Annotated in this window: 61 protein-coding genes and 1 pseudogene (1 of these 62 running past the window's edge); 35 read left to right on the top strand and 27 right to left on the bottom strand. The window is 49.0% G+C overall.

The features are described 5' to 3' along the window. Positions 1-66, bottom strand: partial view of a KH domain-containing protein gene (locus IPL17_RS23080; RefSeq protein ID WP_345309445.1) — the start only. The gene continues 168 nt to the left of window position 1, outside the view; 66 of the gene's 234 nt are visible here — the first part of the coding sequence; its start codon is at positions 64-66; its stop codon lies beyond the left edge, outside the window. 111 nt (positions 67-177) lie between these two features. Continuing rightward, positions 178-519 carry a 30S ribosomal protein S16 gene (gene rpsP, locus IPL17_RS23075; protein ID WP_345309444.1) on the bottom strand — a complete coding sequence of 114 codons (342 nt, stop codon included), beginning with the start codon at positions 517-519 and terminating at the stop codon, positions 178-180. A gap of 248 nt (positions 520-767) precedes the next feature. Here rpsP and IPL17_RS23070 point away from each other — a divergent pair, with 248 nt between their 5' ends. Both IPL17_RS23070 and IPL17_RS23065 read left to right on the top strand, forming a co-directional pair. Beyond that, positions 768-1,136 carry a hypothetical protein gene (locus IPL17_RS23070; RefSeq protein ID WP_345309443.1) on the top strand — a complete coding sequence of 123 codons (369 nt, stop codon included), beginning with the start codon at positions 768-770 and terminating at the stop codon, positions 1,134-1,136. 173 nt (positions 1,137-1,309) lie between these two features. Then, entirely contained in the window at positions 1,310-2,269 is a 960-nt protein-coding gene (locus IPL17_RS23065; protein ID WP_345309442.1) for a hypothetical protein, read from the top strand. A 9-nt stretch (positions 2,270-2,278) separates the two neighbouring features. On the opposite strand, the gene IPL17_RS23060 is transcribed toward IPL17_RS23065, so the two are convergent. Together IPL17_RS23060 and ffh are read right to left on the bottom strand one after the other, a co-directional pair. Further along, on the bottom strand, positions 2,279-3,334 hold the full coding sequence (locus IPL17_RS23060) for an LLM class flavin-dependent oxidoreductase (protein WP_345309441.1): 1,056 nt from the start codon (positions 3,332-3,334) through the stop codon (positions 2,279-2,281). 213 nt (positions 3,335-3,547) lie between these two features. After that, on the bottom strand, positions 3,548-4,879 hold the full coding sequence (ffh, locus tag IPL17_RS23055) for a signal recognition particle protein (RefSeq protein ID WP_345309440.1): 1,332 nt from the start codon (positions 4,877-4,879) through the stop codon (positions 3,548-3,550). Positions 4,880-5,149: 270 nt separating this feature from the next. On the opposite strand from ffh, the gene IPL17_RS23050 reads away from it, so the two are divergent. Next, positions 5,150-6,520, top strand: coding sequence for an MFS transporter (locus IPL17_RS23050; protein WP_345309439.1), 1,371 nt, complete (start codon positions 5,150-5,152; stop codon positions 6,518-6,520). A gap of 118 nt (positions 6,521-6,638) precedes the next feature. Further along, positions 6,639-8,276 carry a PAS domain S-box protein gene (locus IPL17_RS23045; RefSeq protein ID WP_345309438.1) on the top strand — a complete coding sequence of 546 codons (1,638 nt, stop codon included), beginning with the start codon at positions 6,639-6,641 and terminating at the stop codon, positions 8,274-8,276. Between the two features lie 110 nt (positions 8,277-8,386). On the opposite strand, the gene IPL17_RS23040 is transcribed toward IPL17_RS23045, so the two are convergent. The 3 genes and pseudogenes from IPL17_RS23040 to IPL17_RS23030 all read right to left on the bottom strand — a co-directional run bounded on the left by IPL17_RS23040 (position 8,387) and on the right by IPL17_RS23030 (position 10,073). Further along, the gene (locus IPL17_RS23040; RefSeq protein WP_345309437.1) at positions 8,387-9,484 is read right to left on the bottom strand and encodes a hypothetical protein; all 1,098 of its coding nucleotides are present in this window, start codon (positions 9,482-9,484) and stop codon (positions 8,387-8,389) included. 61 nt (positions 9,485-9,545) lie between these two features. Then, positions 9,546-9,773, bottom strand: a pseudogene (locus IPL17_RS23035) (thioredoxin family protein); the annotation flags it as partial. Between the two features lie 12 nt (positions 9,774-9,785). Beyond that, on the bottom strand, positions 9,786-10,073 hold the full coding sequence (locus IPL17_RS23030; RefSeq protein ID WP_345309436.1) for a hypothetical protein: 288 nt from the start codon (positions 10,071-10,073) through the stop codon (positions 9,786-9,788). Between the two features lie 154 nt (positions 10,074-10,227). Between IPL17_RS23030 and IPL17_RS23025 the strand changes: the two genes are divergently transcribed. From IPL17_RS23025 to IPL17_RS22905, 25 genes are all read left to right on the top strand, one after another. Continuing rightward, positions 10,228-11,802, top strand: coding sequence for an aldehyde dehydrogenase family protein (locus IPL17_RS23025; protein ID WP_345309435.1), 1,575 nt, complete (start codon positions 10,228-10,230; stop codon positions 11,800-11,802). A 73-nt stretch (positions 11,803-11,875) separates the two neighbouring features. Next, on the top strand, positions 11,876-12,310 hold the full coding sequence (locus IPL17_RS23020) for a methyltransferase domain-containing protein (RefSeq protein ID WP_345309434.1): 435 nt from the start codon (positions 11,876-11,878) through the stop codon (positions 12,308-12,310). 136 nt (positions 12,311-12,446) lie between these two features. After that, positions 12,447-12,632 carry a hypothetical protein gene (locus IPL17_RS23015; RefSeq protein ID WP_345309433.1) on the top strand — a complete coding sequence of 62 codons (186 nt, stop codon included), beginning with the start codon at positions 12,447-12,449 and terminating at the stop codon, positions 12,630-12,632. An 81-nt stretch (positions 12,633-12,713) separates the two neighbouring features. Then, positions 12,714-12,998, top strand: coding sequence for a hypothetical protein (locus IPL17_RS23010; protein WP_345309432.1), 285 nt, complete (start codon positions 12,714-12,716; stop codon positions 12,996-12,998). A 1-nt stretch (position 12,999) separates the two neighbouring features. Continuing rightward, the gene (locus IPL17_RS23005) at positions 13,000-13,902 is read left to right on the top strand and encodes a CoA-transferase (protein WP_345309431.1); all 903 of its coding nucleotides are present in this window, start codon (positions 13,000-13,002) and stop codon (positions 13,900-13,902) included. 25 nt (positions 13,903-13,927) lie between these two features. Beyond that, on the top strand, positions 13,928-14,767 hold the full coding sequence (locus IPL17_RS23000) for an alpha/beta hydrolase (RefSeq protein ID WP_345309430.1): 840 nt from the start codon (positions 13,928-13,930) through the stop codon (positions 14,765-14,767). After that, positions 14,764-15,540, top strand: a complete 777-nt coding sequence (locus IPL17_RS22995; protein ID WP_345309429.1) for a CoA-transferase — start codon at positions 14,764-14,766, stop codon at positions 15,538-15,540. The genes IPL17_RS23000 and IPL17_RS22995 overlap by 4 nt, the downstream gene beginning before the upstream one ends. 55 nt (positions 15,541-15,595) lie before the next feature. Next, positions 15,596-16,231, top strand: a complete 636-nt coding sequence (locus IPL17_RS22990; RefSeq protein WP_345309428.1) for a hypothetical protein — start codon at positions 15,596-15,598, stop codon at positions 16,229-16,231. Next, complete coding sequence (locus IPL17_RS22985; protein WP_345309427.1) at positions 16,228-17,922, top strand: tetratricopeptide repeat protein; 1,695 nt, start codon at positions 16,228-16,230, stop codon at positions 17,920-17,922. Before IPL17_RS22990 ends, IPL17_RS22985 begins: the two co-directional genes overlap by 4 nt. A gap of 59 nt (positions 17,923-17,981) precedes the next feature. Then, on the top strand, positions 17,982-18,725 hold the full coding sequence (locus tag IPL17_RS22980; protein ID WP_345309426.1) for an HAD family hydrolase: 744 nt from the start codon (positions 17,982-17,984) through the stop codon (positions 18,723-18,725). A gap of 44 nt (positions 18,726-18,769) precedes the next feature. Further along, positions 18,770-19,660 carry a DMT family transporter gene (locus IPL17_RS22975; protein WP_345309425.1) on the top strand — a complete coding sequence of 297 codons (891 nt, stop codon included), beginning with the start codon at positions 18,770-18,772 and terminating at the stop codon, positions 19,658-19,660. Between the two features lie 66 nt (positions 19,661-19,726). Next, entirely contained in the window at positions 19,727-20,629 is a 903-nt protein-coding gene (locus tag IPL17_RS22970) for a hypothetical protein (protein ID WP_345309424.1), read from the top strand. A gap of 57 nt (positions 20,630-20,686) precedes the next feature. Further along, positions 20,687-22,096 carry an AAA family ATPase gene (locus IPL17_RS22965; RefSeq protein ID WP_345309423.1) on the top strand — a complete coding sequence of 470 codons (1,410 nt, stop codon included), beginning with the start codon at positions 20,687-20,689 and terminating at the stop codon, positions 22,094-22,096. A 362-nt stretch (positions 22,097-22,458) separates the two neighbouring features. After that, the gene (locus IPL17_RS22960) at positions 22,459-23,091 is read left to right on the top strand and encodes a histidine phosphatase family protein (RefSeq protein WP_345309422.1); all 633 of its coding nucleotides are present in this window, start codon (positions 22,459-22,461) and stop codon (positions 23,089-23,091) included. Between the two features lie 124 nt (positions 23,092-23,215). Next, complete coding sequence (locus tag IPL17_RS22955; RefSeq protein ID WP_345309421.1) at positions 23,216-23,776, top strand: adenylate/guanylate cyclase domain-containing protein; 561 nt, start codon at positions 23,216-23,218, stop codon at positions 23,774-23,776. Beyond that, complete coding sequence (locus IPL17_RS22950) at positions 23,752-25,854, top strand: AAA family ATPase (protein WP_345309420.1); 2,103 nt, start codon at positions 23,752-23,754, stop codon at positions 25,852-25,854. The genes IPL17_RS22955 and IPL17_RS22950 overlap by 25 nt, the downstream gene beginning before the upstream one ends. Before the next feature lie 36 nt (positions 25,855-25,890). After that, positions 25,891-26,949 (top strand): GNAT family N-acetyltransferase, encoded by a 1,059-nt coding sequence (locus tag IPL17_RS22945; protein WP_345309419.1) that lies wholly within the window; start codon positions 25,891-25,893, stop codon positions 26,947-26,949. 32 nt (positions 26,950-26,981) lie between these two features. Then, positions 26,982-27,437, top strand: a complete 456-nt coding sequence (locus tag IPL17_RS22940) for a GNAT family N-acetyltransferase (protein ID WP_345309418.1) — start codon at positions 26,982-26,984, stop codon at positions 27,435-27,437. 120 nt (positions 27,438-27,557) lie between these two features. Further along, positions 27,558-28,682 (top strand): sulfotransferase, encoded by a 1,125-nt coding sequence (locus IPL17_RS22935; RefSeq protein WP_345309417.1) that lies wholly within the window; start codon positions 27,558-27,560, stop codon positions 28,680-28,682. A 125-nt stretch (positions 28,683-28,807) separates the two neighbouring features. Beyond that, positions 28,808-29,518 (top strand): IS1634 family transposase, encoded by a 711-nt coding sequence (locus tag IPL17_RS22930; RefSeq protein ID WP_345309416.1) that lies wholly within the window; start codon positions 28,808-28,810, stop codon positions 29,516-29,518. A gap of 218 nt (positions 29,519-29,736) precedes the next feature. Next, entirely contained in the window at positions 29,737-30,750 is a 1,014-nt protein-coding gene (locus IPL17_RS22925) for a hypothetical protein (protein WP_345309415.1), read from the top strand. 39 nt (positions 30,751-30,789) lie between these two features. After that, the gene (locus IPL17_RS22920; protein ID WP_345309414.1) at positions 30,790-31,128 is read left to right on the top strand and encodes a hypothetical protein; all 339 of its coding nucleotides are present in this window, start codon (positions 30,790-30,792) and stop codon (positions 31,126-31,128) included. A gap of 470 nt (positions 31,129-31,598) precedes the next feature. After that, positions 31,599-31,868 (top strand): hypothetical protein, encoded by a 270-nt coding sequence (locus tag IPL17_RS22915; RefSeq protein WP_345309413.1) that lies wholly within the window; start codon positions 31,599-31,601, stop codon positions 31,866-31,868. Beyond that, complete coding sequence (locus IPL17_RS22910; RefSeq protein ID WP_345309412.1) at positions 31,837-32,115, top strand: GNAT family N-acetyltransferase; 279 nt, start codon at positions 31,837-31,839, stop codon at positions 32,113-32,115. Before IPL17_RS22915 ends, IPL17_RS22910 begins: the two co-directional genes overlap by 32 nt. Continuing rightward, positions 32,105-32,938 (top strand): DUF2652 domain-containing protein, encoded by an 834-nt coding sequence (locus tag IPL17_RS22905; RefSeq protein WP_345309411.1) that lies wholly within the window; start codon positions 32,105-32,107, stop codon positions 32,936-32,938. Before IPL17_RS22910 ends, IPL17_RS22905 begins: the two co-directional genes overlap by 11 nt. A 79-nt stretch (positions 32,939-33,017) precedes the next feature. Here IPL17_RS22905 and IPL17_RS22900 read toward each other — a convergent pair whose 3' ends face one another. The 13 genes from IPL17_RS22900 to IPL17_RS22840 all read right to left on the bottom strand — a co-directional run bounded on the left by IPL17_RS22900 (position 33,018) and on the right by IPL17_RS22840 (position 46,130). Continuing rightward, a complete protein-coding gene (locus IPL17_RS22900) occupies positions 33,018-35,813 on the bottom strand; it encodes a M20/M25/M40 family metallo-hydrolase (RefSeq protein ID WP_345309410.1) in 2,796 nt (931 codons plus the stop codon). 68 nt (positions 35,814-35,881) lie between these two features. After that, positions 35,882-36,484 carry a DUF1629 domain-containing protein gene (locus tag IPL17_RS22895; RefSeq protein ID WP_345309409.1) on the bottom strand — a complete coding sequence of 201 codons (603 nt, stop codon included), beginning with the start codon at positions 36,482-36,484 and terminating at the stop codon, positions 35,882-35,884. Positions 36,485-36,573: 89 nt separating this feature from the next. Then, a complete protein-coding gene (locus IPL17_RS22890) occupies positions 36,574-37,878 on the bottom strand; it encodes a pyridoxal phosphate-dependent aminotransferase (protein ID WP_345309408.1) in 1,305 nt (434 codons plus the stop codon). A gap of 232 nt (positions 37,879-38,110) precedes the next feature. Continuing rightward, positions 38,111-38,407, bottom strand: coding sequence for a MoaD/ThiS family protein (locus IPL17_RS22885; protein ID WP_345309407.1), 297 nt, complete (start codon positions 38,405-38,407; stop codon positions 38,111-38,113). Continuing rightward, the gene (locus IPL17_RS22880) at positions 38,404-39,516 is read right to left on the bottom strand and encodes an exo-alpha-sialidase (protein WP_345309406.1); all 1,113 of its coding nucleotides are present in this window, start codon (positions 39,514-39,516) and stop codon (positions 38,404-38,406) included. The genes IPL17_RS22885 and IPL17_RS22880 overlap by 4 nt, the downstream gene beginning before the upstream one ends. A 90-nt stretch (positions 39,517-39,606) precedes the next feature. After that, on the bottom strand, positions 39,607-39,972 hold the full coding sequence (locus IPL17_RS22875; RefSeq protein ID WP_345309405.1) for a VOC family protein: 366 nt from the start codon (positions 39,970-39,972) through the stop codon (positions 39,607-39,609). A 166-nt stretch (positions 39,973-40,138) separates the two neighbouring features. After that, a complete protein-coding gene (locus IPL17_RS22870; protein WP_345309404.1) occupies positions 40,139-40,480 on the bottom strand; it encodes a PilZ domain-containing protein in 342 nt (113 codons plus the stop codon). A gap of 60 nt (positions 40,481-40,540) precedes the next feature. Beyond that, a complete protein-coding gene (locus tag IPL17_RS22865) occupies positions 40,541-41,881 on the bottom strand; it encodes an ABC transporter permease (RefSeq protein WP_345309403.1) in 1,341 nt (446 codons plus the stop codon). Positions 41,882-41,894: 13 nt separating this feature from the next. Next, on the bottom strand, positions 41,895-43,640 hold the full coding sequence (locus IPL17_RS22860) for a hypothetical protein (RefSeq protein WP_345309402.1): 1,746 nt from the start codon (positions 43,638-43,640) through the stop codon (positions 41,895-41,897). 15 nt (positions 43,641-43,655) lie between these two features. Then, positions 43,656-44,351, bottom strand: a complete 696-nt coding sequence (locus IPL17_RS22855) for an ABC transporter ATP-binding protein (RefSeq protein ID WP_345309401.1) — start codon at positions 44,349-44,351, stop codon at positions 43,656-43,658. A 35-nt stretch (positions 44,352-44,386) separates the two neighbouring features. After that, on the bottom strand, positions 44,387-45,145 hold the full coding sequence (locus IPL17_RS22850; protein WP_345309400.1) for a Yip1 family protein: 759 nt from the start codon (positions 45,143-45,145) through the stop codon (positions 44,387-44,389). 143 nt (positions 45,146-45,288) lie between these two features. Further along, complete coding sequence (locus tag IPL17_RS22845; RefSeq protein WP_345309399.1) at positions 45,289-45,576, bottom strand: hypothetical protein; 288 nt, start codon at positions 45,574-45,576, stop codon at positions 45,289-45,291. A gap of 17 nt (positions 45,577-45,593) precedes the next feature. Beyond that, positions 45,594-46,130 carry a PIG-L family deacetylase gene (locus IPL17_RS22840; RefSeq protein WP_345309398.1) on the bottom strand — a complete coding sequence of 179 codons (537 nt, stop codon included), beginning with the start codon at positions 46,128-46,130 and terminating at the stop codon, positions 45,594-45,596. Between the two features lie 209 nt (positions 46,131-46,339). On the opposite strand from IPL17_RS22840, the gene abc-f reads away from it, so the two are divergent. Further along, the gene (gene abc-f / locus IPL17_RS22835; protein ID WP_345309397.1) at positions 46,340-47,968 is read left to right on the top strand and encodes a ribosomal protection-like ABC-F family protein; all 1,629 of its coding nucleotides are present in this window, start codon (positions 46,340-46,342) and stop codon (positions 47,966-47,968) included. Positions 47,969-48,016: 48 nt separating this feature from the next. After that, positions 48,017-49,153 (top strand): cystathionine gamma-synthase, encoded by a 1,137-nt coding sequence (locus IPL17_RS22830; protein ID WP_345309396.1) that lies wholly within the window; start codon positions 48,017-48,019, stop codon positions 49,151-49,153. 147 nt (positions 49,154-49,300) lie between these two features. Here the strand turns inward: IPL17_RS22830 and IPL17_RS22825 are convergent, their stop codons facing one another. Together IPL17_RS22825 and IPL17_RS22820 are read right to left on the bottom strand one after the other, a co-directional pair. Then, entirely contained in the window at positions 49,301-50,434 is a 1,134-nt protein-coding gene (locus tag IPL17_RS22825; protein ID WP_345309395.1) for a SpoIIE family protein phosphatase, read from the bottom strand. Positions 50,435-50,441: 7 nt separating this feature from the next. Continuing rightward, complete coding sequence (locus IPL17_RS22820) at positions 50,442-51,086, bottom strand: deoxynucleoside kinase (RefSeq protein ID WP_345309394.1); 645 nt, start codon at positions 51,084-51,086, stop codon at positions 50,442-50,444. A gap of 96 nt (positions 51,087-51,182) precedes the next feature. Here IPL17_RS22820 and IPL17_RS22815 point away from each other — a divergent pair, with 96 nt between their 5' ends. Further along, positions 51,183-51,809, top strand: coding sequence for an NBR1-Ig-like domain-containing protein (locus tag IPL17_RS22815; RefSeq protein WP_345309393.1), 627 nt, complete (start codon positions 51,183-51,185; stop codon positions 51,807-51,809). A 46-nt stretch (positions 51,810-51,855) separates the two neighbouring features. Further along, positions 51,856-52,017 (top strand): hypothetical protein, encoded by a 162-nt coding sequence (locus tag IPL17_RS22810; RefSeq protein ID WP_345309392.1) that lies wholly within the window; start codon positions 51,856-51,858, stop codon positions 52,015-52,017. 133 nt (positions 52,018-52,150) lie between these two features. On the opposite strand, the gene IPL17_RS22805 is transcribed toward IPL17_RS22810, so the two are convergent. The 3 genes from IPL17_RS22805 to IPL17_RS22795 all read right to left on the bottom strand — a co-directional run bounded on the left by IPL17_RS22805 (position 52,151) and on the right by IPL17_RS22795 (position 54,233). Further along, the gene (locus IPL17_RS22805) at positions 52,151-53,482 is read right to left on the bottom strand and encodes an AarF/UbiB family protein (protein WP_345309391.1); all 1,332 of its coding nucleotides are present in this window, start codon (positions 53,480-53,482) and stop codon (positions 52,151-52,153) included. Beyond that, a complete protein-coding gene (locus IPL17_RS22800) occupies positions 53,455-53,817 on the bottom strand; it encodes a hypothetical protein (RefSeq protein WP_345309390.1) in 363 nt (120 codons plus the stop codon). The genes IPL17_RS22805 and IPL17_RS22800 overlap by 28 nt, the downstream gene beginning before the upstream one ends. Before the next feature lie 254 nt (positions 53,818-54,071). After that, the gene (locus tag IPL17_RS22795) at positions 54,072-54,233 is read right to left on the bottom strand and encodes a hypothetical protein (RefSeq protein WP_345309389.1); all 162 of its coding nucleotides are present in this window, start codon (positions 54,231-54,233) and stop codon (positions 54,072-54,074) included. Positions 54,234-55,249: 1,016 nt separating this feature from the next. On the opposite strand from IPL17_RS22795, the gene IPL17_RS22790 reads away from it, so the two are divergent. Together IPL17_RS22790 and IPL17_RS22785 are read left to right on the top strand one after the other, a co-directional pair. Continuing rightward, complete coding sequence (locus IPL17_RS22790) at positions 55,250-55,657, top strand: NBR1-Ig-like domain-containing protein (RefSeq protein WP_345309388.1); 408 nt, start codon at positions 55,250-55,252, stop codon at positions 55,655-55,657. 525 nt (positions 55,658-56,182) lie between these two features. Beyond that, positions 56,183-56,353, top strand: a complete 171-nt coding sequence (locus IPL17_RS22785) for a hypothetical protein (protein ID WP_345309387.1) — start codon at positions 56,183-56,185, stop codon at positions 56,351-56,353. A 513-nt stretch (positions 56,354-56,866) separates the two neighbouring features. On the opposite strand, the gene IPL17_RS22780 is transcribed toward IPL17_RS22785, so the two are convergent. Together IPL17_RS22780 and IPL17_RS22775 are read right to left on the bottom strand one after the other, a co-directional pair. Continuing rightward, the gene (locus tag IPL17_RS22780) at positions 56,867-57,046 is read right to left on the bottom strand and encodes a hypothetical protein (RefSeq protein ID WP_345309467.1); all 180 of its coding nucleotides are present in this window, start codon (positions 57,044-57,046) and stop codon (positions 56,867-56,869) included. Between the two features lie 195 nt (positions 57,047-57,241). Continuing rightward, positions 57,242-57,580, bottom strand: a complete 339-nt coding sequence (locus tag IPL17_RS22775) for a hypothetical protein (RefSeq protein WP_345309386.1) — start codon at positions 57,578-57,580, stop codon at positions 57,242-57,244. Positions 57,581-57,671: the final 91 nt, after the last annotated feature.

Raw genomic sequence — 57,671 nt, 5'->3', positions numbered from 1 at the left:
ACGTACCTGGACATCTTCAGGGTGCTCTACGAGAGATTTGGCGATGTATTCAATGAGGTCTTTCATAAATAATGCCTACTCATGTCATTGCGAGGGCGGTTATTTCGCCCGAAGCAATCCCCAACTAATTGGGAGGTTGCTTCGTTGCGAAGTGCGCTCCTCGCAACGACATATATGTTACTTGGAAGTGCGTACGGGAGCGGCGCGTTTGACTTCGGCTTCAGCGGCTTCAGCGACGAGGGATTCAAGCGCTTCGCCTTTCTTGAAGCGGTCAAAACGAGCCTGCGTGCCAGATGCTTTGAACACCTGAGCCACAGACTCGGTCGGCAGAGCGCCGTTCTTCATCCAATGGAAAACGCGGTCTTCCTTGATGTGAATGGTGGCGGGATTGGTGCGGGGATTGTACACACCCAAAATTTCCAAAAAGCGGCCATCGCGGGGGGCTTCCTTATCCGCAGCGATGATGCGGTACGTGGGTTGGCCTTTGAGACCAATACGACGTAAACGAATTCTTACCATTTTATACTTACTCCTTAAGATTAGTTTATGTCTCAGACAGGCGAGAGAGAGTTGTGTGCAAGGTACACACGGGTTCGCGGGCTGAAATCACAGGAAGGTATTTTACCAGAGAAAAAGAAAATTGCAATTTCAAGGTTAGAGAGCTTATAATCTGTATATAGTCAGTTATGCAACACGTAGCAGTATAACAACATCCAATATAGGAATGTTATACTGCACACTGTTGTATAACACATTCAGGAGTGAAGATGGAATGGGAAATTAGAATACACAATGAGGAAAATTACATAGAAGTAATCACTAAAGGAGTTGCTGATAAAGATAGCTCATTAAATATGGCGAAAACAATAAAAGAGACAATGCAACAGCATAGAATTACCAAGGCATTAATTGATCATCGCAATATTGAAGGTGTCTCTGGAGAAATAATAGAAATCTATGATCGCCCAAAGCTACTCAGAATAATAGGGCTTATTTTGGGTGTAAAAATAGCAGAAATCATTAAACCAGTCCATATGAAGCATTTTAGTTTTTTTGAGACTGTATGTATTAATCAAGGATTTAGAATATCAATTTTTCAAGAAAATTTACCAGCATTGGAATGGCTTCTAAAATAAGAAACCAAGAATTCATTCAATGCAATATCTGCCAGACAAAGCATGGGCTAGGCAGACGAAATTCGTCGCAATTTTTGAGCATTTTTCTGACTTCGAGCCGCTTCGCGTCCTACCACAAGCAGAGTCCACGCCAATAGTAGTATGTCAACCAATTAGATTAATCAAGGCAACTCATGAGCATCATTATTGGTAACAGAGAAATCCTTCTTGGTGAAATCCTCGATCTTGTCGCGGAAAAATTCAATGGTCACGAAAAATTACCGTCTTATGGCGGGTGGCCGAATTATCGTTTTGTGGATACTTCGATCTTTGACATTCCAGCTTTGGTTACAGAAATAAGAGCCCCGTTCCACGACAGGCAGATCACACAGCAGACATTTGAATTATCCTTAACTTCCGATTCTGCGAAGAATCTACAGAAAGACTATCTCGGAAAGATCGGCAGTTTTATCGGAGATCCCATCGAGGTAAAAGAATTTGATGTTTCAACGGCGTTCCAAGTCAGCTTGACTGCAAGATGGCTTGTGGAGGATATATCCATCACTTTATCCATTTATGGGGGAAGCCGAATCATCCATCATGGAATCTCGACGGCGGGTCTTTTCTTCCATATCACAAATGAAATAGAGATCGCCAAACCCTACGTAAAAACTCTGGAAGCCATGGAAAGATCATTTTGGGCAGAGGTTAATCATTTCAGCATAATTCAAAGCGTACAAATCAATCATAGAATACGACCCTATTGTTTACCCAATTACGCTTCGAAAAATCCTGAGTCCATCTATGACGATCCACTTCTAAGAAGGGCGCAAAAGGCTTTATATAAAAAGTCCCTGCTGGATACGCCATATTTTATTTTGGAAGGCATGACCGAAAACACAATACGAGTGTGGACAAACAATGGAAGATTTTTTGTTTCAACCCTGTTTGACACGGCGGAATTTGGGGGGAAAGATGATCAAATTGAAATTCACGACTTATTGCCAGCCAAGGGAAGCGGACAACTCTCGATCAACATAAATGACCTGTCTCTAAGCGATTCGCATGGTTCGAAGGGATTGAATGCTCTAATCAGCACTATCGAGACGATCACAAAGAAGAAATATCCTATTTATCAGGATTATGACAGCTAAATAAAGTGGTTACTCCGAAATCTCTTTCCTCACCACAGGCGCGACCTTCGTGCCAAGCAACTCAACCGCGCGCATCATCTTGGCGTGCGGAATTGTCCCAATGCCCAATTGAATTAAGAATCTTTGATGATTAAATATCTTATGTTGAAATAGGATCTTCTCTATAACTTCATCGGGGGTGCCTACAAAGTCCGAACCGCGCAGAGAGCGTGAACCTTCAAATTGCTGGCGTGTGATCCCAGTCCAGCCGCGTTCCTTTCCAATTTTGTTCATCATCATTTGAAACGAGGGGAAATAATCGTCAGCGGCTTGTTTTGAGTCATCGCCGATGAATCCGTGTGAGTTGATGCTGAGCTGAATATCTGTCGGGTTGTGTCCTGCCTCTTCAGCGGAAGCCCGATACAGGTCCGTGAGAGGCGCGAAACGTTCAGGCATGCCGCCGATAATTGCGAGCGCCATCGGCAGTCCCAACTTCCCAGCACGGACAACAGATTCAGGCGTGCCGCCCACCGCGATCCAAACTGGCATTTTCTCCTGATGCGGGCGGGGATAGACTCCCTGCTCAAACAAGGCGGGACGATGTTTGCCAGCCCATGTCACGATCTCGGATTCGCGCAGTTTCAGAAGCAAGTCCAATTTTTCGGTAAATAATTCGTTGTAGTCGTTCAGGTCATAGCCAAATAAAGGAAATGACTCAATGAATGAACCACGTCCCGCCATGATCTCGGCGCGGCCTTTGGAAAGCAAATCCAGCGTGGCGAAATCCTGAAAGACGCGTACGGGGTCATCGGAACTTAGCACAGTTACGGCTGTGCTTAAACGAATGCTCTTTGTCTTTGCGGCGGCAGCAGCCAAAATGGTGACTGGCGATGAGGAAATAAAATCGGGGCGGTGATGTTCGCCGAGGCCAAAGACATCGAGGCCAACCTGGTCAGCGAGTTCGATGGTCTCCATCAGGTTGCTCATCCGTTCGGTGGGACTGAGCATCTGTCCCGTAGCTGGATCGGGAGTCAATTCCACAAAAGAGTAAATTCCAATTTCAAAAGGGCGTTTGATTTCTGTCATTAAGGATTCCTGTTTTCATTCAGTAAGTTTATAGAGATTGCGTAAAAAGTATTAATTCACCACAGACAAAATGGATAAACACTGATTGGTAGATAAATTCCTAAAAATGCTTTTTCAACATTTTATCTGTGGTTGAGAAAAAGACTTCAGACACACACCCAAGACAACTCAACCCCCATAAAAATTACAGGGACACTTGCGTGTCCCTGCTGCTTATCCGAACATCCTACCCAAACCCTTGCCGCCAGTCTTTTGGATCATCTTCATCATCTTCTGTGCCTCGCGGAATTGCTTGATCAGGCGGTTGACATCCTGCACTTCCATTCCGCAGCCAGCGGCGATGCGCCTTCTGCGGGAGGCGTTCAGCAGGTCGGGGTCACGCCGCTCTTTGACTGTCATGGAATTGATAATGGCTTCCGATTGTTTAAATGAACTTTCCATCACTGCCGGGTCAATGCCGCGCGCGGCCTGTCCCATTTGACCGGGCAGCATTTCCATGAGCTGTGCGAGCGGTCCCATCTTTTTCATTTGTTTCATTTGGTCGAGCCAATCCTCCAGCGAGAACTGCCCCTTCATCATTTTCTGCGCCTGCCGCGCCTGCGCGTCCATATCCTGGCCTTCATAGGCGGCTTCGGCTTTCTCGATCAGACCGATCATATCGCCCATGCCCAAAATGCGGGAGGACAGACGCGATGGATCATAGGTTTCAAGCGCGTCGAGTTTTTCACCTGTACCGATAAACTTGATCGGGATACCCGTCACCGAGCGGATGGAGATGGCAGCGCCGCCGCGCGAGTCGCCGTCCATTTTGGTGAGGATCAGACCCGTCAGGTTGATTGCGTCTTTGAATCCCTGCGCGATATTCAACGCCTCCTGACCGATCATGGAATCGACCACCAGCAGGATGTCGATCGGATTGACATTCGCGGCGATGGCCTTTAACTCATCCATCAGACCCGCGTCCAACTGCGACCGACCGGCTGTATCAATGATCACCAGACCGAATCCACCCTTTTCAGCCTTATCCACGGCGCGCTTTGCGAGCTGCGGCGGAGTGAGCGACAAGTCGGTTTCGACTTCAACATCCAGCCGTTCGCCAAGTTGCTGCAACTGCTTAATGGCGGCGGGACGATACGGGTCACCCGCCACCAACAGAACGCGCTCGCCTTTTGCCTTCATCAAACGCGCAAGTTTTCCAGAGGCGGTTGTTTTACCAGCGCCCTGCAAACCAACCATCATGATGACGCGCGGTTTCGGGCCTGTGAGATTTAATCCAACGGGCTCGCCAAGCGACGCGATCAATTCATCGTTGACGATCTTGATGACCTGTTGACCGGGGTTCAGCGCCTTCGAGACTTCTGCGCCAACGGCACGTTCACGCACGCGCGCGATGAAAGTTTTAACCACGCTAAAATGCACATCCGCCTCAAGCAAGGCGAGACGCACTTCGCGCATGGCGGCATCCACGTCCGCTTCGGAGAGTTTTCCGCGGCGGCGAAGGTTATCGAAGATCTGATTTAATCGTCCAGTGAGAGTTTCAAACATAGGTTATGTTATGTCGTTGCGAGGAGGGCGCCCTTCCCGACGAAGCAATCTCCAATTTAATAAGGAGGTTGCTTCGGGCGAAGAACAACCCCGCCCTCGCAACGACATGGTAGCCGATTCCTTTTTAGTGTAGGACAAGCATTTTAGCTTGTAGCAGGTTGAGGGTCAAGTAAGAAGCGCGGTCTGTTAAGAATTTCTTTACACGCAAGGCGAAACTACTTATACTGGCACGTGTTGTGTATCTAATAACAATCCCAGTTTGGAGGAAGTATGTCAACAGAAAAACCAATGGTGAACGACAGGAAAGAGATCTTCGGCTGGGCCATGTACGACTGGGCCAATTCAGCCTTTAGCACAACGATCGGGACAGTTTTTCTTGGACCTTATGTGGCATCCCTGGCACGCACCGCAGCCGAAGCAGCAGGCACAGCCACTGTTTCGTTTTTCGGGATTCCCGTTGCGCCTGATTCATTCCTGCCTTACTGTATTTCATTCTCAGTGGGCATGCAGGTTCTGTTCCTGCCCATTTTAGGGGCGATCGCAGATTACTCGCACATGCGAAAACGCATGATGCAGATCTTCGCAACCATCGGGGCCCTCGCAACCATTTTGATGTTCATGATCACGGGCGGATTGTGGTGGCTGGGCGGCGTGCTTTTCATTGTCGCCAACCTCGCCTTTGGCGCGGCAATGGTCTTCTACAACGCCTATCTGCCCGACATTGCCAGTGAGGATGAACGGGATCGAGTCTCATCGTACGGCTGGGCAATGGGATATTTGGGCGGCGGCGTCCTGCTCGCGCTCAACCTGGCATTCTTCACGTTCAGCGAAGACCTTGGCGTGCCCGGTGATCTGGCGGTCCGCATCAACCTTGCTTCGGCGGGTATCTGGTGGCTGGGATTTTCATTCATCACATGGGGCAGGTTACGCTCTCGCCGTGCCGCGCGCCAACTCCCCACTGGCGAAACTTACGTCAGCATTGGCTTCAAGCAACTACGCAAGACCGTTGGTGAAGTAAAGCATTTCCCCGAAACATTGAAATTCCTGATCGCCTACTTTTTATACAACGACGGCATCCAGACGGTGATCGCTGTCGCCTCGACATTTGCCGCCGCGCCTCTGATTCAGGGCGGGCTGGAACTTGAACAATCAACATTGATCGCCGTTATTTTGATGATCCAATTCGTGGCGTTCTTCGGAGCATTATTTTGGGGCAAACTTGCCGGCTGGATCGGCGCGAAGCAATCTGTGGTCGTCAGTTTGGTGATCTGGTCAGGCGTGGTCATTTATGCCTACGGCGGATTGAAAGGTCCGACCGCAACCGCGCAGTTCTTCGTTCTCGGCATTTTCATTGCCCTAGTCATGGGCGGATCGCAAGCCATCAGCCGCAGTCTGTTCGCGCAGATGATCCCAAACGGCAAGGAAGCGGAATTCTTCTCATTCTATGAGATCAGTGAACGCGGCACATCCTGGATCGGACCATTGGTGTTCGGTCTCGCCAACCAGATGTTCGGGAATTTGCGCTACGCCATTCTCTCCCTGATCTTCTTCTTCATCGCAGGTCTGATCTTGCTGCCATTCGTGAACGTCACCAAAGCCATCACTGACGCTAAAAAATATGATGGGAGTCAAACAGGATAATTACAAACGCTTTACATTTTTCCACAAGTGTATGGGCATGTCATATAATGCCCATACACTTGTTTTTTTAATTGGACCACTTCGCATACAAACCAAAGCATGGGTCAAGAGAGATGATATGAGCGAGAATCAAACAGGCCGATCGACCGAGTTGTTGATTGAAAAACTAGACAAGGATTTCTCAGATCATTTTATCGAAGCCGTAATTGAAAATAACCCGGATGTCATCCTAATCATGGATGAAGCGGGCCTGATCCTTTATTCAAACAAACGCTGCGCGGATCTGCTTGGGTATACAAAACTAGAATTAACCGGGAAGAGCGTTGAGACGCTCCTGCCCGCAGAATACGTCCATGCTCATGTCTCCAAGCGACGAGATTATCATAAATCGCCATCGGTCAGGGCGATGGGGCACGGAGCGATATTCAACGCCCTCCATAAATCTGGAGCAAAAATTCCGGTTCACATTGCGCTAAGTCCATTACCTGGCCAGGGAAGACTGGTACAGGCTGTCATGCGTGACGCCATGCCGATCTTTACAACCCAACAAAACATGCGTTTACAGAGTATCGCGATGCAGGCTGCCGTCAATGGAATCGTCATTACAGACACAAAAGGGATCATTCAATGGGTCAATCCAGCAGTCACAGTTATGACAGGATACTCCAGCGAAGAATTGACAGGTAGAGACCCCAGCATTTTGAAGTCCGGCCACCACGACCCGGTTTTTTATAGAAATTTATGGGAAACCGTATTGAGCGGTAAGCACTGGTCTGGCGAGATCATCAATCGCCGTAAAAACGGCTCGATCTATTATGAGGAGCAACGCATTGCACCTGTGCGAAATGATGACGGTCAAATCACGCATTTGATCGCCATCAAGCAGGATATAACCACCCGCAGGGAGGCAGAGATCCAATTACACCAAACCAACCTGCTCCTGCAAAGCCAACTTTCTGAATCTGAACGCCTTGCTGACCTATTGAATCAAGCAAATCATCAACTTGAAATTAAGATACAGGAACGATCTGCTGAACTTGCCAAAGCGAACGAACAATTAAAAGAAGTTGATAATTTGAAATCAGCGTTTATAGGCGTCATCTCCCACGAGCTGCGGACTCCGTTTACAAGCATCCTGGCATCCATCAACCTTCTCGAAGCCGAAGGATTTGAAAATCTGCGGCCAGATCAAAAGGAGCTATTGGGCATACTAGGTGAAAGCATACGGTCATCCTATTCAATGATCGAAAATCTGGTAAATTACGCCTCCTTTGTGCGCAAACAGGGTGTGCTAAACCGGAATCATGCCGATATTTCCAGTGTTGCAAATAGAATACTCTTTACGTTCAAAGGCAAGGCGGAACGTAAAAATATCGTGTTTGAAATTAAGTCTCCAAAAAATACTCAGACGGTTCTTTGTGATGAAGAGCGCGTGTATGAAGCCCTTCGTGAACTGGTGGATAATGCCATTAAGTTCACGGTGGACGGAGGCAAAGTTACGCTGAATTACTGGATCGCCGAAAACTTTCTGCATTTCTCTGTCGAGGATACAGGGCGGGGCATCCCGTCTGATAAATTGAACATGCTTTGGGAAAGTTTCACTCAAATGGCAGATCCCCTGCGGCGAGGCAATGAAGGCCTTGGATTGGGACTGGCGCTTGTGGAGCACATTGTCCGCGCTCACCGTGGAGAAGTATTTGCCACCAGCCAGGTGGGCATGGGAAGCAATTTTGGATTTCGTATTCCCCTGGAATAACGGATCTCTTGCAAAAGTCCACGGGCAATCAGCACAGGGGCAGCGAGTTTTGCGAACTTCGCACCGTTCGTGGTGAATTTAGCTCTTTTGCCATTGTGACTGTGGAGCTGTCAGATAAATTTTTTCTTTTTTAAAATGAACATCGGGGGTAATTTAAACTTCGGCGCACGGTCACTGGACCAGGGCGCTTGCGGAGCCATCACCAAAGTACATAACACAAGCAGGACCCTATCATAATTAACGCGCCAGCCCGCAAAATCTTTCCAGGCTTGATCACGGTCAAGTTTGAGCGGCACGCCAGCTTTATCCAATCTGTCTAATAGTTCATCAAACTCTTCACGGCGAATGCTGATCGGATCTGTAGGATACTGCGGGTTTTTGGGATTAGGCAAATCAAAATAATCTGCAATACGCCGCAATGCAAGATATCCCGCGCGGATGCTCAGTGAAGCAGAAGCGTCCGCGGGAATATCCACAGCGGACTGCGTGATCGAAGCGGCGTCCAATACCGCGCCGGCAGCGGTGACCCACGAGTTATCAGAACGCGGGGAACGAAAGAAGACGAGAGCGGGCAGCGTGGTGTGACTTTCCTCTATATCCGCGAACCAGGTCTCCCAAGTCTTCCAGTAATCACTGAGTTTATCCAACCCATGAATACGGTTAAACCGCAAAAGCATTTCAAGCGCCGAGGGCGGATTCCCAGCGCGCACCTCCAGCATGCTGACGGCCTGTTCGCGCCGTGAAAACGCGGCGTACATAGTCGGCAAATAGGCCATTAACAACGCCACCATGATCAGCCCAATTAGCGCTTCTGAGAAAGACAAAATGGTCACGATCGGAACATCCGATGTCGCAAAGCCAAGGGTTAACAACGATGAACCGCTATATCGAATATCCGCAAACCAATCCCCGACCCCAAGCGACCAATACATGGCCGCATACCCAAGCATGATCAATGCGTACCAGGCAGGCACCAGCATGATCAAACTTATCGGGGAATAATATGCCATGATCCGGTCACGCTGCTCATATGAGCCGGTAAATTTGAGAATGAACTCAAAAATATGGCGCATCATGCCAAAGACGATTCGATTTAATTGACTACGCGCTGCACGGGTTAATACAAACGTGGATAGTGCCGAAAAGATCGTCATCGCCACCGCACTAAACCCAACAAGAAAAACCAAAACCTTGATCAGAAAGTCCATAGACAGCGATTATAAAGGAAGGAACAAAAAAACTGTCCATCATTCCGATGGACAGTTTTGGTTATTGCAAATATTCATTAAGCGTGCTTCTAAACTCATCTTCCGAAATGAAGCCAATCAGTTTTTTCAAAACCTTGCCGTCAGCGTCCACAATATAAAATTCCGGCTGATAGGCAAAACCAAGCTCGCGTTGAAATGTATCCGTGTTGGGGTCGTCGGCATCAAGATAAGAGAACTTAACTCTGCCAGAGTATTCCGCTTCAAGCCCATGAACCATGGGCGCCATTGATCGGCAGGTACCTCAGGTGAAGCGGAAGAATTCGACCAGTTGCAATTGACCGGATGCCAGGCTCACTGTAGCGGGATCGGTGGCTTCGAGATTCGGTCCACGTGACGTGGGAACAGCGGCTGCCACGGGCGCCTCATTCGTGGCTAGCGGCTGTATGATACTTTCAGGGGTTTGGGTGGCAGCAGCCGCTTGAGGCGGATCTATCTGAGGCTGTGCGGTTGGCGGAAGCGCTTTCGGGGCGCAAGATGCCAGTAAAACAGCGACCATGCCAAGGATTGGGATGTAGATGCGGGGCTTCATTTTTTCTCCTTATTTTTATGCAAGACAAGTTCAGTTGAACAATTCTTACCAGCACTGTCCTAATTGCATTTCTTTGACTGTTATAAAATCCTACGCTATACTAAGTATTAAGATTGATACTATTTATATCATCACAGATTGTTGGAGGATCCAAATGGCAGATTTTAAGCTCACATATGCAACCATGTTCAACCCACCAGAAGAACTTCATAGCGGCTTCGACAAAGCTGTTGAAAAAATCAAGAATAATATGGGGCAGGAATATGGCATGTTTATCGACGGCAAAGAAGTTTTTGCTGATGATAAATTTGACGACCGCTCTCCCGTCAACACCGACTGGGTGCTGGCGAAAATGCAGAAGGGCAATGCCAAGCATGCCCAACTGGCATTGGCAGCCGCTCGCAAGGCATTCCCCATGTGGAGCCACACCCCCTGGCAGAAACGCGTGGAATATCTTCGCAAGGCGGCTTCTCTGATCGAAGAGCGCATTTTCGATCTTGGGGCTGCAATGGCGCTGGAAGTCGGCAAGAATCGCATGGAGTCTTTGGGCGACGTTCAGGAGACTGCCGACCTTATTTATTATTCCTGCTATCAAATGGAAAAGAACGAAGGCTATATTGTGGAGATGGGCAAAGACCCGCTCGTTGGGTATGAAGCCCGTAACGTGTCGGTGCTTCGCCCGTACGGCGTATGGCTTGTGGTGTCACCATTCAACTTCCCGCATGCATTGACAGGCGGCCCTTCCGGCGCGGCACTCGCGGCTGGCAACACGCTTGTGATCAAACCCGCCACCGACACAGCCTGGATCGTGCGCCTGCTGGTGGATTGTTTCCGCGACGCCGGTATCCCTGATGGAGTGGTGAATTTTGTAACCGGCCCCGGCTCCACGCTGGGGCAAGCGCTGGTTGACAGCCCCGAAGTGGACGGCGTGACATTCACGGGTTCCTTCGATGTGGGTATGAAGATGTTCCAGGATTTCGGAAAACGCAACTATGTCCGCCCGATCATTTTAGAACTCGGCGGCAAGAACCCTGTTATTGTTTCGAAGGATGCGGACCTTGAACGCGCCACAATCGGAATCCTGCGCTCGGCATTTGGTCTGCAGGGACAGAAATGCTCAGCCGCTTCACGCGTGATCGTGCATGAAGCTGTTTACGATGACCTGGTCGGCCGTTTGAAAGACGCCACCTCCAAATTGGTCATTGGTGATCCGACTGAGCGGGGCACATACACCGGGCCGGTGATCAACGCTTCATCTTATAAAGAATTCAAGGATTTCTGTGAAGAGATCAATCAGGGTGGCGGCACATTCCTGACCGGCGGCAATGTCAAATCCGGCGGCATGTATGATAAGGGATACTTCTGCGAACCGACCTTTGTCACAGACCTGCCCTTCACACACCGTTTATGGAAACATGAAATGTTCCTGCCGATCACAACCATTGGCAAAGTCAAAGACCTGGACGAGGCTATGAGAATCGCCAATGACGTAAATTATGGTCTCACCGCTGGCTTCTACGGCTCTCCCGAAGAAACTGACTGGTTCTTCGATCATATCGAAGCAGGCGTGACCTATGCGAATCGTCCGCAAGGCGCAACCACCGGCGCGTGGCCTGGTTTCCAACCCTTCGGCGGCTGGAAAGGCTCTGGCTCCAGCGGCAAGAACGCGGGCGGACATTACTATCTTCCGCTGTACATGCACGAACAGATCCGCACACTTGTAAAGTAAGATCACAATTCTTGTAGTTATGTTGTCCCTTTTTCTAAAAAGAAAAAGGGACAATGTTTTTAGGAATATGGTTATGCCGTGGAATCCAGCCCAATATCATAAATTCCAATCAGAACGCTCTGCTCCATTTTTTGACCTCTTAAACCTTGTGGAGATTCGTCCACAGCTCAAAGTAATTGACCTGGGATGCGGCACAGGGGAACTAACCCGCATTCTGGCAGACGCGTTACCTGAAAGCACTGTGACCGGGTTGGATTCCTCCCTCCAAATGCTGGATAAAGCCGCATCCCACGCCAGTGAGAACCTGCGATTTGAACAAGGAAACTTATCCGAACTGACCGGGAATTGGGACCTTATCTTCAGCAATGCCGCGATTCAATGGTGTGAAGATCATGAAAAGTTGATCCCCAGATATTTTTTCAAAATTAGATCATGGCGGGCAATTATGCATCCAGATCCCATCAAACCACAATCATATTTCACACATGCTTATCCGCGAGACTGTTAGAGAATCTCCATTTAACAGGATATTAAACGGCTTTGAAAGAATTTCGCCCGTTCTGTCCATCGACGAATATACAAGAATACTATTTGCACTTGGAGCAAAAAATATTCTTGTCTTTGAAAAAATATATCCGCATGTTTTGGAAAATTCAGACGCAGTGATCGAGTGGATATCCGGCACAGCGCTTGTCCCCTATTTTGAAAGACTTGGAAAACATAAACCTGAATTCCTTGATGTGCTGCGCAGGAAAATGAACAATGCCCTGCCTGAAAGTCCGTTGCTGTACCCTTTCCGCAGGATTTTATTTTCAGGCCTGAAGCCATAGGTAGTGTAACGAAATACTCTCTTCTTGATTCGTAAAAAGGCTCACTTGTCTACCTTTCCGTTCCAAAGGTAAAATAAGCCCATGGAAAATGATGGAGATCCTATTATCGTGCGGGTGGGAACTTTCTTCCTGGTGATGGGAGCGGGCGTTTTTCTGCTCTTCGTCACATCTGACCTGGCAGACAATGTAGACTTTGATTATCTTTTCATATCCATGCTGCTCTTTTTTATCGGCTGGTATTTTCGGCGCGGCAAAGCCCCGCCGCCCTCGGCTGGACGATTTTCTTTAGTCCATAAAACCCGCGAAGATGCCAGAAAAAGAAAAGAAGAAAAACTGAAAGCCAAACAGGATGCAAAGAAAAAATAATATGTCAAAACTCATCTCACTCAAGAAAGCAATCGCAGAATTCGTGAACGATGGCGATATTGTCTACGCCGCGGGGTTCACACATCTCATCCCGTTCGCAGCGGGACACGAGATCATTCGTCAGGGCAGAAAAAACCTCACCCTCGCCCGCGCCACCCCAGACCTGATCTATGATCAAATGGTCGCGGCGGGATGTGCAAAAAAAGTCATCTTCTCGTATATGGGGAATCCCGGTGTCGGATCATTACGGATTGTCCGCTCTGCGATAGAAAAAGGCGAACTGGAATGGGAAGAGTATTCACATTTCGGAATGATCACTCGTTTGCAAGCCGGCGCATCGGGGCTGCCATTTTTACCGATGAATCAAACTGGCGCAACCAGCCTTGAGCAATCCAACCCGCTCATCAAACGCATCCCCGACCCTTATGGCGGCAAGGATGTGATCGTTGTGCCGGCCTTGAATCCAGATGTAGCGATCGTTCATGTTCAGCGCGCAGACAAGAACGGGAACGCGCATTTGTGGGGCATCATCGGTGAACAAAAAGAAGCCGCCTTCGCCGCGAAGAAAGTCATCCTCACCACCGAAGAGATCGTGGACGAATCAGTTATCAGGTCCGACCCGAACCGCACCATGATCCCCGCGAATATTGTGGACGCGGTATGTCACGTCCCATACGCCAGCCACCCATCTTATTCTCAAGGCTATTATGACCGCGACAATGAGTTCTATCTCGCGTGGGATAAGATCAGCGAATCACCCGAGTCTGTCAAAGCCTATCTTGACGAATGGGTCTATGGGGTCAAAGATAGAAACCAGTATTGGGAAAAGCTTGGAGCAAAGACTCACAAACGCCTGAAAGTAAAAGCAAAGTACAGCGAAAAAATTAATTACGGGAAGTATTAAACAAGTAGACAGGTAAACACGTTTGATGAATATTCCACAATTTGATTATGGCGGCAATGGCGTACCGCTGCATTTTCTACACGCCAATGGTTACCCGCCCGAATGCTACCAGCCGCTGCTTGAACTTTTACAAACTCAATATCACATATTTGGAATGAAACTCCGTCCGCTTTGGGATGATGCGAGAATCGAAGAAATTAATGACTGGCATCCATTCTCCGACGACCTGCAACGCTTCCTAACTACGGGCGGGCTTGCTCCAGCCATTGGAGTGGGCCATTCCATCGGAGGCATTGTCACCCTGCGCACAGCCCTGCGGGACCCAGGCAGGTTTCGCGCATTGGTTTTACTTGACCCCGTGCTGTTCATGCCTGCATTTTTAGTGGGATGGAACCTTGTCCGCGCGATCGGGCTTGGAGAAAAGATCCACCCATTAATTGCAGGCGCAAAAAGGCGACGAAGAACATTTGACGATCTTGAAAGTGTTTTTCGCAGTTATCGTTCACGCAATGTTTTCAAGTATATGAGTGATGAAAATTTACGCATATATATTGAAGGTATCACCGTTCAAAGGCCGGATGGCGGCTACGAATTGGTGTATTCACCGGAATGGGAAGCCCATATCTATCTGACAGGTCTGCGCGATTTTGATCTGTGGCGTGACCTGCCCAATCTTAAAATACCCACGCTTATCATCCGCGGCGCCGAGACAGATACTTTTTTGGAAAGAAATGCAAACCTGGTAAAGAAGAAAAATCAAAAAATAAAGATCGTAACTTTGGAAAGATCCACACACCTCCTGCCGCTCGAACATCCGCGGGAAGTTTTTGAAATCATGCAATCGTTCTTGAAGGAGAATCTATGACCGAAATTAAATATTCAGCCGCAGAGTTGATGATCGTCAATGCCGCGCGCCTATTGAAAGATGGCGATGTTGTCTTTGTGGGCGTAGGCCAACCCAACCTGGCCTGCAACCTCGCCAAACGGACTCATGCGCCAAACCTGGTGATGATCTACGAAGCCGGCGTGATTGGCGCGGAACCTGAACGCCTGCCCTTGTCCATTGGTGATCCAACCCTCGTCAGCGGATCATTATCCGTTGTGAGCATGTACGATATTTTCGCCAACTACCTGCAACGCGGCAACGTGGATGTGGGTTTCATGGGCGGCGCGCAGATTGACAAGCACGGCAACATCAACGCCACTGTGATTGGTCCTTATGAACATCCAAAGGTGCGCCTGCCCGGCTCAGGCGGTTCGCAGGAGATCGCCGCGTGGGCAAACCGCTGTTACATCATGACGCCGCACCAGAAGCGCCGCTTCCCCGAAAAAGTGGAATTCATGACCTCGGCCGGCTTCATTGGCGGGAAAGGCGATCGTGAAAACGCAGGCTTGCGCGGCGGCGGCATGGTCGGTGTGGTAACCGATATCGGCATGCTCGAACCCGATGAGAACGGCGAAATGATCCTCACTGCGCTGCATCCCGGTAAAACGGTCGAGGAAGCCAAAGCCAATACCGGTTGGGATCTGAAGGTCGCGGAACAAGTTAGAGTGACCGCACCAATTACAAAAAAAGAATTGAAAATTTTACGCGAAGAGTTGGATCCGACTGGAATCTACCTAAAAAGCGCAGCTTAATCTGAAACGACCCATGTCAATTTAATAACAATTTATCGGTTCACAGGAGAGTCAAATGGAGAACGAACGCTTCAAATCCAATACAGCTGTCTTGGTAGCATTTGTAACGGTCTTGGGAGCCATCGCCGCATGTCTGGCAACAAGCGCGGCCTCCAGTGCGGCAAATGCAGATTTCAACGGCTTGAATGCCGCCATCAGCGCTCAAAAAGCGGAGATCATTAATGAGATCTACGCATACGAGCATTTTCGCGCCTTTACCGATTACTCCCGTTATCTTGAACTTGGGAATTTGCTTTACGATCCAAATGCAAGCGAAGAAATAGATGCTGAAAATGGAGTCATGCAAAGGGAAGTTTGGGGCGTGGCAAGCGGAATCAGGTCAACGTTCTTCCAGTCCCGCTATGTTACGGTGGACGGAATCTACGATCTGCAGCGTGAATTGGATGAAGCTCTGGCAGAGGATTCTCAAAAAGAAGATCTAAATCCCAACCCTCATTTCAGCGAATCAGACCGAATGCACAGGCGCTCTTCCTTCCTGACAGCGGACATGATCGTGCTGGCAATTTCCTTTTGGTTCCTGCAGCTCGCACAAGTCACAGAGAAGCGCATTAAATACTTTTGGGTGGTCATCGGAATCCTGCTCGGGCTCGCTGGTATTCTAGGTATGCTGATCGGGAGATTTTTAATATGAGCACCGAACAGCAACAAAAAAGCAATGAGCGCTTCGAGAAAATGATCACCATGATGATCGCCACTGTGGCGATCTGGGTCGCGATCACCGTATACTTTCAAAACTACGCCTCTAATATTTCTGAGCAAGCCCGCCGCCGCGCGCAGGAAAATGCCATCGCTGCAACAAAAAAGGAATTGAACGGCACGATCCAATACAGTTATGAGTGGCAGGGAGCGTTCCAAACATGGCGCGAGATCGGCTGGCAGATCACAGCCGCCGAACAGGAGGGCGATACGGCCTCTGTGGAGCGGTATGCAAAATTACAGGAACGGATGACCGCCCTGAGCGAAATGCTCGGTCCCAATTATTTCGATCCAACCATCGGGTGGCCTGACACGAACAAATTTGAAGCAGATACTTATCTTGTAGAGTCGACCCGCCTTAATGAGATCTATTTTGCCGAATCAGAACTTGGTCAAGCCACCGATCAGACCGCGGACAATCTTGTCGTTCAGATCACCCTGCTCACGGTCACACTATCGCTTTACGGTTTGTCCATCACATTAAAAGGCGGGGTGCGCTGGTTGTTCGTCATCATCGGGTCCGGCATCGTAGGGTTCTGTATGTTGTGGCTGAGCTGGTCTCTGATCGAACTTCTCGCGCGTCCGGAAGTCAACACGGCCGCCATCAACGCGTATTCCGAAGGCGTGGGACTTTCCTATCAATTCAAATTTGATGAAGCCATTGCCAAGTTCAACTTTGCGATCGCAGAAAAACCCGATTACGGAAAGGCATACTACCAGCGCGGATTTGCCTATTTTGATAAGAATGACATCACATCCGCCATCAAGGATTTCGAAGCCGCGCGGGAAGCGGGTCTTGAAGATACGAGCACGAACTGGAACCTCGGCTGGGCTTATTACATCAGCGGACAATTCCAGCAGGCGATCGAAGCTGACGAACGGGTATTGACCATTGATCCGAGCGTACTGGGCGTACGCATGAACGAAGCCATCACGTATCTTGCGATGGGAGACCTGGCCAACTCTCAACAACAATATGATGTTCTGATTCGGGAAGCGGAGCGGCAAGTGAACGAAGCGCGGCAAAACAATGCACAGCCTCCCGCCTCTCTCTGGCTTTATATGGACGCAGGCGCCATTGACCTGCAAAACCTGATCGACCAGTTGGATAACAATCCGAAATCATGGACCGAAGCGCCCACTTCCGATCTGATCAGCGCCGATCACGCATCCATTCGCGATTTCGCCTACCAGCAAATGCTGCGGCTAAAAGAGACCACCGTCGCGCTTGAATATACCGGACAAGCGCCAACCTCACAGGAAGTGATACAGGTCGAACCGTTCTTATTTGGGCAGATCACAGGCAGGGACGAGCAGGGATTAATCTCGAATTTTGAAGTCTCACCGGATGCATATTTTCCTTATGGCACGGAATCAGTAACCGTCAAATTTAGATTCAGCGGTCCAGCCCCGCAACAGATCATCTGGAAAGTGTATCTGAACGGCGCAGAAGACCAATCTTTACGAGTCGTTTTCAACGCAGAGCTTAGCAGCGACTCCGCATGGTATCAAACTTTTGGGTACGATTACACCAACGTGTTCATTCTCACGCCCGGCGAATATGTCGTTGAACTATACGCGGATTCCAGGTTGGCACAAATCGGCACATTTTTCGTTGAAGAGTAGTTTTCACCCTACAAATTTCCCCCTTTACGAGAAGCGTTCATCAGGGTATACCAATCCTGATGAACGCTTCTCCCATTCGACACATCCTTTTCGATCTCGGCGGCACACTTATGCATGCTCGCAGAAATTGGCTGCCCGTTCTGGAGCAGGCAGACCAGGCGCTTACGGAAACACTGCGTCAATATGATATTGATCTGGACAGCCGCACTTTCCGCGCTCGATTGCATCAATATTATGAGCAACGCGACAAGGATCTTCAGGAGACCACCTATCACTTCGTTCTACGCGAACTGCTCAAAGAATTGGGATATGCCGAGATCGCCGAATCAATTCTCAGGTCCGCGCTGGACGCGCTGTATTTGATCACGCAGAAAAACTGGGTGTTGGAAGACGATGCCTTGGAGATGATCCACGGGTTAAGATCGAGGAACTATCAACTCGGCATTTTTTCAAACGCAGGCGACGATAAGGATGTGCAGGAACTTGTCGAAGGGTTCGGGATTCGGCCATATTTTGATTTTGTGTTGACATCCGCGGCATGTTTTTACCGCAAGCCCCATCCGCGCACATTCGAAATTGCACTCGCACAATGGAGCATTCCGCCGGAAGAGGCGGCCATGGTCGGCGATAGCCTGATTGCGGATATGGCTGGCGCGAAAAGTTTGAATATGAAAACAATCTGGCTTACACGCCGCGCACATTTTAGCGCAGAGCAAGAAGCGGGGCAGCGTATCGAGCCTGATTTTAGCCTGTCCAACCTCCACGAACTTTTACCCACCCTTGAGCGGATCAACCTAAAATAAAACCAGCGCAGTTCATCCATGCATTGCCGGGGTACAATTTCCAAATGCAAAATAAATTCGTTCCATATATTGCGCTCGCGATCGGCATCAGCGCACTCAGCCTTTCCGCAATGTTCGTACGCTGGGCGGAAGCGCCGGGACCCATCACTGGCTTCTATCGGTTACTGATCTCTACGATCTTTCTCTCCCCAATTTTTATTAGACAACAGAAACAGCTCGAGCCGATCAAAAATAAATATTTAATATTTCCATTATTCGCGGGAATCTTCACCGCATTTGATTTTGCGTTTTGGAATTCGTCTTTAAAATTTACGACTGCGGCCAATGCAACCTTGCTTGGGAACACATCACCTTTATGGGTCGCGTTGTTTGCGCTCTTCTTCCTTCGCGAAAAACTCCGCGGAGTTTTTTGGCTGGGATTGATCCTGGCACTGGCAGGCGCGGCGCTCGTGATGGGCAGCGACTTCCTCAAGCACCCCACCCTTGGTCTCGGCGACCTGATGGCAAGCACCGCCGCAATCTTTTACGCCTCCTATCAACTCACCACCCAGCACGGGCGAAAACATATAGACCCTCTCCGATATACATGGCTGGTTGGCGTGAGCGCCACACTTGGGATGTTCGTAATGAATCTTGTGCTGGGCAACTCTTTCTCAGGTTATCCTCCCCAAACGTGGATCATATTTTTCCTGACCGCCATAGTTTCGCAAATGATCGGCTATCTCGCAATCACCTACGCGCTCGGTCATTTACCAGCCTCAATCGTATCGCCCACACTAATTGGACAACCCATCCTAACCACCATACTTGCCATCCCCATGTTGGGAGAAATCCCAAACACCACACAATGGATAGGCGGCGCAGTAGCGCTTGCCGGTATTTACATCGTCAACCAGTCGCATATGCAAACAAAAGAAGAAATACCCAACGCTTGAAAATTTCAAAGCGCAAATATATACTAAGAGCACATTATTCCAGATCACTATTATAAGGAGATCGACATGCAACTTGACGCTATCCTCGAAGTAGCCATAGGCCTTATCCTAACCTGGCTCATCCTCAGCATGGCAACCAGCCAGATACAAGAAGCGATCATTGAGAGCCTGGGCTGGCGCTCGACGTTTCTTGAACGCCGATTACAGGAAATGTTCCATGATCCCGCCCTTGTAGCGCAGTTCTATAAGCACCCCTTGATCGAGTCTTTATCCGCAAGGACCTTTTGGGGCAGGAAACGAAAACCCAAAGGCATTCCAAACGACATTTTTGCGAGAGCCGCAGTTGATGTTTTCTTAAATGCGGGCAAGGTCGGAAATGACATCCCTGCGGGCACAATGAGTTTGGAAGTTATGAAACAGAGCGTGGTAGACAGCTTCAAATATCTTGATAACTCAAACCAGGTTTTATCCAGAACTGTAAAATATCTTGTCCCCAAGCTCAATCAAGAAACCACTGATGTGGAAAACACATTGGTAAAATATCGTGAAAATGTTGAAACATGGTTTGACACCACTATGAGTCAGGCGACGTTACTATACAGAAAACACGCATCCTTGATTGCATTGGTATTAGGCATTACCCTGGCGTCAGGCTTCAATGTCGACTCACTGGTTATCGTCAATCACCTCTGGCGTGACCCAACCCTGCGGCAGGCAATTGTTGCCCAAGCAGAAAACATAAATCCGGAAGAGAGCTTCAGCGTTACGGGTATTCAAGACCAATTGAATGAATTATCCCTTCCAGTAGGCTGGAATAACGAAACCACTCCGCAAGGTTTTGCAGACTGGCTGCTCAAATTTCTTGGAATAATTCTTTCGGGTCTCGCCGCTTCACTGGGAGCGCCCTTCTGGTTTGATATATTGAACAAATTACTGGGGCTCAAGCCCAATAAAACAGAAAAGGGTTGATCATTTACAGGCCGCTTGAGCGGCCTGTTTTTATTTTCTTGTTGTTATAATCATTCCATGTCTCAAGACCTTTTCGACCATGCCATGAACGAACGCCTGAAAAGCGAAGCCCCACTCGCCGCGCGGATGCGTCCGCGTACTTTGGATGAATATATCGGGCAGGAACACATCGTGGGCGAAGGCAAACTTTTGCGCCGCGCCATCGAAGCGGACAAACTCTTTTCATCCATCATTTTGTGGGGGCCTCCAGGCACAGGCAAGACCACACTCGCGCAAGTCATCGCCAACACCACCAAGAGTCATTTCACCACCATTTCAGCGATCCTAGCAGGCAAAGCGGACTTGCGTGTCGTAATCGACGAGTCACTTGAACGCAGGCGCCTGCACAATATCCGTACGATCCTTTTTGTAGATGAAGTCCACAGATGGAACAAAGCCCAACAGGACGCACTCCTGCCCCACGTTGAAAATGGCACATTCACCCTGATCGGCGCGACCACAGAGAATCCATATTTCGAAGTTATCAAGGCGTTGATCTCCCGTTCGCGCGTTTTCCAACTCCGCAATTTGAATCAAACCGAAACGGGGATTTTGATCGACCGAGCTTTGACCGACAAGGAACGCGGCTATGGGTACAAGCGCATCAACCTTGACCTGGATGCCCGCACCCATTTAATTGAAGTTTCCAGCGGCGACGCACGCAATGCCCTGAATGCAATTGAACTTGCCGTTGAATCCACAGCTCCAGACAAAGACGGCGTGATCCACGTTACTTTGGATGTGGCGCAGGAATCCATTCAACGCCGCGCTGTACTCTACGACAAAGATGGCGATGCTCATTACGACACCATCTCTGCTTTCATCAAATCCGTGCGCGGATCAGACCCCGACGCGGCTTTATACTGGCTCGCAAAAATGATCTACGCTGGCGAAGACCCGAAATTCATTCTACGCAGATTGATTATTTTGGCTGGCGAAGATATTGGCCTCGCTGATCCGATGGGACTTGTCGTGGCAAACTCAGCAGCGCAGGCCTTTGAGTTCATCGGCCTGCCCGAGGGAATTTTTCCCATCGCCGAAGCCACGCTTTACCTTGCCACCGCGCCTAAATCCAACAGTACAGTCGCATATTTCAAAGCGATGAAGAAGATCGAAGAAGAAGGGCAGGTATCAGTCCCGCGCCACCTCGCGGATGGGAATCGCGATGCCGCTGCCACAGGTCAAGGCAAGGATTATGTTTATCCGCACGATGCAGAAGGTCACTTCACGCCGCAGCAATATTTGCCAAAGCGCTTGCTCGGCACATATTTTTATGCGCCATCACAGGAAGGTTATGAATCACAAGTCACGGCAAGGCTTGAAATGTGGCGCGAAGCTCAACGCAAGGCATTGGGAATTGAACGTAGAGAAGATGTTCCTGCAATGAGTGAAGATGAAATCAAAGAGATGAAGAGAAAAATCAAGTAGATCCTCGATGTATTACATAAAACTTTTTTTATTTTTACTCCCATATTTTTTGACTGGAGTATCGGTTTCTATCATTGCGATTTTGATTGAAAAGGCAATGATTTACGCAGGATGGACTCCGGGAAATCCAGTGCTTACATTTTGTTTTACCTTCATATCGACGTTTCTTTTCCAGTTTGCAAAATTTCCCGGACCCATATCTATTGATTTGTATATGATTGGCGGTTTGTTTATCGGAGTTTTTGGATCAAATCGATTGGAGTTATCCACCACCATGCAAAAAGGAAGATGGTGGTGGAAATCAAAAAGCAAAGAACAGAAATAAGATCATTTCAATAAAATTTATTCAAGGAAAATCATACATGCCCTTATTATTGCTCATCCGTCACGGCGAAAACGAATATGTCAAAACAGGCAAGATGGCTGGAAGACTGCCCGGGGTTCACTTAAACGAAAAGGGACAGAAGCAGGCCCAGACGTTGGGAGATGCGCTCAAAGACGTGCCGATCAAAGCCATTTATTCAAGTCCGCTTGAGAGGGCGATAGAAACTGCCGCACCGATCGCATCCGCGCGAAAATTGCAGATCATTCAGGAACCCGACCTAATGGATGCGGACATCGGCAAATGGCAGGGCAGGTCATGGAGAGTTTTGAGCCTGACAAAAGTTTGGAAGATCGTGCAACATGCCCCCTCCCGTTTTCGTTTTCCTGAAGGTGAGTCCTTTCCAGAAATTCAAACCCGAATTTCAAACGTGCTTGAAAGTATTATCAAGAAACACAACAAGCCGCACGATATTGTGGCGGTTGTCTTTCACGCTGACCCGATCAAACTGGCAGTGTCACATTTCCTTGGTCTGCCGCTCGATAATTTTCAACGCCTGAGTTGTGATACGGGCTCGTTAACCGCAATCCACGCTGGCGATTCTGGCGCGAATTTAATTAAACTAAATCAGCGTCCGCCATTTGAGTTTCTTCCTAAAGACAAAAAGAAATAACAGCGATCAAGAAAATTTATATCTAAACCATACGTATGCGAGGATTTTACGGAAAGTTTTATCAATTCAATCTGGATGTAATATATTGGCAGCAGTTTTTTATTGTTAGATGAGGTTTAATGATATGACAAATTTACCTTCAGGGACTGTTACATTCCTCTTTACTGACATCGAAGGAAGTACAAAAATTGCGCAGCAATATCCAAATGATATGCCAGTCCTGCTTGCGCGACATAACCAAATCCTAAATCAAGCCATAAAAGCGCATAACGGATCTGTCTTTCAAATTGTCGGCGATTCGTTCAGCGCGGCATTTCATAATGCAATTGATGGATTGAATGCCGTCTTAGCAGCTCAGCACGCATTGCATACAGAAACCTGGGGCGAGACAGGTGCGATTAAAGTCCGCATGGGATTGCACACAGGCACCGCTGAATTATTATCCGATGGCAAGTACGATGATTACGCTACCATCGCATCCACGCAGCGCGTAATGTCGGCCGCGCATGGTGAACAGACTCTCCTCACACAAACGTCAATGCTCCCGACCTGCCGCAAAACTTCCCCGCCATCAAATCGCTTGATACCCAGCCTAACAATCTCTCTGCTCAACTCACTTCCTTCATCGGTCGTGAAAAAGAAATCGCTGAGATCAAAGCGGTGCTCAATTCAGCGCGTCTTGTAACTCTCACAGGTTCAGGCGGCACGGGCAAGACTCGTCTCTCCATCGAAGTCGGTCTGCAATTGCTCCCGATTTTTTCCAACGGTGTGTGGATGATTGAGCTGGCCCCGCTTTCTGATCCTGCGCAAATTATCCCCGCGCTGGCGCACGCGTTTGGTTTGCAGGAACTGCCGTTCAACCCGCTGGCGAATCTCGTCACCGATTATCTGCGCGATAAAAAACTCCTGCTCATTCTCGATAATTGCGAGCATCTCATCGCCGCCTGCGCAAAACTCGCGGATGATCTCCTGCGTCGATGCGCGGGACTCAAAATCCTTGCCAGCAGTCGCGAAGCATTGGGTATCACGGGCGAAGTTGCTTATCGGACTCCCTCGCTTGCGGATACCGAATCAACCAGCCTTTTCGTGGAACGCGCCCGCGCCGCCAACTCAAAATTTTCCATCACCGATACAAACGCCTCCTCCGTCGCCCAGATCTGCAACCGTCTCGATGGCATTCCTTTGGCTATTGAATTAGCCGCTGCGCGCACGAAGTTACTTGCCCCCGAACAAATCGCAACGAGACTCGATGACTTATTCCGCCTGCTCGTGGGTGGCAGTCGTACTGCCTTGCCGCGTCAACAGACCCTGCGGGCGTTGATCGATTGGAGTTATGACTTACTCTCTGAACAGGAAAAGAATCTATTGCGCATCGCGTCGGTCTTCGTCGGCGGGTGGACATTGGAGGCGCTCGAAGCGGTCTCTGAAGACCCGCTTGCGCTGGAACATCTCGAAGGGTTGGTCAATAAATCGCTGGTCGTAACCGAAGAACATAACGGCGAGATGCGTTATTTCCTCTTGGAGACAATTCTCCAATACGCGCGAGAGAAATTATTCGAAGCGAAGCAAGCCGCAGCGGTGCGTGATCGGCACTTCGTCTACTATAAAAATAGTTCGAGCGGCTTATGGGATGTTTCTCGCTTCACAAGCGAAGCTGAAATGCAAAAATTGAAATCCATGCAAGTGGAAGTGGAAAACCTGCGCGCGGCATTCGAATGGGGTTTGCAAAACGATGTTCAAGGCGCATTGGAACTCGCTGCGAACATGGCGATGAGCATGACCATGGTGGGAGGACTGATAGAAGGAACGACCATTCTCAAAATGGCAATGGAGAAGTTTCGTGCCTTGCCGCCCATGGAAGGCGCTGCGAACCGCCTTCGAAAGGAGATTTATGCCCATGGATGTTTTGGTCTCGGGACACTTCTCCAGGGCTCGAATGAAATCATTTCCTCACGCAGTGCCTTACAGGAAGCCATTGCAATCGCGCGTGAACTCGGTGATAAAAAACTGTTAGGCGTTAGTCTGGAAATGTACGCAAATGCCTCCGCTATGATCAAAGCCGACGATGCCCTTGCCGCCGCACAGGAGGGGCTTGAAATTTTTAGAGAGCTCAATTACAAGGCTGGGATGGGTATGGCTTACGGCAACATGGCACGCTTGGAATCAATAACCGGAAATTACCAAGAAGCTGAAAAGTACATAGCGTTGTTTCTGCCGATCATGGGAGAGGGAACCATATCACTTCAATCTGGTTTTCTCAATTTAGGGATGGGGATCGGTGCGCGGTCTCAGGGTCGCTTCGATCGCGCCCAGCGGCACTTTGAGGAAGGACTCAGAATATTCACACAAATGGGTCACAATGGCATGATAACGGGGATGACTTCCGAGATCGCTCACACGCAACGCGCGCTGGGCAATTACGCCGCAGCCAAAAATACTTATCGTGAGACCATCAAGTTATATCAAGATTACGGCAATCGTCCAGCCGTGGCGCATCAATTGGAATGTTTTGCAATGATCGCCGTCGTGGAGGAAGAATCTCAACGCGCCGCGAGATTATTCGGAGCGGCAGAGGCAATCCGTGAGTCAACAGGTCATAAACGAACGGATGAAGAAGAAGCGGAAGAAGCTCAATTCATGAGTCGACTCCGCGCCATGCTCCCCGCAAAGTACCCGCAGGGTGAAGCGGAATTCAACGCGCTCTGGGTGGAGAGCAAGTCCATGACGATGGAGCAGGCGATCCAGTTGGCGTTGAGTAAATAAAGACTTTAGAAATTCATACTAAAAACAGGAGTTTTTGTGAGTAACCCAAAATTCACACTGCGAGAATTGCAGCCATCCGATAGCCTTGCACTGACTAAACTATTGACCGAATTCGATGGTGACATGACCACGCACTTTCAGGTCGATCCGTACAATGCCATCATTTCTGGAACTGAATATCGCACAAAAGGGGTCGTTGTAGAAACCGAAGGTTATGATGGATTTGTCGGGATGGGAACGGTTCGATTTGGCAAGGTTCAATTCAATGGGAGTGTCTTACCGTTCGCCTTCCTGGATGGTCTCAAAGTCCAAAAGGAGTTTCGCGGCAATGGGCTTGGTTTTCAAATTGCCAGTTGGCGTATTCAACAGGCAAGAAACGAATTCGGGGATGATTGCGTGGTCGGCACAGGCATGCTGCATGACAATCACGCTTCACATGCAGTTGCCAGCAAATGGTGCAGGGAATTTGCCGAATCTGCTTTTGACGTTCGTCTGGTTCCCATGCTGACCCGCAAGCCCAAGCCACTGGCGGGGATCACCGTCCGTGAAATTGAACCGCTCGAATATGAAGAATTTGCTGTCAAACAGAATACCTTTTATAAAAGCCACAACCTGTACGCACTCAACGACTCCACAACTATTGCACATGCGCTTGGGGTTTCCGCAGGTGGAAAAACCCCCTATCATTTCTTTGTTGCTGTAGATTCTCAGGGCAATTTTCTGGCGGGAGCACAAACCTGGGCGCGTGGTATTCTAAAATGGGACACCATCAATAATCCGCCTCCGCCGCTTCGTATTTTGAATAAAGTATTACATCTTCTCCCTCCAGATTTCACAGTTCGCGATATTGCGGTTAACGGACTTTGGTATGAAACTGGTCAACTCAAGGTCGCTCAATTTATGTGGGAAATGCTGCGCTGGGAATGCAGGGAACTGGGTACAACGCTTGCCGCCAGCTTTGACTCACGCGACCCCGCCATAAATGTAGTCACCCTCAAGCCGTGGCACCAGCCGCGTCTCAAAACAACCATTGCCATTCACGCTCCGACAGCGATCAAACGTGACCAGTTACTATTTTCCAGCGGGCGTGTTTAATCATATCAATTCTATACGGAATTCGCCGCGCTTTGAGTGGAAGGAGAGACTGCAATCCCAACATCACAAAATACATTCCCGATGCGCCGCGCTCGCGTGGAGAAGCCAAAGAGGAACTCGAATGGCACATGCACGGACATCCCAAACATCCCGAGTTGGGACTGTGGGCCACCATCCACAAAGAGACGGGAAAGTTTATCGGCCGGTGTGGTCTGCTTCCGTGGACAATTGAAGAACAATATGATGTTGAAGTGGCATATACGCTGGCTCAAGAGTATAGGGGTCAAGGTTTAGCCACCGAAGTAGCGAAAGCCATTTTGCAATATGGCTTTGAAACTTTATATTTATCGCGCCTGATCTGTTTGATCGACCCTGAGAATATCGCCTCCCAACGAGTCGCTGAAAAGATGGGCATGAAATGGGAGCGAACCGTGGACGGATGGGAAGGCGATAATATTCCGTTTTATATTTATTCGACGAGTAGATAAATTAAAATGGTCATTTCAAAATTAACTAGCAACGAATGGCCAGCGCCAGTGTTCTTAGGATAATAGGGAAAACAATTTAATTAGCAACACTGTCCTTTCTGCTAAATCAAGGAGGATTTGATGACTGCAAATTTACTGACAATCATAGCCCGAAAACGCCAGGAGCCCTTCGGCGTTGCAGACCCGTCTGATTTTGAATTTGAAATAGGGGAAGCCATTGATCCTCAAGCGATGGCGACAAATCCACGAATCACTTTGTATTGTCTCGATCATGCCAATCAACGCGCCTTGTTCGTTGAGACAGTACCCGGCGCGGATCTGTCACAAGCGCCATTTTTCTACCAGGCGCAATACGAAAACACAGTCAATTTGTATGGCATATCCTACGATACCCTCCATCAACTTGCAGATCGTATTTCCATTGGTAACCAACAATTGATGCTGGTGTACTCGACGGGACGATCAGGCTCTACGCTGATTGGCTTCGCACTCAATGCCGTAAACGGAGTCATTGGCATATCTGAACCCGATGTATTCACGCAACTTGTAAGTTTGCGGGAATGGGACGGAAGCAACGAAGCCGAGATCAGCGCACTCGTGAATAGTTGTATGAAATTGCTCTGCAAACCGACTGAGCAAATTCCAAACCCCATTGCCTGGTCGATCAAATTCCGCAGTTTTAGCATTGAACTGGGCGATTTGCTTTACAAACATTTCCCAAATGCGAAGGTTGTTTTCCTATATCGCAACCTGGAATCTTGGGCTGTTTCCACCATGCGTGCTTTTGTTGAAAATGATACGATCGAATTACGCACATGGCTTCAAACGTGGTTTGCTACGCTGGTCCCTTCTGTTGCAAAACATGCACGTGAAGATGGCTCGATCCTGAGCTTGTTTACGATGAGCACCCTAATGTGGACTTCCATACTGGAACGTTATATGGAACTGCATGAAAAAGGAGTCCCCATGCTCGCAGTCCGCTTTGAAGATATAAAATCTGCGCCTCAGGAGGCGGTTCGGAAAATCATTGAATACTGCGGATTTTCGGATGTGAACATGGAAAAAGTTTACAAGGTTTTGGAACAAGACTCACAGGCAAACTCAGCCATCTCGCAGGAAGTGTTGGCAGGGCACGATTTTAAGCTGACAGATGCATATCGCGCAGATTTTGCCCGGGTATTGCAGGCGCATCCCGTTATTCATTCTGGAGATTACATTGTCCCGGCTACATGGGCAAGAGAATGAAACATGGCATTGGAACCTTACTAGTACCTGACTTGCTCACTTTTGCCATTTTTTGGAATTTTCCCTCGTGAAGATACGGTTTTTAGGACACTAAGGACAGGGGCAGTTAGGTTAAAATTGAATACATGGCATTCATTCGCAAAGTCAAAACAGCCAGTGGGGCGACTGCAGTTCAGGTTGCGTACAAACAAAAAGGTAAGATCGTTAAGATCCAACATATAGGAAGTGCCCATAACGAACAAGAACTGAAAAACCTGCTTGCATTGGCACACAAACGACAACAGGAAAACCAAATAGAATTATTTCCTGAAATGCATCCATCCTTGCGCATCAGTATAAAGAAGTCCTTCTCAGGCTTGTTGTGGACAATACTTCAAGAAGAATACCGCAAGCTGGGATTCTCCCGCTTGAACGATAAGATCTTTGAAGCTCTGTGCATAGTCAGAATTGTGGAACCCACATCGAAGCTGGATAGTTTGAGGGTCATGGCTGATTTGGGTGTGGACCCGATTGACCGGAATAAGCTTTACCGTTGTTTAGTCAAGGCGTCGGAACAAGAATATCGGAAGATCATCAGTCAAGCCTGTTTAGAGCATGTACAAAGAACAGACCTCACGCTGGTACTTTATGATGTCACGACCTTGTATTTTGAGGTGCAAAAAGAAGATGATTACCGTAAGCCGGGCATGAGCAAAGAACGCCGATTAGAGCCGCAGATCATCATGGGTCTTCTGGTCGATCGAAATGGTTTTCCGTTGGAGTTGCATAGTTTTGAGGGGAATAAAGCGGAAACCAAGACCATCGGTAGCACGTCACTAAAGGGTGGAAGAATGTAAATGAGGAAGAAGGAGTCTCACAAAGAGGCTCCTTCTTTTATATTAAGGGTTGAAAAAAGTTGAGCTCAGGGGCAAACTTATGGGTGCTTAGACCAGAAAGGATACCGATGAGCCCAACCCAGCTATTTTGCCCGAATATTGAATGTCCTGCAAGAGGACAAGTTGGAAAGAATAATATTGGTGTACATGACCAGAAAAAGAAACGATATATCTGTCATGTGTGTGAACGCACATTTAGCGCGAGCAAAGGGACATTATTTTATCGGTTGAGAACGGAGCCAAAAACAGTATTGTTGGTGATCGCCCTGCTGGTGTATGGGTGTCCGCTGCAAGCGATCGTGCAGGCCTTTGGGATCGATGAGAGGACAGTGCGGAATTGGTGGCAGCGGGCAGGATTACATTGTCAGGCATTTCATGAGCGGCTGCTGGATCAAAACCAGCTAGAGTTGGGGCAGGTACAAGCCGATGAGATCAAAGCGAAGACACAAAAAGGGTCGATCTGGATGGCGATGGCCATGATGGTATCCACCCGTTTGTGGTTAGGCGGGGCAGTCAGTACAAATCGGGATACGAGCCTGCTACAAGAGATGGCCGGACAGGTGCGTAAAATTGCGCTCTGTCGACCGTTATTGATTGCGGTCGATGGACTAAATACCTATCTGTCTGTGTTTCGGGATGCCTTTCGAACAGGCATTCCTCGTTCCAAAGGTCAGACAGGACGCATGACCCTGGTGGAATGGCCCAATATCGCCATCGTTCAAGTCATCAAATCCAAAGCAGAGGGTGTCTTGAATATTAAGCGGGTCATTGTTCAGGGGCAACAAACCATGATCGAACAAATCATTCGTGCTACGCAAGGCAAAGGCGGGATCAACACTGCCTATATTGAACGGCTCAATGCCACCTTTCGCCAGCGCCTGGCTTGTTTATTTCGAAGAACACGCCACCTTGCTCGTCATCAGAGGACATTGCAAACCAGCATGTATATTCTCGGCTGTGTTTATAACTTTTGCGATTTTCACAAAAGTCTGCGCTTGCGTCTCTCGGTGGGTTGGTATGGTTTTCGCTGGGTGCAACGCACTCCCGCTCTCGCAACTCATCTCACCGATCACCGCTGGTCGCTGGAAGAATTGTTCACTACTAAAACACCGCCGCCACCCTGGATCAAAAAACAGGGTCGCGGCAGGTTGCCTAATCGTTTACTTTTTCGGATGTCTCGTTATGGGTTTTGACCACTCTTTACTGCGGTCCTACCGACCATCCTGCCTGTCATGGAAGCTTTTCAATCGCTGCATGGTCTGAATAAGATCACCGTAGTGGCGGATGCAGCCATGCTCAGTGCGGCCAATCTGGAAGCCCTCACAAAAGCAGGCTATACCTACATAGTTGGCTCAAGATTGCAAAAAGTGCCATACGATATTGCCGAATTCCAGAAGAGTGGTGAGCTAAGCGATCAACAGGTCATCACGATGCAGCAAGATGGGTATCGGGTAATTTACCAGTATCGAACGAAACGGGCGGCCTTGGATCTCCGCAACATTGAAAAGCAGGTGGCCAAAGCAAAAAAGCAGTCAGTGGACAGACTCCATCCAACAAGACAAAGTTCTTAAGTGTAAAGGCCAGCAGCAAACAACTCAATCAGAAGCTGATTGATAAGGCAAAAGCCCTCGCCGGTATCAAAGGATATGTCACGAATCTGGTGGACATTCCGGACATGGAAGTAATTGCATACTATCATCAGCTCTTTCATGTGGAAGCTACATTCAGAATGGCAAAATCAGATTTGAGAGCCAGACCAATTTATCATCAAAACCGAAATGCGATCGAAGCACATCTCACCCCTGGTTCTGGCAGCTTTGGCAATCAGTAAAAACATTGAACAACAGACTGGATTAAGTATCAAACAATTTGTGAAACTGGTGCGGCCATTACGCTCAGGGATTGTGAAATTCAATGGAAAGGATATTTTGGCCGAACCTGAGGTTCCTGAAACTGCGGCGATTATGCTAAAAAAGCTGAGTTCAGGACACTAATTTGAGCAAGTCAGGAGAATGAAACATGGCATTGGAACCTTACTAGTATGACGAACATCCTCGAAACTCCGCGTCTCCTCCTCCGCCATCTTGTGATAAATGATCTGGATGACCTCTCTTCGCGCTCTATCAAGATTCGCAAATATTTTCCTGAAGGTATTTTGAATTATCAGGATACAAAAGAGGAATTGGAATGGCATATGAACGGGCATCCGCGCCATCCCGAATTGGGGCTGTGGGCAACGATCCATAAAGAGACTCGGAAAATTCATCGGGAGGTGCGGCTTGCTTCCGTGGACGATCGAAGGTCAATATGATGTTGAAGTCGCATACACGATCGCGGAGGAATATTGGGGACAGGGATTAGGTTCAGAAACGGCTCAAGCAATTCTCAATTATGGATTCGAGAAATTAAATCTATCCCGTTTGATCTGTATCATTGACCCTGACAACACTGCTTCCCAAAATGTAGCCAAAAAGATTGGTATGACTTATGAAAAAGAAGCGCATGATGAGCTGGGTACGTTTTCAATTTTTTCAATTGTGAGGAAAAATGGCATCTGAAACCCAGCACGGCTATCTTGTCCTTGCTGACATTAGCGGCTACACATCCTACCTCGCCCAGGTCGAACTTGAACACGCCAACGAAATCCTCACAGATCTATTAGCTGTCATCGTGAACCAATTCAAGCAGGCCTTGACCATTTCCAAATTGGAAGGCGATGCCGTCTTCGCCAACATAAACGAATCTGGGATGCCAAACGGTGAACGGTTGTTGGAATTGATCGAAAGCACCTACTTCCATTTTCGCCGCCGCCGCGACGCATCCCAGAGACAAACCACCTGCACTTGCCGCGCCTGCCAGTCCATCCCATCATTGGATTTGAAATTCTTTGTCCATCACGGTGATTACATCGTCCAGGATATATCAGGGATTCGCGAACTGGTCGGCTCCGATGTCAACCTGATTCACCGCCTCACGAAAAATCACATCACCGAACAAACGGGCTGGCATGCTTACACTTTATTCACGGACAGGACGTTGGAACATATCAACATTCGTCCTGAAGGGTTGCATGCGCAGACTGAATCCTACGAACACCTTGGGGCTATTTCAACGCAAAGCATGGACATTCATCCGCGGATTATCGCAAGCAATGAAGGACATCCCGAAAAAGAAATCGCCCGCCGCGCGGCGGGCGACGTGGTCGGCGAGATGTCGCTCATCAGCGGAGACACGCGCATCGCATCGGTGATCGCACTCGGCGATGTGCGCGTGTTGTGTATTGACCGCTTGAATTTCGAAAGCCTGCTGCGCGAACGTCCCGAAGTCAGCCTGGCGGTGATGCGGGAATTATGCAAGCGCTTGAAGGAAAGAAGTAATTGAACTCTTCAAAAAAAACAGAAATAAGCAAAAAGAGAGCGGCTATAAACGCCACTCTCTTTCCCGGTATATCTTCTGAAATTTACTTCCACAACTTCGCCAACTCATTCAGCGATCTGTAATACGGCTCAATACTCGGGATGTAATGCGCTTCGTTCTTCGCATGTGGGCCGACACCTGATTGACCCCAAACGACAGCCTGCCCGCCCGGAGCAAATCTTGCGCTGGTGCCGGGCAGCTTTCTACCAATACGCGCATCCTGTCCACCTGAAGCCTGTTTGACTGCTTCGATCAGCGCGAGCAACGCTGGATTATCCCTGTCGCAAGCCACACCGTTTTCCATGACAGTGAATTTTGCTTCCGATCCATTTTCTGCGCAATACGCTTCGACTTCACTTCGCAGCGCGGATGTGTCATCCTGCGGAATGGGACGGATCTCCACGCCCAAAATTCCTTCCGCCGCAGTGACGTTATACACGCCCACTGTTCCGACATTGATAAATGGGAACTTGGCCTGTGATTGCCATCCATCCGCTGCTTTGAGTGTGAGATGTTTGGCAAAAATCTCATTCAAAGCAGTGCGGGCGTTGATGAGTTTCTCGCTCAAGTCACCAGTGCCTGCTACGCCAGAGTGACCTTTCGCGCCGCGCGCGATCACGTCAAAGCGCATCACGCCGCGATTCTCCACGCAAATTTCTCCAAACAACTCATTGCCTTTTTCGCCTGTACGTTCGCCTGCGATGAATAAGGATGGCGTGAGATCCAACTCTTTCAACAGATGCGGCGTACCCCATGCTTCAGACTCACCATTTTCCTCATTACCAACCAACATCAAGGCAATATTGGGAAATGGCGCGCCTGCCTTCATCGTATCCTTCATCCATACCATGTAAGTCGCAACGACAGTCTTCATGTCCGCTGCGCCGCGGCCGTGAAGATAATCCCCTTCAATGCGCGGAACAAACTGAGAGTCATCGGGCTCAGGTTCGACAACATCGAAGTGGCCCGTTAACAAAATCGGATTATCCTTCGTGGCCTTGGGGAAGGTTGCATATACAGCGGGATATTTCCCATCAAAGTATTTAACGTCAAGCCCCGCGCTGCGGAGATAATCATTGATCAACGAACCAGCGCGATGTACTTCATCCAGTCTTTCATCAGGGCAGGCAGTGACAGATGGAATACTGATCAACTGTTTGGATAAATCCACGATCTCAGCAGTTTTGTCTTGATACGACAATTCAATGACCGCCTGTGTCCGCGCCTGGAACTGTATGGGTGCATTTGTTGTTTGACGCGCAGCATCGCGGCTGCGTTGAATGTACTCCGCGATCTTCGATGCATCGGATCCGAGCGAATTGTAATCCGCGCAAATGTGTTCGACATCCGCTTTAATCTGCGCCTCGTGTTCATAAAATAATTCCTTCAAAACAGTGAGCGGCACTTCTTCGTTTTCGCCAAGCTCCATCTTTAAGCGCGCACGGATCTTCTCCGCTGTGTTGCGTCCGCCCTCGGACATTTCCACGAGCGGTTGCAAATCTTTCCACATGTTCAAAGCTTCAGCCAGCGGTTTGACTTCACCAAGAGACCATTTGAGGAAGGCGCGCAAGTTAACGGGCTTGCCTGTCAGCGGATTCTCGATCTCGGCACGCAAACCGTGTTTTGCGGCAAGGTCCTCATTCGCGCGGGCACGGTTAATATCCTCACGGTCATAACGGAATCCGCGCGCAAATTTCGGGTCGGAATAAATTTTCAGCATCAGCAAATGCTTGAAGGTCAGGTTCGCAATATCCAGGTCAAGGCTGTGACCGCCTTCATCCACGCGGATCTCGACACGCCCCATCGGGAGGTTGATGCGCGCCATGAGATTCTGCTTCTCGACTTGCAGGGCCATCTCTTCGGGCGGAGTGGATTCGCCAGCGGCGTACAATCCGCGTGTGTACAACGCGTTGAGCTGGTCACTGGTAGTTGAAATAATCCGCTCGACAGGGTCAGCAAAACTACGCGCGCGGATCGGAGTCCAGTTATTGTTACCAAAACGCACTCCGCGCCGCACGAGATCATATGAGATTTGCAGGTAATCTTTATACGAGCGATACAGATCGGGCAGATCAATTTCACGCGGATTGGGGAAAGTTAAATTGCGAATGGAATCATATTCGGTCAGGATGACCGCCGCACGCCCATCCTTGACCTGAGCCTGCATCGGCGTTGACGCACTGGTGGCAATAAAGAGAGACGCGAACGCGCGCAGCAGCCGCGTAGCTGTGATGTAGAACTCGGACTTGAATTCATCAAGATGCTGGTCGCCGCGTTCGCTTGGAGAAAGGTGCATGAAATCCCACGCGAAGAGCGGATCGGGCAGTGACATGTTGGTGTGGATGCCCGTCGTTGCAAGCATGTCACCATATAGGTCAACACACTTTTCGAGATAGCGGCGTTTGGCGATCGGCCAGTTGCCCGGTATGGACTTGTGCCCGATGTCGGTCAGAAAAAGCAGATTGCCATGCCAATAGTGCAGGCGCTCGCCGAAGCTGACACCCGCGCGATGCAGGGCATTCATCAACGTGGCCTCCATGAGACGGGCTTCGTACATCGCGCCGCGCGGAGAGTAATACGGACGCGTGGCCCACTCGATCATCCAGTGAAAGACTTCGAGCTGGCTATACTGCTGATTCCATTGCGGAATACATTCGGCGCGAAGATAATCCACAAACGAATGTTGGTTGGGTCCTGCACCAACGGTCAACAATGGGCGCAATTCTTCATCGAGCAGATTCCATTCCTGCTCGAAGCCGTCGAGGCCGCCTTGCGGTTTTTCCTTGATGGCTTGCTCTACAGCGAGAAGATATTTATCGGCAAATTTTTGTGAGGGCATGAGATGATTCCTGTTGGTAATTAGTAATTAGTGGTACGTGGGACATGGTGAGTGAGTATGAAGAAAGACTATGTAATTTTCACAGGACCAAAACTCATACCCATTCTAGTGTTCGCATTAATCAGCGTTCTTCTAAGGTTATTCGAAACAAAAACAGTTCTAGTAACCTTGCCGCCTACGTTAATAAGGAATACATCTTTATTAATTAGTTTTCCAATTAGAGCGGGTTTTATTATCCTAGAATATGCGTCAGGCTCATTGTAGGGAATGAGCTTTTCTATCCAATACGTATTTTCCCAGTCAAGAACCTCTAAAACTTCAAGAATATTGAGAACCCAATAATTAGGCATAATTTTTTGTGTATCCTCATGCTTAAGACGAACAGGCAAAAATTCAACAGATTGGGAAAATTGTTCAAAAACTTCTTTTGCTTTATCTGAAATAACCGTATAGTAAGCGCCACAATAGAAAAAATCAACAAGAGTCTTACCAGTAACATTGATTACGAAATCACTTGGCCAATTTTTTGAGACAGATTTCCCTTTACAAAGCGAAAAATAATCAAACTCCCTATCGTCATGGCTTACCTCAAACAAAAGGTCTGGGGCATCATCCCATAAATTTCCATTCATCATCAAATGATAGATTTTTGTCTCAATGTGTTTTTTCATAATTATTTGCTAGATGCAAGATTTTACTCCATTGAAAAGTATAGAAAGAGGAAAGACTCAAAATCTTTCCTCTTTCTTCTTTTTTTAATCTACTTCTTCAAACTTTCCAAACCTTCCACCAACCTCTTGAATGCGCCTTCGGTTCTTTCGGCGGGAGTGGCATAAGAGAAGCGGATCCAGTCATTGCCGAAGGGAGAGAAGAACGCGCCGGGGACAACGGCCACGCCATGATTTTCTGCGAGATATTGTCCAAGCGGTTCGCTGTCTGCCAAGCCGCCTGCTTTGACATATTCACCGACATTCATAAAGGCATAATAACCTTTGCCGATGATGTGCTGCATTCCACTTTCGGCAAGCAATTTCTTCAAGACCACACGGCTGGCATTGGTCGGCTCGATGATGGATTTGGCGGCTTCGCTGAATCCCATTTCATAAGCGGCCATCGCCACAGCCAGAGAATAAAACGGCGGGATGACTCCATGTGAAGCACGCGCCACAATGAACTTGATGACGCTCTCGTCCGCGATCAAATGGCAGTTGCGGATATTCGATCCGCCGAGTGATTTGGTGATGCCATCCAGGAACATCAAGCGTTTGCGTTCTTCGGGCGTGAAGAATTTCAGGAAGGAGTTCAAATCCATTGGGGATTCGTCGGTGACGTAGTGATACATCCAATCAAAGAGAACAAAGGCCACACCCGCTTCCAACGCGGCTTTGGCGAGTGAGACTTGTTTCTCGACTGCGATGGTCAACCCCGTGGGGTTATCTGGGTTGGTGATGATGATGCCTGCAATCCTGCGTCCCTTGGATTCAGCAAACTTCACACTCTCACGAATCGCATCTTCGGAGTATGCCCAACCCTGGGCAGGATCACCGGGCGTCCAGAGTACGTTCGCACCGACGCCGTATGGGCCCCAGTTATAGGAAATCCACGGCACGCGCGAGACCATGATCAAGTCACCCTGTCGTCCATGTCCCAGCGCCATCATGGCTTGGTAGGCTTTGATCAACGCATCACGTCCGCCGGCGGTGCCGAGCACGTTGGCAGGCCCCCAGCCAGAAGACGAATCCAATTTCCAATACTGCTCAATGACTGCCTTGCGATATGCATCCGTACCGAACGGCATATCGTAAGCCGTACCATGTTCCAGTTGAAGCTGAAGCGCGCGTTCCAAAAGCGCTTTGGGAGTTCCAGGAAGTGAAGCACCTCCATCACCCTGAGACGCATCGAATATTTTCGCGCCGGGATTCTTCTCCACATAAACTTTCAACGACTTGTTAATGAGGAACATGCGTGAAGGCGGAATATCCATCATCTGCTTAAGATGATCGCTGACCGGGACAAGATTCTTTTCGTCAACTGCAAAGACTGGCGTGGTGTTCGAAATGGACATGATGATTTCTCCTTTAGTGTATTAAGAAAAACGCCCCGAGGCTCGGGGCGTTTGGTTTCCTTATCTAGGATGAATGTGCTTGTTCCTGTTCACCTGATAAATACCAAAGCCCCGGCACTGTATGAGTGCGGGTAGTACGATTGGTATTATTGGTATCTACAATGAATTGGCTGAACATTGCGCGCAAGGATACCACTGTGATATTCATGCGTCAAGCAGGATTTTAACTTTGTCAGCCTCCAGCCATGGCTCCTACGATCCGAAAAGGTTCTGCTCCAATCACAACCGCGTTGGGCAATGGAACATCTGGAGACTCAAGTGATAGGTCTTCTCCGCAGGCAAAGAAGCGGATGAAAGGCCGGCGCTGTTTTGTAACCTGATCGCGGATCGTCCCGCGCAGCATGGGATATTTCGACTCAAGCGCATCAAGGACCGCGCCTTGAGTTGCCAGCCCATCTATGGAAATCTCTACCTCGCTGTTGACCTGCGCCAGCGTCCGCAAGTGATGGGGGATCACAACTCGGATCATGGCACTGTTTGAACTTCGACCGATAATACAGCAGGCAGGTTGCTCGCGATGGGCATCCAACTGTCGCCTGAATCAGAAGATGCGTACACCTGTCCGCCGGTGGTGCCGAAATATATTCCGCAAGAATCGAGTGTGTCAACAGCAAGGGCGCTGCGCAGAATATTCACATAGCAATCACTTTGCGGCAGGCCGTTCGTCAGCGCCTCCCATTCGTTCCCACCTGTGCGGCTGCGATAGACGCGCAGTTTGCCATCGGGCGGAAAATGTTCCGAGTCACTTTTGATCGGGACAACATAAATGGTATTCGGTTCGTGCGCATGGACCGCGATCGGGAATCCAAAATCACTTGGCAGATTGCCGCTAACTTCATTCCACAAGTCGCCTGAATTATCACTGCGCATCACATCCCAATGTTTCTGCATGAATAACACATTCGGATGCGATGGATGCATCGCGAGATTATGAACACAATGACCGACCTCGGCGCTGGTATCAGGAATTTCACCAGAATTAAGTCCCTGATTGATCGGGAGCCACGTCTGACCGCCATCGTCAGTGCGAAACGCACCGGCGGCAGAAATAGCAACAAACATCCGTTGAGCATTGCTCGGGTCAAGGATGATCGTGTGCAGGCACATCCCACCCGCGCCCGGCTGCCAGAGATGCCCCTTCGCTTCACGGAGTCCAGATAGCTCCTGCCAGTTCTGTCCGCCATCCGTAGATTTAAATAAGGCCGCATCTTCCACGCCAGCATAAACCGTATCAGGATCGGTCAGCGATGGTTCGAGACGCCAGACACGTTTGAATTCCCATGGATGCTGGGTGCCGTCATACCATAGATGTGTGCCGGGAACACCATCATATGCAAATTTATTGCCAACAGGTTCCCAAGTCTGGCCGCCATCATTGGAGCGCTGAATCACCTGTCCGAACCAGCCCGAGGATTGCGAGGCGTACAAACGGTTCGGGTCAACTGGAGACCCGTGCATGTGATAGATCTCCCAACCCGCAAAGAACGGACCGTTGATCTTCCAGTCTTTTCGTTTGGCGTCTGATGTCAGAATGAACGCACCCTTATGTGTGCCGACCAATACCCGTACTCCGCTCATGTTGTTCTCCTTTCCAAGGTCAAATTGCTCATCGATTTTAAAATATATCCTCCCGAGTGGATAAATTTCCGGGAGGATACAAAGCATCAATTATCCAACAGGATTCAAGCCTGTGTATAACGCCAACACGTTTCCAGTTGGATCTTTAAAAATCCCAAACCAACCCATTCCAGGGATCTCAGTTTTCTGACGAAGCACCTTGCCGCCCAGTTTCTCGACGTTCTTCAAATCCACATCAATATCATCGCTGTCAATATAGACCAGCACCTGTCCCGCAGGATACTCAGCCGATACCTCAGGAAAACCTCCGCCGGTATGGTCTTCGGCTTCCCACATTGTGTAATTCATTTCAGGCATATGTTGAATTTTCCAGCCGAACAGCTCGGAATAAAATTTGCCCGCACCTTCCAAATTCGCAGCCGGGATCTCAACATGAACAACATTCCTTTTAGACATGGCATCTCCTTTTGATAATAAATGGATAACAATAGTCTGATTTTAGAACTTTTGTTCTAGTTTGTCAATCCCCATATTTGGTGCAGCTATTTTCGTAACAGCCGTATATAAGTAAAAAAAATTGAGGCGCGCGTACACCTCAATTAATCAAAACCAGTTTATAGAATTATGATCCATATTTCTTGATGATATTTAAAATGACCCTGCTATCTTCAGGTGTGATCTCCATGATCTGAAAACCGACATGAAACAAATTTGGATGAATATCGTCGATCTTGCACCATTTTGTGCGGGCTAAAAAAATGATGAAGGGGTGGTCAGCCAGTTCTGCAGTCAGTTCGAGGCGAAGGTAATAATCTTTTTGAAGCGGCAGGGGCACAGTCGTTTCCAATTGCAAACCAATCGCACTCACCTGCACCATGTGACCGAGGAGTTTTTGAGCGTCGTCGTCGTCAACACGCATGTAATAATCAAATTTTTTTCGCGGGGTGGTCCGTCTTTCTGGCATTTGGATTCTCCTGTCACACTAATGAATGGATTTCCCAATCGTACCACTTATAACGTAAAGTTACTCATATTTCAATGCCTGGACGGGAATCATCGTCGCTGCGCGTAACGCCGGGTACAGACCAGAAAGCATCCCGATCAATGTAGAAAAGACCAGCGCGAAAATTGGCAGCCAGATCGGCGTATAGACTGCCACACTGGGCGGCGCGCCGCCCTGCTGGCTCGCCTGCCCCGCCAGATAAGCCAATGCGAGCACATTCATACCCTGCGCCGCCAGCCAGCCGATCACAATGCCGCCCAGCCCGCCAATAAAGCCGATCCCCGCGGCTTCTCCAAGAAAAATGGACAGCACATCCCGGTTGGTCGCGCCGACCGCTTTCATTAAACCAATCTCTCGTGTGCGTTCCAAAATAGACATCGCCATCGTATTGGCGATCCCGATCGCAGCGACCAATAAAGCGATCGCACCCACTCCGCCGAAAATAACCTGCAAAACCACAAAAAAACTATTGATGCCCTGCAGAAACGATTGCGGAGTAATCGCCTGAAACCCCATCGCGGTGATCTGCTCGGCAATATCAAGAGCCTGATTCGCATCTTCGACCTTTACGATCACCTGACTATAGCCGTCTTTGTTGTAGTTGATGCGGTAACCATTCGCCCACTCATTTAATGACTTTGTCAATTCCAACGGCAGATACACTGAATAATCCGGCTCGCCGCCTGTTTCATTAATTATTCCCGCGACCCGTAAACTAATAGTCTTACGGGTTTCATTTCCATTTTGATCATACTTGAGAACGATCATTTGGATCTGCTGATCGATCAGATCCGGCGGGGGCGGCGGTTCCTGGCCGGGGCGCAGGCGCGGATCATAAAAATTATTAGGCGTCATCACACCGATCACAATCGACCCTTTGGACAGGGCAGTCGTTCCCTGGCTTGCCTCCAGCCCCAGGTTTGAAAGGTCATCGGTCGCAACACCGATGATATTCATGCCGCCTTCCAAGCGCTGATAACGAACGATAACACCCGCGTTTAAATAATCACGCGGAATGACTGCTTTTACACCAGGTATGCCTCGTAGCTGCTCGAGCGCTGAATTTGTCAGAAGTACGGGCTGGTCAAGCTGACTTGCTTCACCAACCGCTTGCGAAATAAACGGGCCACCCCCACCGCCGCCAAATCCGCCACCACCATATGTAGGCATGACGTCGATCTGGGTCAAGTCGCCGATGCCATACAGTGAGTCAGTCGCGCTTTTCTGCAGACCGATCGCCAGTGAAACAAGGATGACAACAGCCGCAGTGCCGATGACCACGCCAATGGCAGTCAAAGCTACACGCGCTTTTCGGCGACTGAGATTTCCAAAGATAAGGCGGAGCAGATCCAGAAATTTCATAATGATTCCGAATCTATCCTTTACCACCACCCGATGGGATCGGGACCACCTGTTGGTCGGGAACCGGCTCGGCTATTCCACCGCCGGAATCCGGCGGTGCAGAATCGAGTCCAAGCACCCCGAGAATGAAGCGCCATATTTTCTGGAAAAAAGTTTCTTCTTCTATGATGACTTCTCCGCCACCGCCACTTTGTGAAGGGTCAAGGGATGGGTCAATAAAAGTTTCCTCAACGGTAATCTCCAATGTCTTGGTAACGACACGTGATTGATTGAAGTCATCTGTGTAGTCAATGGTGATGTTCAATTGCATGGGACCTGAGATATCCGGGAACACTGTGGTATCAAAAGTGAAGTATCCGCCGGGGTCGAGCGATCCAACCAAGGTCGAGGAAGGCTCGAGAGTCCCGCCGCTTGCCTCAATCTTCATACTTCCCAAAACCGAGGTGCGTTTGCCAAGATTCACGATCTGTATCGGCAACGCCCCCGGCTGCCCCGTGAAAAATGGGTCGGGCGGACGATAGAAACTTACATCTACATTCGGTAAACTATACACCAGCAAAGTAATGACCTGATCGTCGTTGATGACTTCGCCATCCTTATTCACATAAGAAAAAGTGACCTTCATCGGATACGCGCCGGGCGTGGTGGATACATTGACGATCAAATTCTGTGTCACTTGCAATGCGCCGCCTGCCGACAGGTCGCCTAACGATTGAATATTGGAGGTGCCAACAGGGGCAAAGTTCGTAAACTCACCGCTCCCGCCCGACACTCCGCCAGCCTGTGGTGTCCCGCCACCCGATCCTGACGAGCCTCCACCAATGATCATGGTGACGCGCTTGGCGGTGGTATTGCCCATATTTTGAACTGTCAGACCCAATTCAAATTGATCACCGGGTTGCAGCGGATCAACCGTGGATGCATAACTGGTGATGACCAATTGGGCAGTATTCACACCTGTGGGCGTCGCCGTGGGATACACAATGCCGCTCCCGCTCCCGCTGCCACCGGTCGGAACATTGAGTGTGAATTTATCAGAGTAAGAGGTACCTTTATCATCGTAATAAGTGACCATAACATCAATAATGACAAAAGTCTTTCCAGACAGAGAACCCTGCGAAGTAAATCTCTGCTCAACCTCAACACCACCCCCTGCAGAGATATTCCCCACTACCGCCACTCCGCCCGTATCCAGTGGAACAAGGTCGGCGGATGAAAAGACTGCTTGCGTGTTGAAAGCTGTCATGTTGCCGGCGTTTTGAAAATTCACAGTGAATTTGAACGGTTTATCAGAGACGAGCTGTTTACTACTCGCCCCGGAGAACGTAACCCGCAGCTGCGGGCGGGTAAATGGCAGAGGGGTCCCAGTTGCCGTGGGAGTTGCAGTTGGAACAACAACTGGAAGACTCACTACGAAAGAACATGAAGAACCACCGCAAGGAATTATTGTATTATCAGGGTTTTTTACTGATACCGTATAAGTTCCCGGCGCAAGCCCTATGGGAATATCAAAAGTCAATACTCCGGTTGTCAAAACATTTGCAATGTACGCAGAACCATTCAATATTACAACGGCCCCATTTACAAACGCATATGTTGAACCTTCAAGTGAAATTGTTATAGTATTGCCAACGTCATTAGTAACATTACCGGGAATTATTGTAATAATTCCATCTGCCGCATAAGCCGGTTTGACCCAGCCCACCAACAGGGTTAATGTAAGGAATGCGGAAATAATATGTTTAATTGGAAACTTCATTTATTCTCCCATGGATTAATTGGATGAAAGATTCGCCATATCCATTGTTGCGGATTGGTACTCGGCTTCACTAACGACATGACCATCCAGCAGAAAAATCTTATGGGTTGCAAAACGCGTCATGCGCGGGTCGTGCGTCACAACCAACACTGTCCGCCCGGAGCGATGCAGGTCGGAGAGTAATTGCATGACCGCAACCCCGCTGGTGGTATCCAGGTTGCCGGTTGGCTCGTCGGCGAGGATCAAACTGGGATTGTTGACCAGCGCCCGCGCAACCGCAACCCGCTGCTGCTGCCCACCCGAAAGCTCGGACGGACGGTGATGACTACGGTCAGAGAGTCCCACCTGTTCCAATAGCCTGCGTGATTTTTCACTGCGTTCTCCAACCGGTGTGCCAGTAAATTGCATTGGAAACGCGACATTCTCAAGCGCATTCATACTGGTGATCAAATTATAAGATTGGAAAATAAATCCCATCGTGCGGCGGCGAAAAAGCGCCAGCGCATTTTCATCCATTTGGTCAAGGCGCTCCTCATTGATAGAGATCTCGCCCGAAGTGGAACGATCCAATCCGCCAAGCAGATACAGCAAACTGCTTTTGCCCGAACCAGAAGGTCCCATCACGACCGTGAAGGTGTGTGCCTCGATATCCAAATCAACACCATCCAAGGCACGGACAATCGTCCCGCCCATTTGATAATGTTTCGTCAAGGCTCTAATTCGAATTAATGGAGAAGTCATAAATCCTAAAAGATCGGGTTTTGGCTGGCCAATCCGCCGATGTTTGAAATTAAGGTTCCCAAACCGGCCTGGATCAACAAAAGAATAAGCAAGATAAGGATCACCCCAGCGATCGACTTGCCCTTCGAAAGACCATCAGAAATGCCAAAACCGATGATCAACAATACTGTACTCCAAAGGAAAAACAAATCGACGTGTGAGAGGATCTCAGCAACAAAGCCTGGGTTTGACGCAAAACCGGATAGTCCCGGGCTGACAATGGCATGCCCTGCGATCAACATGAAGACTACCCGCAAAATATCACGCACAGCAAACGGCAGATATGCCCAGCCAACCACATTCAACGCGCCTTGCATTGATCCGCGCCCGCCTAACAAAGTGGAACCGAGATGCAACATGCCGCTCAGAATCAACCATCCCAACCACAGTCCGACCAATACCGAAACGAGTGGAATAATGTAGACAAAAACAGGCCCCTGCATGGATTGCTGTGCCTGCATGTAATTGTTTTGCATATCAGGCGTCCAATACTGCCAGTCCGGAGGCAGGGGAATTTCGCCCATCAGCGCAGCTCGTGAAGTTAGATAACCACGTACCATCACACTTAGCAGTCCCGAGAGACTTAAAGACAACATGGGAGTGAGCCACGAAGCATTGGCTTCCGCCGCGATCTCTGCAAAAGCACGCCGAGGTTGCAACAAAACCAGGAAAATTCTGGCAAGATTCAGTCTGCGAACAGGGATATTAGGAGTGATTTCGGTCATATATAGTCCCTAGAAGAAGTTTTAAGATTCTATCATGCTTCCAAAAAAGAGATTCCCAGACCATTAACGAAAAAACGGCTGGAAAAGTTCCCAGCCGTACTGATTTTGGAATACAGACTGAAGTCCGCGCTCCGATAAAATATTTAAATATCAAAAAGGTCAACCTTACGTCTGAACGAATCCCCCACTGGCGGATAAGCCTGCATGTAATCTTCCTTCTCACCAAGGAATCTGGTAATAAAACCCATCAGCCCGCGCCGCATCTGCATCCCGCCCTGGGAAGCATGTGCCTCGCTGGCTTTACGCTTTGCTTCAGAGACAGGCTGAACATTCAAGCGCACGTGGATGGGGAAAGTTACTTCAGCAAGTTCCTTGATGTTGATGTCGCCATTACGTCCAAATTTTGTCGGGTCTTTCCCAAAAAGCGGCATCAAGCGGACCGCCGCCTTTAACAGTCCTTTCGGAAAAACCTGATAATACAAGGCCTGCGGCTTGAAAGGCGACCAGCTTCCGGATGGAAAGAAGCGTTGTCTGAATTTTTAAATGCAAGCACAGTCGCCTTGTGAATGTGGATATGGTCCGGATGTTTGTATCCGCCGATTGGGTCAAAGGTCAGCACCACCTCGGGTTTCAAATCGCGGATATATTTCACAACCCGCCCTGCCACTTCATCAATTGGAGCGTTGATCTGCGCATCGGGATGTTGATTTGGTTCAGTGCCAGGCATACCCGAATCACGATAGCCCAGAAAAAATACTTCCTTCAAGCCAAGCGCCTGCGCGGCTTTCATAAGCTCCGCAGTCCGCATCTCGGCTGTATCTTTGAAACCTTTTAAATGCTCCTCATCCACGGTCCCCGCTTCACCACGCGTGGCGCAAACATAATAAACATCGTATCCCTTGCTGGAATACAATGCCAGCGTACCGCCCAAACCAAAAGACTCATCGTCGGGATGTGCCAAAACTGCTAATAAAGTTTTTGTCATATTTTCCTCTTGTGTGTAGACGTTCAATGAAGGCGCAAGTTTACCTTATGCACAGCATTATTGTGATAAAATTTTTCTGCTAAAAGGAGCACCCAGCGAATGACAGATATTCTGTAGTCAACCAGTTTTTTAGGGCATTACCCGCTGCAACGATTTAACGATTCAGCCGAGGCTTGCCCTCGGTTTTCTTTTTAACTACGGAGTTCCTTATGCTTAGCATCCACAATCTTTCAAAAAATTTTGGCATCCAGCCTGTCTTACAAAATATAAATTTCAATATCAGCGCGGGTGAGCGCATTGGTCTGATCGGCCCCAACGGTTCAGGCAAAACCACGCTCATGCGCATCCTCGCAGGATTCGAACAGCCCGACTCAGGCGATGTCTCTTCGACGCGCCTCAATCTCCGAACTGGGTATCTTGCGCAGGGAATGGATTTCACCCCCGAGCAGACGCTTCAATCTGCGCTCGGGCTTGACCCAACAACCCAAACAGATCCCGCCGCTGAAGTAGAGTCACTCGCCCTTGCATTATCCCAAACCCCAAACGACTCCACCCTTCAACAGCAATACGATGAAGCCCTTGCACGCCTTTCAACCTTCAACTTGCAACCTGTAAACATTCTAACTGCTCTCGGACTCTCCCACCTCCCTCTCGATACCCCCATCGCCCATCTCAGCGGCGGACAGAAGACTCGCTTAATGCTGGCGCGTGTTTTACTCGAAGAGCCGCATCTATTACTGCTTGATGAGCCCACCAATCACCTCGACATTGAAATGCTTGAATGGCTGGAAGACTGGCTCAATCATTTTCAAGGCGCAGTATTGATCGTCTCACATGACCGCGTATTTTTGGATAATACCGTCACATCCATTCTTGAATTGGATTCAACAACACACTCCATAAAGACCTACGCAGGCAACTATAGCGATTACCTCGCACAAAAATCCGCCGAGTTGAATAAGCAGTCTAAAGCGTATCAAGACCAGCAGGATCAGATCGAGGAACTCCGCGTCGCAGCAGGGCATGTCCGCAGTTTGACGAAAATGCGCAAAGGCGGCAAGGCTGATGGCGGCGATAAATTCGCAAAAGGCTTCTTTGGCAACCGCGCCACAAAAAACGTAGCTGGCCGCGCCAAACATATCGAAGCACGCATCGAACACATACTGACCGAAGAGAAGATCGAAAAGCCGCGTGCCTCATGGCAAATGAGATTGGATTTCGGCACACCCGATCATCAATCCAAAGATGCATTGGTAACTGAATCGCTTTCTATTGGCTACGCGACTGAAAATCCATTACTCACAAATCTCAATGTGAGTATTCGGGCGGGTCAGCGCGTTGTGTTGACAGGTCCCAACGGCGCGGGAAAAACATCCTTCATCCGCACGATCATTGGAAAGATTCCCCCACTCTCAGGTTCGTTCCGCTTGGGCGGTGCAACGAAACTCGGCTACATGGCACAGGAACAGGAATTACTTAACCCGAACTTCAGCGCATTGCAAACCATACAATCCGTCTCGCCATTCAACGAAACAGACACGCGCAACTTTCTGCATTACTTCCTCTTCAAAGGAGACATCGCCCTGCGTCCCTCGCGTGAACTTTCTTTCGGCGAACGCGCGCGTTTGCAACTCGCAACCTTGGTCGCACAAGGCTGTACATTTCTGATTTTGGATGAACCCATCAATCATCTTGACATTCCCTCACGCGAACGCTTTGAAGAAGCGCTTGAGAATTTCAACGGCACCATCCTGGCAGTGGTGCATGACCGCAGTTTTATTGAGCGCTTCGCTACGCATGTTTGGTATGCAAACGAGCGGAAGATCAAAGTTGTGTAATGGTAGCGCTTATAATCGCACAACATTTCTCAATTACAAGGAGTCTTAATGAAATTTGAAACCCTCGCAATTCACGCAGGACAGGAACCCGACCCAAACAACGGCGCGGTGATGACACCTGTGTATCTCACTTCCACTTATATGCAGGATGGAATTGGAAAGCCGCGCCAGGGATATGAATATTCGCGCACATTGAATCCCACACGCAAGGCGTTGCAAGACTGCCTCGCGGGTTTGGAAAATGGAAATTGGGGATTGGCTTTCGCCTCAGGCATGGCAGCCACAGATACAGTTTTGCGGATGCTTGCAAGCGGCGACCATGTTGTTGCAGGTAATGACGTGTACGGCGGGACGTTTCGTTTATTTGATAAAGTGCTGCGTCGCTTCGGTCTGGACTTTACATTTGCCGACACAACCGACCCTGAGAATCTCGCCGAAGCATTAACCCCGTCCACAAAGATCGTGTGGTTGGAGACTCCCACCAATCCCCTGCTGGCCGTGACGGATATTCGAGCTGTCGCTGAGATCGTGAAGGCGCATCCCAACAAGCCATTGTTGGTTGTGGATAATACATTTGCAACGCCATATCTGCAACGTCCGCTGGAGTTGGGCGCGGATCTGGTTGTCCACTCGATGACCAAATATCTCGGCGGACATTCGGATGTGGTCGGCGGCGCGATCATTGGGAAAGATAAAGAGTTGGGCGAAAAGTTAGCTTATTTGCAAAATGCCATTGGTGCAGTGATTGGCCCGATGGATTCATTTCTCGTGCTGCGTGGAATTAAAACTTTACCCATCCGCATGGATCGTCACGCGCAGAATGCTGAAAGGATTGTGGCGTTTCTGGAGAAGCAAAAAAATGTCAAACGGCTGCTATACCCTTTCCACGAGAGCCATCCACAGGTCCAGATCGCGAAGCGCCAAATGCTGAATGGCGGAGGAATGATCTCGTTCGTAATGAATGGCGGAAGGGACGAAGCTGTCCGAGTGGCGGAATCCACAAAAATATTTACCTTGGCAGAATCGCTTGGCGGCGTGGAATCGCTGATCGAAGTCCCCGCAGCGATGACTCATTTATCAGTGGTCGGCTCCGCGCTGGAAGTTGACCCGGGGCTGGTGCGCTTATCTGTTGGAATTGAAAATGTTGACGATCTGCTTGCAGATCTTGAACAGGCACTAAAATAAAAAAGGCCTCCCAATTGGGAGGCCTTCGCTTTTAGGCAAATTTACTACAACGCATGGATCGCGACCAGTGTGACATCATCATCCTGTTTGGAGCCGTCCTGATACTCTATCAAGGTTTCAAGCATATGGTCACACGCCTTCTGCGCGTTAACACCGGAAAGCCCGCTTTAATGTTTTTTTGATGCGTTCCAATCCAAACGGTTCGCCATGTGTGTCACGGCAATCGGTGAGACCATCTGTGAACAAAAGGAACGTGGAGCCAGAAGGCAAGGTAACCGTGCGTTCATCAAGCGAGATGTCTTCCCACAAGCCTAGCGCCATGCCCGAACTATGCGGAATGCGTTCCACGGTTCCGTCGGGATGCAGGATCAATGGCGGCTCATGCCCTGCGCGCGCATAACTGAATACACGAGTTTTTAAATCCAGGATGCCATAAAGCACGGTGACGAACTGGGTAGTCTTTTGTAAGCGGGTAATATGACGATTGACTACGCGCATCACTTCTCCGGCAGTCATACCCGTATCCGCTTCAGCCATGATCAAGGCATGGGCGCGCGCCATGAAGATCGCAGATGGCACGCCTTTATCGGCTACGTCACCGATCAAGACGCCCAATTGATCATCTTTGAGAACGAAGACATCATATAGATCGCCTCCCACCTGACGGGCAGGCAGGATGCGAGCGCCAAATTCAAAGTCGGCCGTTTTGGGCAATTCGTCCGGCAGGATACTTAATTGAATGTCAGCGGCAACTTGTAATTCACGCTCGAGGCGCTCCTTTTCGATCAACTGCGCCTGCGCTGCTTTCAATTCATCGTACGCATTTTGAAGCTGTTTATTCTTTTCAGTCAGATCATGAAAAGTCTGTGTATTGGTGGCATCCAGGCGCTGACTCAATACACGCACCATGGACGCGGAAAGTTCAGGGTGTTTGCGAGTCAAATCCAAAAACTGGGACCGGCTCAGAGATAATAAAGAGGCTTTCCCGCGCGCGCGCACAGTCGCAGTGCGATGCCCGCCAGGCATGATCAAGCTCATCTCACCGAAGTGCTCACCCTCACGCACAACATTCAATTGGAGTTCCTCCGACTGCCCAGCGCCCAAAAGGACTTCCAGTTCACCCGACATAATGATATAAAAATCATCGCCAGGATCGCCCTCGCTAAAAAGGATCTCGCGGTCCTGCAATTCCTTGACACTCAACACAGAAAGAATACGATCCAACTCATTTTCAGGGAGATCGGCAAATAATGGAATTTTTTTGAGCAAATTCGTGGTCATATAAATTTTACCTTTGGGTCAGATCCATTATTTCTTTTCCGGCCAATTTATCCTGAATGCGCTGTACCACCAAATCCAAGTGTCCGGGTTGATGTACGAAATCAAGATCATCGGTCTGAATGGTCAACACAGGGCAAAGATCAAATTCACCAAGCCATTCATTATAAAAAGAATCAAGCAGAGCCAGATAGTCGAGGGTAATACCAGTTTCCATGTTGCGGGCGCGTCTGCGGATACGATCCATCAATGTCGAAACAGGGGCTTTTAAGTATATTAACAAGTCAGGGCGCGGCAATCCATTCACAACCACTTCGAACAAGCGTCGATAGGCGAGATAATCCCGTTCACCTAAATTCCCCATGTGGTGCAAGGCGCGCGCAAAAATGTGGGCATCTTCATAAATGCTTCTGTCAAGAATCGCTGAACGCGCATCCCGCGCAGCTTCGAGATATTGGTCTGCGCGGTGACCGAGAAAAAAAACCTGTAAATGAAAGGCCCAGGCATGCATATCGCCATAAAAATCTGAAAGATATGGGTTATCCGCCACGGATTCGTAACCAGTCCACCAACCCAGGCGCGCACCAATTCGTTCGGTGAGCGTGGTTTTTCCCGCGCCAATATTTCCAGCCACTAAAACCAAATGCTTTGCCATAATGGCTGGTATTTTATCATGGGAGATTGCAAGTATAATAATCTGAACAAAATAGACCCATAAAGGAATAAGGGATTTATACTTTTAGTATTCACTATGAAAAAACACAAATTATTTATCTTGATATTGACCCTTGGATTTCTGCTTTTATCCTGCGGAAGCAATAATTCGGAACAGGCTGACTTGCTTTTAGATACGGATGCGATCCGGACTGAAGCGGTCGCCACATACGCCTCATCCCTGACCAAGACGCTGGTCCCCGTTCCTACTACATCCCCCACCCCAAAGATCATTGAGCCGAGCCTCACGCCCCCAGAAATCACAGTCACCCTCGAAACGCCCGCAACAGCCAATCCCTGCTATAACCTGCTTTACATCGAAGATGTAACAGTACAGGATGGAACACAAATGAAAGCAGGCGAAGCCTTTACCAAGACCTGGCTTGTCCAAAATGTCGGCGGATGTGCCTGGCGAGCGGGGTTTACGTTTAACCATTATGGCGGGGATGGCATGCGCGGAAGTACTGTGACCCTCACGGATGCCATCCCGACAGGCGCAAAACGCGAAATATCTGTGCAATTGGTTGTCCCCAGCGGTCAAACGGGAATCATCGAAAGCGCGTGGCGTATGGCTGATGAAAACGGAATTTTCTTTGGCGATACACTATCGATCAAGATCGTGGTCGGAGATGTCACCGCACCTACCTCAACCAGCACACCATAAAAAGTCAAAGTGCTATAATAAAATTAGAGTTCAAAAGGAGTTAACCATGGCTACCAAGAAGACCGAAAATGAAAAGAAATTCAAACGCGAGATCCCCGAAGAAGCCCGCGAGCATTACAGGAAAGCGCGCCAGGAAATGAGCGAAGCCATCAAAGGCTTGTTACCCGAAGGCTTTTGGAACATCGCCGCGCTGCGCGCAAAGAAATGATGCTCGCTGTCCGCAGCATGCTCGATAAAGCAATTGAAAAGCTGGAAGAAAAGGCGTAATTTCATACGTCATTGCGAGGCGCTTGGCGAAGCAACTCCAAACAAGTACAAGGGATTGCTTCGCCATGAAACTGCTAGAGGACCGGCGGCAATGACGCGCTTTCTTTAATTTCTGCTTTTTCCCCCCAAATAGTACCCACAACAAAGTCGCGCCTGCGGCTCCAAGCAAACCTCCCCCAAGTTGAGCCATTTCCATTATTTAACAATATTACCCCGCTCAGCAGGAACGCCGCGAATACAACTCCACCTGTTAGACGATCTACAGAACGGCTGATAGTGCGGACTTCACGCGCCACCTGCGGAGATTGAACCACCAGCCCGCCAGATTCCATTTGTGAAAGCAATCGACTGGCCTGAGAAGGCAAGGCGATAAAAGCCTGCACCACATCACCCACCTGCTTAAGAATATTATCCAAATTAAAGGCGGAAGAAGTTTCTTCTTTCACAAGTTTACTTGCATAAGGCGAAAGCTGCTCCCATAAATTGAAATTCGGATCGAGTCCCGTACACATACCTGAAAGGATCGCCACGGTACGAACCAGCATCAGCAGGTCATTTGGCACCTGAAAAGGCGTATCCACCATCACATCTCGAACTTTATGGCCAATGTCCCTGACCTCATTTGGACGGACATTACGCAGCTCGCTCATGGACATACCCCAGAAGCGGTCAAAGACGGCTGAAGATGCCTGTTCCAAAGCCTGCGTATCCGCGCCTGGTAATAAAAATCCCAATTCTTTATAAGACTTGATCAAACGCGCTGCGTCACGCGTGCCGATCGCCACGACCGTCTCGCGCAAGCCCTTGCGAAGATTCTCAGGCACACGCCCCACCATGCCAAAGTCTACAAAGGTCAATTGCCAGCGGACAGATTTGCGTTTACTTCCTTTCGTGCGCGGTAATGGCGTGATAAATAAATTGCCAGGGTGCGGGTCGGCGTGAAAAAATCCATCTTCAAATATTTGCTCGAGATAGGCATCCAATAACTTACGCGCGACCTCGCCGCGGTCAATGCCAGCAGCAGTGATGGCATCATATTCCGTGATCTTGATCGAGAATACATCTTCAAGGGTCAATACCCGCAAAGCGGATAAATTTCTGACCACACGCGGCACGTTCACGAATTTATCATCGCTGAAATTCTCAAAAAATGTTTCAGCGTTTTGCGCTTCTTTTTGATAATCAATTTCTTCATACACCGTGGCGGAAAACTCTCGCAGCAAGGCGGGCACATCAGCATGTTCGCGCACGGGACGGTAACGCATCAGCCATCCGCCCACCCGCTGTAACGCAGACAGGTCAACGGTCACGATGGAGGCGATGCTTGGGCGCTGAACTTTTACGACGACGTTAACAAAATCCACATCTTCACTGCCCTTCAATCTGGCTCTATGTACCTGTCCCAATGATGCAGCGGCCAGCGGACTCTCATCAAACCATTCGAATTTTCCATCAGCGGCGCACCCAATTCATGCTCGGCAAGCTGGCGGATGTCCTCAAAGTTTTCCGCAGGAACTTCATCCTGCAGATCGGCAAGGGTGTCTGTGATCTCGGGCGGAAGCACATCAAGGCGCGAGGAAAGGAATTGCCCAACTTTGATCATTACGCCGCCCATACGCAATGCCAATGCGCGAAAACGCATGGCTTCGCGGCGAAATCTTTCCGGGCGCGTACGTTTGGCAAGCTGGCGAAAGCCGCTTTTACGCAGGATCAACTCCCAATAGATAAAACGTGCGATCATGCCGGCAAAAATGTAAGGATGCGGAAGTAGCGTCCACGATAGGAAGGTTGCTTCATTCAATCTCCAAAAATGTGATGTTCGGATTGTAACACTGGCAGGCAAACAAAAAAGGCACCCGATATCGGATGCCTTTTTGTTAGTCCTGATAAATTTATATCCCCGCGTTACTTAGAATGGAAAACAAACTGGACAGAGCGGTAGTGAGGTCGGGTGAGACACTCCAAAATGTTCAATTGATGATTCGATGCGATCCATCATTGAAGGTGCGGGCTGCTTTGATTCAGCACGTTCCAATAGTTCGCGAATATCTGCCGAGAGCTCACGCAGAAGCGCCTGGCCTTTTCATCGTCCGCCTGAATTCCTTCGATCTCCTGATTTAATTTCTCGAGTAGTGTGTCAATTTCCTGGTTATCCATGGGATGCCTCTCTTTGATTTGAAGGAATATGTGTTTATCTATCCATATTTTACAACTTTTTTACGTTCTCCGACGCGCGTCATTGTAATATCTCGCGATCAGCCTGCTCAATTTCTTCATAGACCCGTTTCACCTCAGCCTTCATCTCGGATGATACACCAGCGGTTATGGAAATAAACTTAACAAGATCGCGCGCCTGGCGCAAGGTATCTTTTACATTTGCAATATAAGAAAAATCATTGCGACCACTTTCCGGCGGGACGGGCAGTTCACGCGCCTTTTGAATTAACGCGCGCGCGGATGATGCGTTCAGCGGCTGGAATTAGTTTTGCCATGCTTGCTCCTTTGTGATGAAGGCTATTTTCCCTGAGAGATCTGCAAGGGGGTCTTACATAGGGATAGGCTGATCTGCGCTTTTTCGATCTCTTGAAGCTAACTCAAGAAAATGAAAATACGATGTACATAGGCAGTTTGTACGGGTATCGTATGCTATTATCATTTGTACGGCTGATAGAATGACAGCCTTGCCTGTACCCAGTTCCCCCAGCAAACTACCAAATGAGAAAACTCTACATCGGAACAGGGACAGCTTCCTGGTCCGCTATGATGCGGTTCTTATTCCAAAATATAAATAGAAAGGAAAATCAATGAAATTCAGTAAAACTTTTTCGTCCCAATATTGATCGTTTTCGGTTTGCTCCTCAGCGCATGCGGAGGCGAAGCCACCCCAGAACCAACACCCACTTTAAGCCTGCAAGCGATGCAGACTTTGGCTGTGGCTACTTTTCCGCCCAGTTAACTCAGACCGCTCTTGCCGCGCCGACAAATACCCCGCCCCAACGAACACACCAGCGGCGACACTGCCAGTTTCAACATTGGCAAATGTAACTCCCTTTGGTACAGGTGTGGGGCGGTTCCAACCGCATCCTGCTACAGATTAACATACGTTAATGATGTTAACATTCCTGATAACACAACCATGTCTGCGGGGCAGACATTCACCAAGAACCTGGAAGGTGAGAAACAGCGGAACCTGCGCCTGGGACGCGGGCTTTAAGTTCGCGTTCATTGGCGGAGATGCAATGAGCGGTACGACCTACGCCCTGCCGCAGAATGTGCCTGCCAATACGGAATTTGATATTTCGATCAACATGACCGCGCCTAGTAAGACTGGCGCGATCCGCGGGAAGTGGCGCATCTCCACCGCGGCGGGACAATACTTCGGCGACGAAGTGTATGTTCTGATCCCGGTAGGCGGAGCCCCCTGCCGCGGACAGCCACAAAAACGAGCGTTGCCGCCCCTGCAACCGCAACATCCACAGCCACCACCAGCACCCACCTTAGTTTCAAGCTACGATTTGTGCGTAATCGAAAGTATAAAGACCCGCTTTGATCATATTAAAAGCGGGTCTTTATTCGAATGACAAGGCGAAAATTCTATTAATCAAGGTTTTTATCGGCGCGATTATCCCTCTCCCAGTGTTGAAGCGCAGACTGGATACACGCCCGCCGAGTAGCGGCGGGCAACGCGGCTTTTCCATTTCTATCAGCCGATCCGCAACAGCGCGATCCCGCACTTTTTGAAGAAAATTATTATATAAAATGGATGCATCCAAGCGTCCCCAAAGACATCATCCGCAACATATGGTTTGTTGAAAATTCTATGAAAGACATCTGTCAGTTGCTAAACAGACCTGTGACTACGGAAGGTTACGCCTTCCCTCGGGGTCGTCCTCGCTCGTGCAGATTGATCCCGCAGCTGGGACAGCGGGTCAGTTCGTAATGAAAATACGCTCCACAATTAGCACATTCAAATTCATTTTCGGCAGGCTCAGGATCGATACTGGCTGGCATGGTGATATCCTTTCCCACAGGGGCGATCATCAATTAGAATCGGTCGTATGTCCAATTATTCAAGTCTATCATTAGGCAGAAAGGAAATATATCAAATGGGACTTTGGCTTTGGCAAGAAATCCAAGATAAGAATACCCCTGTGCTTTCCGTGGACGAAGTCCGTCAGCGATTATTGACCTTGGATCGCGAGACCGCGCCCTACCAGATCATTGACGGCTATCTCAAGGTCGATTTGATCGCGGAGTGGAAGATCGTAGGAACGTAAAGTGAGTACGAACTATTTGCAAAGCAGAAAGTCTGACAAAAGTCTTCCTTATCTACATGATTCGATGCCGCAAAACACATCAAGTGCGCGGCAAGGATGAAGAATTCCTGGTTGAATGGCGCGCGCAGGCGTATGCCAGCGCTTTCGCTGGCAGTTCCAAAGTTTCGAGGGCAAAACGACCTCGGTCGAGGTTTGGCGCGGCGTATGCCTTTACTGAGGAGTTAAAGCCCGGCGTAGTATATAGCTATCGGCTTCAGCACTAACGGATCAAAAAGCCGATCCAGGAGGCGGTAACCGCTTGCGGTTGGGATTATAAAGGCATTAGCTTTCGGGAAACTATAAGCTAAAAAATGAAAGTCACCTTTAAGTGATGGGTGACTTTCACTTTTAAATCAACCGATATCGCGCCCAATCCTATACGACAATTCCTTCCTGATGCGCAGCGCAAAAAGTCTTATTCGATCCTACAGCTTCCCCATTTAGATCTTCTTCAAGATTCGGAATAATTCATTTTCAACCCTTCAGCGTATCCACCAGGACAGAGGAGATTACCAGATCGCGGAACCATTTGCGGTTAGCGGGGATGATATTCCATGGGGCATATGCGGTGCTGGTCTTGCCAAGCATCTTCCAGGCATTCATATAATCGGGCCAAAACTTGCGTTCCTCGAGATCTCGAGACGGAACTTCCAGCGTTTGGCGGGTCTCAAAAGGCGGGCTTGCACGTCACCTTTTGACTCATCCAGGTCAGCCTTTGCAGATAGAACTTTCATATCGTTGTGCCATTTTTCGGCAGGCGTGCGCTCGAGTGATTGGTGATCTGATCAAAGCGTCTGCCTCAGACCTCAGGCGGAAGGTGCGTTATGCACACGCACTACGAGCACATCCTCACCAAGCTTGCGGTTGAAAATGACCATTTCGCTTTTGGCCCGGCACCTGCTTGTCTGGATGCGCTACAAAAATCGTGATCGAAGATTCTTCTTCGGCTGTAGGCGCTTTGAAACTCGCCGCACCCCCGCAGTATTCACCCGATCGGCTAACACGGCGGATCAGTCCATCCTTTCCACCTGTATCCATAGCCTGTAACAGGATAACCAGTACTTTGTGTTTGTGTTCGGCAAGCAATGCTTCCTGCAACATTTCCAATCTGGCATTGAGTTTTTCCATCAAGGCCAGTCCCTCCACCTTGCCGCCCTTGAAATCGCCCGTATCATTTTCGGGTCCCATTTGCGAGTTTTACTTTGGTTTCAGGTTTGACGAGATATTTTTCATAAAAATTCCTCTTTCCGCTTATGGTTTGACTGAGATAATGATAATC

The sequence above is a fragment of the Candidatus Villigracilis saccharophilus genome, from assembly GCF_016711665.1.
This window is presented reverse-complemented; position numbering and strand designations above follow the sequence as displayed.

Coding starts and splice junctions, on each gene's coding strand:
- rpsP (WP_345309444.1), bottom strand. CDS start 519: ATGGTAAGAATTCGTTTACGTCGTATTGGTCTCAAAGGCCAACCCACG.
- IPL17_RS23070 (WP_345309443.1), top strand. CDS start 768: ATGGAATGGGAAATTAGAATACACAATGAGGAAAATTACATAGAAGTA.
- IPL17_RS23065 (WP_345309442.1), top strand. CDS start 1,310: ATGAGCATCATTATTGGTAACAGAGAAATCCTTCTTGGTGAAATCCTC.
- IPL17_RS23060 (WP_345309441.1), bottom strand. CDS start 3,334: ATGACAGAAATCAAACGCCCTTTTGAAATTGGAATTTACTCTTTTGTG.
- ffh (WP_345309440.1), bottom strand. CDS start 4,879: ATGTTTGAAACTCTCACTGGACGATTAAATCAGATCTTCGATAACCTT.
- IPL17_RS23050 (WP_345309439.1), top strand. CDS start 5,150: ATGTCAACAGAAAAACCAATGGTGAACGACAGGAAAGAGATCTTCGGC.
- IPL17_RS23045 (WP_345309438.1), top strand. CDS start 6,639: ATGAGCGAGAATCAAACAGGCCGATCGACCGAGTTGTTGATTGAAAAA.
- IPL17_RS23040 (WP_345309437.1), bottom strand. CDS start 9,484: ATGGACTTTCTGATCAAGGTTTTGGTTTTTCTTGTTGGGTTTAGTGCG.
- IPL17_RS23030 (WP_345309436.1), bottom strand. CDS start 10,073: ATGAAGCCCCGCATCTACATCCCAATCCTTGGCATGGTCGCTGTTTTA.
- IPL17_RS23025 (WP_345309435.1), top strand. CDS start 10,228: ATGGCAGATTTTAAGCTCACATATGCAACCATGTTCAACCCACCAGAA.
- IPL17_RS23020 (WP_345309434.1), top strand. CDS start 11,876: ATGCCGTGGAATCCAGCCCAATATCATAAATTCCAATCAGAACGCTCT.
- IPL17_RS23010 (WP_345309432.1), top strand. CDS start 12,714: ATGGAAAATGATGGAGATCCTATTATCGTGCGGGTGGGAACTTTCTTC.
- IPL17_RS23005 (WP_345309431.1), top strand. CDS start 13,000: ATGTCAAAACTCATCTCACTCAAGAAAGCAATCGCAGAATTCGTGAAC.
- IPL17_RS23000 (WP_345309430.1), top strand. CDS start 13,928: ATGAATATTCCACAATTTGATTATGGCGGCAATGGCGTACCGCTGCAT.
- IPL17_RS22995 (WP_345309429.1), top strand. CDS start 14,764: ATGACCGAAATTAAATATTCAGCCGCAGAGTTGATGATCGTCAATGCC.
- IPL17_RS22990 (WP_345309428.1), top strand. CDS start 15,596: ATGGAGAACGAACGCTTCAAATCCAATACAGCTGTCTTGGTAGCATTT.
- IPL17_RS22985 (WP_345309427.1), top strand. CDS start 16,228: ATGAGCACCGAACAGCAACAAAAAAGCAATGAGCGCTTCGAGAAAATG.
- IPL17_RS22980 (WP_345309426.1), top strand. CDS start 17,982: ATGAACGCTTCTCCCATTCGACACATCCTTTTCGATCTCGGCGGCACA.
- IPL17_RS22975 (WP_345309425.1), top strand. CDS start 18,770: ATGCAAAATAAATTCGTTCCATATATTGCGCTCGCGATCGGCATCAGC.
- IPL17_RS22970 (WP_345309424.1), top strand. CDS start 19,727: ATGCAACTTGACGCTATCCTCGAAGTAGCCATAGGCCTTATCCTAACC.
- IPL17_RS22965 (WP_345309423.1), top strand. CDS start 20,687: ATGTCTCAAGACCTTTTCGACCATGCCATGAACGAACGCCTGAAAAGC.
- IPL17_RS22960 (WP_345309422.1), top strand. CDS start 22,459: ATGCCCTTATTATTGCTCATCCGTCACGGCGAAAACGAATATGTCAAA.
- IPL17_RS22955 (WP_345309421.1), top strand. CDS start 23,216: ATGACAAATTTACCTTCAGGGACTGTTACATTCCTCTTTACTGACATC.
- IPL17_RS22935 (WP_345309417.1), top strand. CDS start 27,558: ATGACTGCAAATTTACTGACAATCATAGCCCGAAAACGCCAGGAGCCC.
- IPL17_RS22930 (WP_345309416.1), top strand. CDS start 28,808: ATGGCATTCATTCGCAAAGTCAAAACAGCCAGTGGGGCGACTGCAGTT.
- IPL17_RS22920 (WP_345309414.1), top strand. CDS start 30,790: ATGGAAGCTTTTCAATCGCTGCATGGTCTGAATAAGATCACCGTAGTG.
- IPL17_RS22915 (WP_345309413.1), top strand. CDS start 31,599: ATGACGAACATCCTCGAAACTCCGCGTCTCCTCCTCCGCCATCTTGTG.
- IPL17_RS22905 (WP_345309411.1), top strand. CDS start 32,105: ATGGCATCTGAAACCCAGCACGGCTATCTTGTCCTTGCTGACATTAGC.
- IPL17_RS22900 (WP_345309410.1), bottom strand. CDS start 35,813: ATGCCCTCACAAAAATTTGCCGATAAATATCTTCTCGCTGTAGAGCAA.
- IPL17_RS22895 (WP_345309409.1), bottom strand. CDS start 36,484: ATGAAAAAACACATTGAGACAAAAATCTATCATTTGATGATGAATGGA.
- IPL17_RS22890 (WP_345309408.1), bottom strand. CDS start 37,878: ATGTCCATTTCGAACACCACGCCAGTCTTTGCAGTTGACGAAAAGAAT.
- IPL17_RS22885 (WP_345309407.1), bottom strand. CDS start 38,407: ATGATCCGAGTTGTGATCCCCCATCACTTGCGGACGCTGGCGCAGGTC.
- IPL17_RS22880 (WP_345309406.1), bottom strand. CDS start 39,516: ATGAGCGGAGTACGGGTATTGGTCGGCACACATAAGGGTGCGTTCATT.
- IPL17_RS22875 (WP_345309405.1), bottom strand. CDS start 39,972: ATGTCTAAAAGGAATGTTGTTCATGTTGAGATCCCGGCTGCGAATTTG.
- IPL17_RS22870 (WP_345309404.1), bottom strand. CDS start 40,480: ATGCCAGAAAGACGGACCACCCCGCGAAAAAAATTTGATTATTACATG.
- IPL17_RS22865 (WP_345309403.1), bottom strand. CDS start 41,881: ATGAAATTTCTGGATCTGCTCCGCCTTATCTTTGGAAATCTCAGTCGC.
- IPL17_RS22860 (WP_345309402.1), bottom strand. CDS start 43,640: ATGAAGTTTCCAATTAAACATATTATTTCCGCATTCCTTACATTAACC.
- IPL17_RS22850 (WP_345309400.1), bottom strand. CDS start 45,145: ATGACCGAAATCACTCCTAATATCCCTGTTCGCAGACTGAATCTTGCC.
- IPL17_RS22845 (WP_345309399.1), bottom strand. CDS start 45,576: ATGCCGCTTTTTGGGAAAGACCCGACAAAATTTGGACGTAATGGCGAC.
- IPL17_RS22840 (WP_345309398.1), bottom strand. CDS start 46,130: ATGACAAAAACTTTATTAGCAGTTTTGGCACATCCCGACGATGAGTCT.
- abc-f (WP_345309397.1), top strand. CDS start 46,340: ATGCTTAGCATCCACAATCTTTCAAAAAATTTTGGCATCCAGCCTGTC.
- IPL17_RS22830 (WP_345309396.1), top strand. CDS start 48,017: ATGAAATTTGAAACCCTCGCAATTCACGCAGGACAGGAACCCGACCCA.
- IPL17_RS22825 (WP_345309395.1), bottom strand. CDS start 50,434: ATGACCACGAATTTGCTCAAAAAAATTCCATTATTTGCCGATCTCCCT.
- IPL17_RS22820 (WP_345309394.1), bottom strand. CDS start 51,086: ATGGCAAAGCATTTGGTTTTAGTGGCTGGAAATATTGGCGCGGGAAAA.
- IPL17_RS22815 (WP_345309393.1), top strand. CDS start 51,183: ATGAAAAAACACAAATTATTTATCTTGATATTGACCCTTGGATTTCTG.
- IPL17_RS22810 (WP_345309392.1), top strand. CDS start 51,856: ATGGCTACCAAGAAGACCGAAAATGAAAAGAAATTCAAACGCGAGATC.
- IPL17_RS22800 (WP_345309390.1), bottom strand. CDS start 53,817: ATGATCGCACGTTTTATCTATTGGGAGTTGATCCTGCGTAAAAGCGGC.
- IPL17_RS22795 (WP_345309389.1), bottom strand. CDS start 54,233: ATGGATAACCAGGAAATTGACACACTACTCGAGAAATTAAATCAGGAG.
- IPL17_RS22785 (WP_345309387.1), top strand. CDS start 56,183: ATGGGACTTTGGCTTTGGCAAGAAATCCAAGATAAGAATACCCCTGTG.
- IPL17_RS22775 (WP_345309386.1), bottom strand. CDS start 57,580: ATGGGACCCGAAAATGATACGGGCGATTTCAAGGGCGGCAAGGTGGAG.